The 55437-nt window shown below is 42.6% G+C and carries 63 protein-coding genes (2 of these 63 running past the window's edge); 23 read left to right on the top strand and 40 right to left on the bottom strand.

Going from position 1 to position 55437, the window contains the following annotated elements; all coding sequences use genetic code 11:
- The 3 genes from hemH to K2225_RS05675 all read right to left on the bottom strand — a co-directional run.
- A protein-coding gene (gene hemH, locus K2225_RS05665; RefSeq protein WP_146814243.1) for a ferrochelatase crosses the window boundary here: on the bottom strand, positions 1-303 show its start. 627 nt of this gene lie to the left of the window's left edge; 303 of the gene's 930 nt are visible here — the first part of the coding sequence; the start codon lies at positions 301-303; its stop codon lies beyond the left edge, outside the window.
- Between the two features lie 34 nt (positions 304-337).
- On the bottom strand, positions 338-1375 hold the full coding sequence (gene hemE / locus K2225_RS05670) for a uroporphyrinogen decarboxylase (RefSeq protein WP_220583850.1): 1038 nt from the start codon (positions 1373-1375) through the stop codon (positions 338-340).
- A gap of 107 nt (positions 1376-1482) precedes the next feature.
- The gene (locus K2225_RS05675; RefSeq protein WP_220583851.1) at positions 1483-3666 is read right to left on the bottom strand and encodes a transglycosylase domain-containing protein; all 2184 of its coding nucleotides are present in this window, start codon (positions 3664-3666) and stop codon (positions 1483-1485) included.
- Between the two features lie 62 nt (positions 3667-3728).
- Here K2225_RS05675 and K2225_RS05680 point away from each other — a divergent pair, with 62 nt between their 5' ends.
- Entirely contained in the window at positions 3729-4235 is a 507-nt protein-coding gene (locus K2225_RS05680; RefSeq protein ID WP_146814250.1) for an antibiotic biosynthesis monooxygenase family protein, read from the top strand.
- A 47-nt stretch (positions 4236-4282) separates the two neighbouring features.
- Here the strand turns inward: K2225_RS05680 and K2225_RS05685 are convergent, their stop codons facing one another.
- From K2225_RS05685 to liaF, 5 genes are all read right to left on the bottom strand, one after another.
- Positions 4283-4768 carry a thioredoxin family protein gene (locus K2225_RS05685; RefSeq protein WP_220583852.1) on the bottom strand — a complete coding sequence of 162 codons (486 nt, stop codon included), beginning with the start codon at positions 4766-4768 and terminating at the stop codon, positions 4283-4285.
- A complete protein-coding gene (locus K2225_RS05690) occupies positions 4765-5190 on the bottom strand; it encodes a disulfide oxidoreductase (protein WP_146814254.1) in 426 nt (141 codons plus the stop codon). The genes K2225_RS05685 and K2225_RS05690 overlap by 4 nt, the downstream gene beginning before the upstream one ends.
- A 152-nt stretch (positions 5191-5342) precedes the next feature.
- Positions 5343-5969, bottom strand: a complete 627-nt coding sequence (locus K2225_RS05695) for a response regulator (RefSeq protein ID WP_220583853.1) — start codon at positions 5967-5969, stop codon at positions 5343-5345.
- Entirely contained in the window at positions 5966-7030 is a 1065-nt protein-coding gene (locus K2225_RS05700) for a sensor histidine kinase (protein WP_220583854.1), read from the bottom strand. The genes K2225_RS05695 and K2225_RS05700 overlap by 4 nt, the downstream gene beginning before the upstream one ends.
- A 13-nt stretch (positions 7031-7043) precedes the next feature.
- On the bottom strand, positions 7044-7799 hold the full coding sequence (gene liaF / locus K2225_RS05705; RefSeq protein WP_220583855.1) for a cell wall-active antibiotics response protein LiaF: 756 nt from the start codon (positions 7797-7799) through the stop codon (positions 7044-7046).
- 231 nt (positions 7800-8030) lie between these two features.
- On the opposite strand from liaF, the gene K2225_RS05710 reads away from it, so the two are divergent.
- Positions 8031-8468: a ferritin-like domain-containing protein gene (locus tag K2225_RS05710; protein ID WP_089654213.1), complete on the top strand. Its 438-nt coding sequence runs from the start codon at positions 8031-8033 to the stop codon at positions 8466-8468.
- 136 nt (positions 8469-8604) lie between these two features.
- Positions 8605-9774, top strand: a complete 1170-nt coding sequence (locus K2225_RS05715) for a M20 metallopeptidase family protein (RefSeq protein WP_220583856.1) — start codon at positions 8605-8607, stop codon at positions 9772-9774.
- Here K2225_RS05715 and K2225_RS05720 read toward each other — a convergent pair.
- The 3 genes from K2225_RS05720 to K2225_RS05730 form a co-directional block, all read right to left on the bottom strand.
- On the bottom strand, positions 9771-10481 hold the full coding sequence (locus K2225_RS05720; RefSeq protein WP_370632721.1) for an EcsC family protein: 711 nt from the start codon (positions 10479-10481) through the stop codon (positions 9771-9773). The two genes, K2225_RS05715 and K2225_RS05720, sit on opposite strands and share 4 nt — an antisense overlap.
- A 157-nt stretch (positions 10482-10638) precedes the next feature.
- Entirely contained in the window at positions 10639-11853 is a 1215-nt protein-coding gene (locus K2225_RS05725; RefSeq protein WP_220583858.1) for an ABC transporter permease, read from the bottom strand.
- Complete coding sequence (locus K2225_RS05730) at positions 11846-12589, bottom strand: ABC transporter ATP-binding protein (protein WP_220583859.1); 744 nt, start codon at positions 12587-12589, stop codon at positions 11846-11848. The genes K2225_RS05725 and K2225_RS05730 overlap by 8 nt, the downstream gene beginning before the upstream one ends.
- Positions 12590-12728: 139 nt before the next feature.
- Between K2225_RS05730 and K2225_RS05735 the strand changes: the two genes are divergently transcribed.
- The 3 genes from K2225_RS05735 (at position 12729) to K2225_RS05745 (ending at position 14388) form a co-directional block, all read left to right on the top strand.
- Entirely contained in the window at positions 12729-13157 is a 429-nt protein-coding gene (locus K2225_RS05735; RefSeq protein WP_220583860.1) for an HIT family protein, read from the top strand.
- A gap of 121 nt (positions 13158-13278) precedes the next feature.
- Complete coding sequence (locus K2225_RS05740; protein WP_220583861.1) at positions 13279-13812, top strand: tryptophan transporter; 534 nt, start codon at positions 13279-13281, stop codon at positions 13810-13812.
- Between the two features lie 168 nt (positions 13813-13980).
- Entirely contained in the window at positions 13981-14388 is a 408-nt protein-coding gene (locus tag K2225_RS05745; RefSeq protein WP_220583862.1) for a YtxH domain-containing protein, read from the top strand.
- Between the two features lie 750 nt (positions 14389-15138).
- Here the strand turns inward: K2225_RS05745 and K2225_RS05750 are convergent.
- From K2225_RS05750 to proV, 3 genes are all read right to left on the bottom strand, one after another.
- The gene (locus tag K2225_RS05750; protein WP_220583863.1) at positions 15139-16074 is read right to left on the bottom strand and encodes a glycine betaine ABC transporter substrate-binding protein; all 936 of its coding nucleotides are present in this window, start codon (positions 16072-16074) and stop codon (positions 15139-15141) included.
- A 69-nt stretch (positions 16075-16143) separates the two neighbouring features.
- Complete coding sequence (locus K2225_RS05755) at positions 16144-16989, bottom strand: ABC transporter permease (RefSeq protein ID WP_220583864.1); 846 nt, start codon at positions 16987-16989, stop codon at positions 16144-16146.
- The gene (gene proV, locus K2225_RS05760; RefSeq protein ID WP_370632722.1) at positions 16973-18175 is read right to left on the bottom strand and encodes a glycine betaine/L-proline ABC transporter ATP-binding protein ProV; all 1203 of its coding nucleotides are present in this window, start codon (positions 18173-18175) and stop codon (positions 16973-16975) included. Before proV ends, K2225_RS05755 begins: the two co-directional genes overlap by 17 nt.
- Before the next feature lie 285 nt (positions 18176-18460).
- Between proV and K2225_RS05765 the strand changes: the two genes are divergently transcribed.
- Together K2225_RS05765 and K2225_RS05770 are read left to right on the top strand one after the other, a co-directional pair.
- Positions 18461-18988, top strand: a complete 528-nt coding sequence (locus tag K2225_RS05765; RefSeq protein ID WP_220583866.1) for a GbsR/MarR family transcriptional regulator — start codon at positions 18461-18463, stop codon at positions 18986-18988.
- Between the two features lie 180 nt (positions 18989-19168).
- Positions 19169-19741 (top strand): HTH-type transcriptional regulator Hpr, encoded by a 573-nt coding sequence (locus K2225_RS05770; RefSeq protein WP_220583867.1) that lies wholly within the window; start codon positions 19169-19171, stop codon positions 19739-19741.
- Between the two features lie 56 nt (positions 19742-19797).
- On the opposite strand, the gene K2225_RS05775 is transcribed toward K2225_RS05770, so the two are convergent.
- Positions 19798-20130, bottom strand: a complete 333-nt coding sequence (locus tag K2225_RS05775) for a DUF1878 family protein (protein WP_220583868.1) — start codon at positions 20128-20130, stop codon at positions 19798-19800.
- A 228-nt stretch (positions 20131-20358) separates the two neighbouring features.
- On the opposite strand from K2225_RS05775, the gene K2225_RS05780 reads away from it, so the two are divergent.
- The 3 genes from K2225_RS05780 to K2225_RS05790 all read left to right on the top strand — a co-directional run bounded on the left by K2225_RS05780 (position 20359) and on the right by K2225_RS05790 (position 22704).
- Complete coding sequence (locus tag K2225_RS05780) at positions 20359-20910, top strand: DUF3267 domain-containing protein (protein ID WP_146814287.1); 552 nt, start codon at positions 20359-20361, stop codon at positions 20908-20910.
- 505 nt (positions 20911-21415) lie between these two features.
- Positions 21416-21598: a hypothetical protein gene (locus tag K2225_RS05785; RefSeq protein WP_035510066.1), complete on the top strand. Its 183-nt coding sequence runs from the start codon at positions 21416-21418 to the stop codon at positions 21596-21598.
- 164 nt (positions 21599-21762) lie between these two features.
- Positions 21763-22704: a peptidylprolyl isomerase gene (locus tag K2225_RS05790; RefSeq protein ID WP_220583869.1), complete on the top strand. Its 942-nt coding sequence runs from the start codon at positions 21763-21765 to the stop codon at positions 22702-22704.
- Between the two features lie 37 nt (positions 22705-22741).
- Here K2225_RS05790 and K2225_RS05795 read toward each other — a convergent pair whose 3' ends face one another.
- The 6 genes from K2225_RS05795 to K2225_RS05820 form a co-directional block, all read right to left on the bottom strand.
- Positions 22742-22939 carry a sporulation YhaL family protein gene (locus K2225_RS05795; RefSeq protein WP_146814291.1) on the bottom strand — a complete coding sequence of 66 codons (198 nt, stop codon included), beginning with the start codon at positions 22937-22939 and terminating at the stop codon, positions 22742-22744.
- Positions 22940-23079: 140 nt separating this feature from the next.
- Positions 23080-23640, bottom strand: coding sequence for a GbsR/MarR family transcriptional regulator (locus K2225_RS05800; RefSeq protein ID WP_220583870.1), 561 nt, complete (start codon positions 23638-23640; stop codon positions 23080-23082).
- 84 nt (positions 23641-23724) lie between these two features.
- On the bottom strand, positions 23725-26607 hold the full coding sequence (locus K2225_RS05805) for an ATP-binding protein (RefSeq protein WP_220583871.1): 2883 nt from the start codon (positions 26605-26607) through the stop codon (positions 23725-23727).
- The gene (locus K2225_RS05810; protein ID WP_220583872.1) at positions 26604-27842 is read right to left on the bottom strand and encodes a metallophosphoesterase family protein; all 1239 of its coding nucleotides are present in this window, start codon (positions 27840-27842) and stop codon (positions 26604-26606) included. The genes K2225_RS05805 and K2225_RS05810 overlap by 4 nt, the downstream gene beginning before the upstream one ends.
- 166 nt (positions 27843-28008) lie before the next feature.
- Entirely contained in the window at positions 28009-29262 is a 1254-nt protein-coding gene (locus tag K2225_RS05815; RefSeq protein ID WP_220583873.1) for an ABC transporter permease, read from the bottom strand.
- Positions 29255-30154: an ABC transporter ATP-binding protein gene (locus tag K2225_RS05820; RefSeq protein ID WP_220583874.1), complete on the bottom strand. Its 900-nt coding sequence runs from the start codon at positions 30152-30154 to the stop codon at positions 29255-29257. The genes K2225_RS05815 and K2225_RS05820 overlap by 8 nt, the downstream gene beginning before the upstream one ends.
- Before the next feature lie 484 nt (positions 30155-30638).
- Between K2225_RS05820 and K2225_RS05825 the strand changes: the two genes are divergently transcribed.
- The gene (locus K2225_RS05825) at positions 30639-30824 is read left to right on the top strand and encodes a YhzD family protein (protein WP_220583875.1); all 186 of its coding nucleotides are present in this window, start codon (positions 30639-30641) and stop codon (positions 30822-30824) included.
- A gap of 53 nt (positions 30825-30877) precedes the next feature.
- Here K2225_RS05825 and K2225_RS05830 read toward each other — a convergent pair whose 3' ends face one another.
- The 4 genes from K2225_RS05830 to K2225_RS05845 form a co-directional block, all read right to left on the bottom strand.
- Positions 30878-31654: an enoyl-CoA hydratase gene (locus K2225_RS05830; protein ID WP_255574230.1), complete on the bottom strand. Its 777-nt coding sequence runs from the start codon at positions 31652-31654 to the stop codon at positions 30878-30880.
- Between the two features lie 210 nt (positions 31655-31864).
- Positions 31865-32224 carry a YlbF/YmcA family competence regulator gene (locus K2225_RS05835; protein WP_089653229.1) on the bottom strand — a complete coding sequence of 120 codons (360 nt, stop codon included), beginning with the start codon at positions 32222-32224 and terminating at the stop codon, positions 31865-31867.
- An 84-nt stretch (positions 32225-32308) separates the two neighbouring features.
- Positions 32309-33445: a DUF445 domain-containing protein gene (locus K2225_RS05840; protein WP_220583876.1), complete on the bottom strand. Its 1137-nt coding sequence runs from the start codon at positions 33443-33445 to the stop codon at positions 32309-32311.
- A 114-nt stretch (positions 33446-33559) separates the two neighbouring features.
- Entirely contained in the window at positions 33560-33970 is a 411-nt protein-coding gene (locus K2225_RS05845) for a ferritin-like domain-containing protein (RefSeq protein WP_220583877.1), read from the bottom strand.
- 109 nt (positions 33971-34079) lie between these two features.
- Here K2225_RS05845 and K2225_RS05850 point away from each other — a divergent pair, with 109 nt between their 5' ends.
- Positions 34080-34247, top strand: coding sequence for a hypothetical protein (locus K2225_RS05850; protein WP_220583878.1), 168 nt, complete (start codon positions 34080-34082; stop codon positions 34245-34247).
- A gap of 60 nt (positions 34248-34307) precedes the next feature.
- Here the strand turns inward: K2225_RS05850 and K2225_RS05855 are convergent, their stop codons facing one another.
- Complete coding sequence (locus K2225_RS05855) at positions 34308-34589, bottom strand: metal-sensitive transcriptional regulator (protein WP_174787809.1); 282 nt, start codon at positions 34587-34589, stop codon at positions 34308-34310.
- Between the two features lie 111 nt (positions 34590-34700).
- Between K2225_RS05855 and K2225_RS05860 the strand changes: the two genes are divergently transcribed.
- On the top strand, positions 34701-35594 hold the full coding sequence (locus K2225_RS05860) for a PucR family transcriptional regulator (RefSeq protein ID WP_220583879.1): 894 nt from the start codon (positions 34701-34703) through the stop codon (positions 35592-35594).
- 128 nt (positions 35595-35722) lie between these two features.
- Positions 35723-36820 carry an ABC transporter ATP-binding protein gene (locus tag K2225_RS05865; protein ID WP_220583880.1) on the top strand — a complete coding sequence of 366 codons (1098 nt, stop codon included), beginning with the start codon at positions 35723-35725 and terminating at the stop codon, positions 36818-36820.
- A 35-nt stretch (positions 36821-36855) separates the two neighbouring features.
- Here the strand turns inward: K2225_RS05865 and K2225_RS05870 are convergent, their stop codons facing one another.
- The 3 genes from K2225_RS05870 to fumC all read right to left on the bottom strand — a co-directional run bounded on the left by K2225_RS05870 (position 36856) and on the right by fumC (position 38936).
- The gene (locus K2225_RS05870; protein ID WP_220583881.1) at positions 36856-37092 is read right to left on the bottom strand and encodes a hypothetical protein; all 237 of its coding nucleotides are present in this window, start codon (positions 37090-37092) and stop codon (positions 36856-36858) included.
- A gap of 119 nt (positions 37093-37211) precedes the next feature.
- Positions 37212-37418 (bottom strand): alpha/beta-type small acid-soluble spore protein, encoded by a 207-nt coding sequence (locus K2225_RS05875; protein ID WP_146814316.1) that lies wholly within the window; start codon positions 37416-37418, stop codon positions 37212-37214.
- 126 nt (positions 37419-37544) lie between these two features.
- On the bottom strand, positions 37545-38936 hold the full coding sequence (fumC, locus tag K2225_RS05880) for a class II fumarate hydratase (RefSeq protein WP_220583882.1): 1392 nt from the start codon (positions 38934-38936) through the stop codon (positions 37545-37547).
- A 450-nt stretch (positions 38937-39386) separates the two neighbouring features.
- Between fumC and K2225_RS05885 the strand changes: the two genes are divergently transcribed.
- A complete protein-coding gene (locus tag K2225_RS05885; RefSeq protein ID WP_220583883.1) occupies positions 39387-40301 on the top strand; it encodes a zinc dependent phospholipase C family protein in 915 nt (304 codons plus the stop codon).
- Here K2225_RS05885 and K2225_RS05890 read toward each other — a convergent pair whose 3' ends face one another.
- Positions 40302-41597, bottom strand: coding sequence for an MFS transporter (locus tag K2225_RS05890; protein ID WP_220583884.1), 1296 nt, complete (start codon positions 41595-41597; stop codon positions 40302-40304).
- A gap of 102 nt (positions 41598-41699) precedes the next feature.
- On the opposite strand from K2225_RS05890, the gene K2225_RS05895 reads away from it, so the two are divergent.
- Positions 41700-42320, top strand: a complete 621-nt coding sequence (locus K2225_RS05895; protein ID WP_220583885.1) for an NAD(P)-dependent oxidoreductase — start codon at positions 41700-41702, stop codon at positions 42318-42320.
- Positions 42321-42359: 39 nt separating this feature from the next.
- On the opposite strand, the gene K2225_RS05900 is transcribed toward K2225_RS05895, so the two are convergent.
- The 3 genes from K2225_RS05900 to wrbA form a co-directional block, all read right to left on the bottom strand.
- Positions 42360-43202, bottom strand: a complete 843-nt coding sequence (locus tag K2225_RS05900; protein WP_220583886.1) for a M15 family metallopeptidase — start codon at positions 43200-43202, stop codon at positions 42360-42362.
- 243 nt (positions 43203-43445) lie between these two features.
- Complete coding sequence (locus K2225_RS05905; protein WP_220583887.1) at positions 43446-43688, bottom strand: IDEAL domain-containing protein; 243 nt, start codon at positions 43686-43688, stop codon at positions 43446-43448.
- Between the two features lie 412 nt (positions 43689-44100).
- Positions 44101-44706: an NAD(P)H:quinone oxidoreductase gene (wrbA, locus tag K2225_RS05910; RefSeq protein WP_146814329.1), complete on the bottom strand. Its 606-nt coding sequence runs from the start codon at positions 44704-44706 to the stop codon at positions 44101-44103.
- 285 nt (positions 44707-44991) lie between these two features.
- On the opposite strand from wrbA, the gene K2225_RS05915 reads away from it, so the two are divergent.
- The gene (locus K2225_RS05915; protein ID WP_220583888.1) at positions 44992-45870 is read left to right on the top strand and encodes a cation diffusion facilitator family transporter; all 879 of its coding nucleotides are present in this window, start codon (positions 44992-44994) and stop codon (positions 45868-45870) included.
- A 46-nt stretch (positions 45871-45916) separates the two neighbouring features.
- Here K2225_RS05915 and K2225_RS05920 read toward each other — a convergent pair whose 3' ends face one another.
- The 4 genes from K2225_RS05920 to K2225_RS05935 form a co-directional block, all read right to left on the bottom strand.
- Complete coding sequence (locus tag K2225_RS05920) at positions 45917-46450, bottom strand: GNAT family N-acetyltransferase (RefSeq protein ID WP_220583889.1); 534 nt, start codon at positions 46448-46450, stop codon at positions 45917-45919.
- An 83-nt stretch (positions 46451-46533) separates the two neighbouring features.
- Positions 46534-46986, bottom strand: coding sequence for a hypothetical protein (locus tag K2225_RS05925; protein WP_167506185.1), 453 nt, complete (start codon positions 46984-46986; stop codon positions 46534-46536).
- A gap of 61 nt (positions 46987-47047) precedes the next feature.
- Positions 47048-47341 (bottom strand): AzlD domain-containing protein, encoded by a 294-nt coding sequence (locus K2225_RS05930; protein ID WP_220583890.1) that lies wholly within the window; start codon positions 47339-47341, stop codon positions 47048-47050.
- Positions 47338-48075: an AzlC family ABC transporter permease gene (locus K2225_RS05935; RefSeq protein ID WP_220583891.1), complete on the bottom strand. Its 738-nt coding sequence runs from the start codon at positions 48073-48075 to the stop codon at positions 47338-47340. Before K2225_RS05935 ends, K2225_RS05930 begins: the two co-directional genes overlap by 4 nt.
- 424 nt (positions 48076-48499) lie before the next feature.
- Between K2225_RS05935 and nhaC the strand changes: the two genes are divergently transcribed.
- Both nhaC and K2225_RS05945 read left to right on the top strand, forming a co-directional pair.
- Positions 48500-49906, top strand: a complete 1407-nt coding sequence (nhaC, locus tag K2225_RS05940) for a Na+/H+ antiporter NhaC (RefSeq protein ID WP_220583892.1) — start codon at positions 48500-48502, stop codon at positions 49904-49906.
- A 198-nt stretch (positions 49907-50104) separates the two neighbouring features.
- On the top strand, positions 50105-50938 hold the full coding sequence (locus K2225_RS05945; RefSeq protein ID WP_220583893.1) for an MBL fold metallo-hydrolase: 834 nt from the start codon (positions 50105-50107) through the stop codon (positions 50936-50938).
- 16 nt (positions 50939-50954) lie between these two features.
- Here K2225_RS05945 and K2225_RS05950 read toward each other — a convergent pair whose 3' ends face one another.
- A complete protein-coding gene (locus tag K2225_RS05950; RefSeq protein ID WP_220583894.1) occupies positions 50955-51734 on the bottom strand; it encodes a cobalamin-binding protein in 780 nt (259 codons plus the stop codon).
- A 91-nt stretch (positions 51735-51825) separates the two neighbouring features.
- On the opposite strand from K2225_RS05950, the gene K2225_RS05955 reads away from it, so the two are divergent.
- The 3 genes from K2225_RS05955 to K2225_RS05965 all read left to right on the top strand — a co-directional run bounded on the left by K2225_RS05955 (position 51826) and on the right by K2225_RS05965 (position 53930).
- A complete protein-coding gene (locus K2225_RS05955; RefSeq protein WP_255574237.1) occupies positions 51826-52662 on the top strand; it encodes an alpha/beta fold hydrolase in 837 nt (278 codons plus the stop codon).
- Between the two features lie 18 nt (positions 52663-52680).
- Positions 52681-53532 (top strand): hypothetical protein, encoded by an 852-nt coding sequence (locus tag K2225_RS05960; protein WP_220583895.1) that lies wholly within the window; start codon positions 52681-52683, stop codon positions 53530-53532.
- Between the two features lie 200 nt (positions 53533-53732).
- The gene (locus K2225_RS05965; RefSeq protein ID WP_035510016.1) at positions 53733-53930 is read left to right on the top strand and encodes a cold-shock protein; all 198 of its coding nucleotides are present in this window, start codon (positions 53733-53735) and stop codon (positions 53928-53930) included.
- A gap of 656 nt (positions 53931-54586) precedes the next feature.
- Here K2225_RS05965 and map read toward each other — a convergent pair.
- The gene (gene map, locus K2225_RS05970; protein WP_220583896.1) at positions 54587-55342 is read right to left on the bottom strand and encodes a type I methionyl aminopeptidase; all 756 of its coding nucleotides are present in this window, start codon (positions 55340-55342) and stop codon (positions 54587-54589) included.
- 87 nt (positions 55343-55429) lie between these two features.
- Positions 55430-55437 carry the final stretch of a sugar O-acetyltransferase gene (locus K2225_RS05975; RefSeq protein ID WP_220583897.1) on the bottom strand. It continues 547 nt past the right edge of the window, so 8 of the gene's 555 nt are visible here — the last part of the coding sequence; the start codon falls outside the window, past its right edge; the stop codon is at positions 55430-55432.

Genomic DNA, 55437 nt, shown 5'->3' on the forward strand with positions numbered 1-55437 from the left:
AGCCATCTGAGCAACCGCATCCTCTACAAACGGTTCAATGTGCTTCAGGCCAAGGTAAACTTTGAATTCTACCTCATCCTGCTTTTCATTCAATGCATCCTTCAATGCTTCCGCCTGATCATCTGTAATACGCGCAAGTGGAGAAATGCCGCCAATGGCATCATAACGATCACGCAAATCCTGAAGCATTTCATCGGAAGGCTTACGTCCGCGTCGGATATGTGTGTAATACCTTTCTAGATCTTCTTCCTTGTAAGGCGTCCCATAGGCCATTACTAATAATCCCATTTGTTTTTTTGCCATGTTCCTTCACCTCTTCATCTTTTTTAAACCACGATTAGGATTTCTTGGAATAATCATGAATAAGTTGAGTCAGCCGTTTCAATGTTTCCGGTTTGATATCCGGGGTTACACCATGGCCGAGGTTAAAAATGTGAGCAGGGTGTTGTCTTCCTTCGTCAATGATTTTCTTAGCTCTTTCCTCAATGGTATCCCAGTCCGCTAAGAGCAGCGAAGGATCCAGGTTTCCTTGGAGTGGCTTTGTAATCCCTTCATTTCTTGCTTCTGTGATTGACATGCGCCAATCCAGCCCAAGCACATCAACAGGAAGGTCATCCCATTCATGAATGAGGTGTCTAGCTCCTACACCGAAAGTGATCAGAGGCACACCTTCCTCTTTCAATTCAGAGAAAATCCGCTGCATCACTGGTTTGATAAATGTACGATAATCTTCGACATTCAAAGAGCCAACCCAAGAATCAAAAATCTGAATAGCACTGGCTCCAGCTGCGACCTGTGCCTTTACATAAGCAATGACCATATCCGCAAGTTTGTCCATGAGTGCGAACCATGTCATCGGCTCTCTGTACATAAGTGACTTGGTTTTATTGTAATTTTTTGATGGGCCACCTTCAATCATATAGCTCGCAAGGGTGAAAGGTGCACCACTGAACCCGATCAATGGGACGGTGAGTTGTTCTTTCGTCAATAGTCGAATCGTGTCCATTACATAAGGCACATCATCTTCAGGGTCGATCGTTCCAAGTTTTTCAATGTCCGCTTTCGACCTTATGGGATTGTGAATAACCGGTCCAATGCCTTTTTTAATTTCCACATCCACGCCGATTGCCGGCAGTGGAGACATAATGTCCTTGTAAAGGATCGCCGCATCAACCCCGTACTGCTCCACTGGTAGACGTGTCACATAAGCGCAGAGTTCAGGGTCATGGGTGATTTCGAATAATGAATACTTTTCTTTCAGTTTGCGATACTCCGGCTGTGAACGCCCGGCCTGCCGCATGAACCAGACAGGGGTATGATCTGTCTCTTCCCCTCGGAATGCTTTTAATATCGTGTCATTTTCAATTTTGTTCATCTTCAGAACTCCTTTTCCCGTTCAACATTTATCCGCTTACAACTATAACGATTTATTGTACTTCTGTATAGAAAAATGAAACATTTGTCATGATTTTGTGCTTTTTTTCACAGGTCCCAACTTAGACTAACCGTATTGGAAGGCTGTCCTTTCTTCCCTGTCAATGGATCAACGGGTACGACGTAATAGCTCGTCTGATCAAAGATACCAAAAGCACTGACTTTAAACTCGTTCTTTCCCGTCACTTCACCGACTTTAACATCTTCTCCGTTTTCTTTCTTGAAAATACGGTAGACAACCCTTTCATCGTCAGAAGCAGACCACTGGATCGTCCCTCTTAATGTAGCGAGGCCGGATAAATTCAAACTTCCTGTTACGTTAGTTAAAACGGGAAGGTCCACAGGTTCAGGTAAGCTTTCTACCCCATCTGGTTGTTCAAATGTTGCAGCCAGATTTTTTTCTTGATCGATCCTTGTTAATATTTCCTTCATGAGGCGGGTCGGATAAGCACTGCTTCCATCGATCTCTCCTGATTGATCATAGCCCATCCAAAGAGATCCTGCATATTCAGGGGTATAACCCGCGAACCATACATGCTCGTCCTGGTGGGTTCCTGTCTTACCTGCTAAGGCCTTGGGATAATCACCTGCCCTCGCCGTTCCTTCCCGGACAACCGTCTGAAGAATTTCGGTTAAATACCAAGCCGTCTGAGCATTGAATACTTCTTTTTTCTGAGGTGTATGTTCATGGATGACCTCTTCATTACGGTTAAGGATCTTTTTAATGGTATAACTTTCTTTTCTCTCACCATTTTGAGCCAGTGAACCATAGGCTTCTGTCATTTGAAGAGAAGTATATCCGTCAGACAATCCACCAAGAGCAATGGATAAACCATTGTCTTTTGTCTTCAATCCCGCTTTCTCCAGATATCCTTTCGCATAAGAGATCCCTATTTGATCAAGAAGCCATACCGCTGAGACATTCTTAGACTCAATCAAAGCCTGATAGAGCGAGACTTCCCCTTCATATTGGTCGTCATAGTTATTTGGAGAATAATCATTGCCCCCAAAAGTCTGCTTTTCATCAGATAAAAGACTGTAGGGGTCATAGTTTCCTGTCATCATTGCCGGACCATAGACGGCAAACGGTTTAATGATGGAGGCAGGAGCCTGCTTCGCCAGGACACGGTTGAAATCTCCATGTTTATAATCTCGTCCACCCACGACCGCCACAAGGGCACCTGTCGAATGGTCCATCAGAGTAAAGGCTCCTTCGATAGTTTCCGCTGTACCTGGGACGAATTCTCCGTTTTTCATTTCATCGGCAGCAATTTTTTGGATGACAGGGTCCATTTCCACCACAATTCGATAGCCGCCCCTTTTCAATTCGTCACGAGAAATATGATACTTATCCGCCGCTTCATGGATGACGAGGTCCACATAACTGTTGGACCAGGTTTCACTCGTTTCCTCTGCACGCTCAACAGCAAGCGTCGAACCTTGCATTTGCTTCATGACTGCTGCATCAATTTTTCCAGTATCGTACATCCTTGATAAGACCACATTTCTTCTCTGCTTGGCTTTTTCCGGGTGATCAAAAGGAGAATACGTATTCGGTGCCTTCGGCAAGCCCGCTAGCAGAGCTCCCTGGGCAACTGTCAATTCAGAAGCAGACTTTTGGAAATAATGCTGGGAAGCAGCTTCAATGCCGTACGTGCCTTCCCCGAAGTAAATTCGATTCAAATATAATTCCAGAATTTCATCTTTTGAATAATTTCGTTCCAGGTAAAGCGCAGCCATGACTTCTTTCGTTTTCCTCATCCATGTCTTTTCATTCGATAGGAAGATGTTTTTGGCGAGCTGCTGAGTAATCGTACTTGCGCCTTCCACCTTTTTCATGGCAATAATATCTTTATATACCGCTCTCATGATCCCTTTGAAATCCACACCGGAATGCTCTCTGAAACGGCTGTCCTCTATACTAATGAACGCATCCTTCACGTGTTCCGGAACCTCTTGAATGGGTATGTTTCTTCTATTTCTCTTGTAGATCCGTTCAATGACTTCACCTTCGACTGTCTCCACAGTTGTCATTTCATCAAGAATCAAATCCTCTTCATTTACGACAAACCGGCCTCCGAATAAAATAACGAGATAACCTATTCCTGCGAGCAACACTAGCGTGAGGACGATGAGGGCCAGCCACTTCGATCTTCCTGACCAGGAAGGTAGGCGTTTCTTTAAATCTTTGATGTTCAAATTACGTGCATCCTTTCTGTTTCTTTCCTTCATACTTGCCACCATGGAACACTGCTTGCTAAACTGAAGATACCGCAGGAAAGGAGACATCGGCTATGAAAGTATCGATGACCAATGGTACATTGAATTACTTATCCAAACTGAGTCAACAACACCCTGAAGCACCTCTGTTCTTCATGCAGGATCAAGACAAAACGGTCGCCTATTATGAAGGAGAAGATACGTCCATTTTTGAAGAAGGACGCAACTATGAAACCGTCGATCATGTCGGTACGATGCAGGCGACGGGTTATGTTGTCATGAACAACATCCCTGTCAGTGACGAAGGACGTCCCGTTTTTGAAGACCGTTTCAAAAAAAGAGCGGGGAATGTAGAAAATCGTGAAGGCTTTCAAGCCATAAGAATCCTCCGCCCTTTAAAAGGCAATACTTATGTTGTTCTTACTCAATGGCGCAGTGAACAAGATTTTGAAGACTGGAAGAACTCCAAGTCTTTTGATGAGGCTCACAAAAAGTCGGGTCCTCAGCACCAGAAGAAGCCATCGTTTATCGATGGCGATGCTTACATTACAAAATATCAAATGATTGAACTTGAAGAGTAGCATAGGAAAAGTGAGCGGAAAACCGCTCACTTTTTTTATTTCTCTTTTTATTCAGGTTCACTGTCCATGACTTCCTGCTGGAAGAAATCGTCTAAATCCCGAACGGATTGTTCACCTGACACTCGTGCCTGTTCTTCCCCGTTTTCAAAATGAATGAGGGTAGGTGTTCCTTCAATCCCGTATTTGTCCCACTCACCTTCAAATTCTCTTACATTCATTTTTTTGACATCAAGATCGTATTCATCCACAATTGGCATCATTCTTGGAGTCGTACGCTGACAGTGTACACATGTCGGATCGTAAAAATAAACGGTTGTAGGCTCTCCAGATTGTATTTCTTCCTCGAGAGCATCCGGTTGAATTTGGTTCTGATAATTAGGGTCATCCAATTGATCAATAGTTGCCTGATGCAAGTCTTCTTTCCCATAAGGATTATCTGCTGTTTTTTCGGAGTTTTGATAGTTCACGACAAATACAAGAACTACAACAAGTACCACTAGAGCACTTGCAAAGATGATCATACCTTTTTTCATACGTCATTCCTTCCTTTCTTTACAACGACAAACAAATGAATGATAAAAATGATGATGAAGGCGGTGCCTGCTAAAAACGGAATCGTCACGAATCCAAAAACATTGATGTATTGACCATTACAAGGAACTAGACCGCATGTGTCTGCCGCTGAAAGCGACGGGATTTTCTGCAGCATGTAATGGTAAATGGAAACGAAGATACCAATTCCGCTCATAATGATTCCAGGGAAAGCTACATCCCACTTCTTTTTCCATAAAGCTGTCCCATAAATGAGCACCAGCGGGTACATTAGTATCCTCTGATACCAGCACAACTCGCAGGGCGCATAGCCAAGTACCTCTGAGAAAAACAGACTCCCGACAGTAGCAACAAGTGATGTTGCCCATAGCAGGAACAGCGCTGTTTCCATACTTTTTTTCATGATTTTATATCCTTTCTACCTCTCTCTCATGCCATTATACTAGGTATTCTCTCGAAAACAAAGTAGTTTCATAGTCCGCCATACCATTGTCATTTTCATATGAAAAAAGGGTGGTTTAAAAAAGAAAAAAACCGCCTGTAAGCGGTCTTCCTTCACCCTTTAAGCAATCCATTCCGGTGGGCATAAACAGCAGCCTGGGTGCGGTCCTGAACCTCAAGTTTACTTAGAATGTTACTGACATGGGTTTTCACAGTTTTAACTCCGATATAGAGCGCATCACTGATTTCCTGGTTCGTCATCCCTTCCCCCACGCATTTCAACACTTCAAGTTCACGTTTTGTAAGCTCTTCATGCAGTTTTCGGTCTTGACGGAAACGGGTCATCATTTTTGTAGCGACTTTCGGCTCAATCACATTTTGACCGAGAGCAGCTTTACGTATGGCATCAGCTATTTCATCAGCTGAGGATGTCTTCAGCATATAACTAAACGCACCTGCTTCAAGCGCCGGAAAAACCTTTTCATCATCATAGTAACTCGTTAGAATGATGATCTTACAAGATTCCGTCTTCATAATTTCTTCTGTCGCTTCAATTCCAGTCCCATTTTCCATAATCAAATCCATGAGAACAACATCCGGTTTTTTCTCTTTAACCAACGCTGCTCCCTCATACCCACTGCTCGCTTCTCCCACGATGTCCAAATCTTCTTCAGTACTTAAATAGGCAATGACACCTTTACGGACGACATCGTGATCATCAATGACTACGACACGAATCATTTCTCTTCCCCCTTATCATTTACTTTTACAGGAACACGAACATCGATATGTGTCCCTTCTCCTTTCCTTGAACGTAAAGAGTATGAGCCGCCAATTTCTTCACACCGTTCGCGCATCGTTTTCAATCCATAAGAGGCCTTGTTGGCTTTTTTATCCTCGGTATCAAAACCGACCCCGTTATCGGCAATATGTAGGAAAATTTCCTTTTGGTCATGAGTGGCTTCTACCTTCACCTCAGAGGCATTGGCGTGTCTTAATATATTCGAAAGTGCTTCTTGCACAACCCGGAACAACTGCTCTTCTACTGACGTTGGCAGCTCTCCTAAATCTTCCATATCCACATCAAAGTCAATCTGACACTTTTGACGTAATTCTTCTATGAGGGTTTTAATCCCCTCCGTCAATGGTTCTCCTGACAAGTGAACAGGCCTTAAATGGAGAAGGAGCGCCCTCATTTCTGTTTGGGCCTGAAGAGCCATTTGGGTAATCTCCTGAAGTTGTTCTTTTGCTTTTTCCGGGCGACGATCAAAGATTTTTTCTGTTGCCTGCGCCATCATCGTTAAGGCAAATAATTGTTGGCTCACGGCATCATGCAAGTCGCGGGCAAGTCGTTGACGCTCTTCGATCGTAGCCGCCTTGTGAGCTGTGCGTGCCAATTCACTTTTTTCATCAGCAAGCTTTACGAGCGAATCCTTCTGCTGCTCCAACTTTTCGCCAAGCACATTCAATTCATCTCCCACAGCAGCAATTTCATCATTCTCATTAAAATAAATCCGTTTGCTGAAGTTCCCCCGAGAAAGCTGGGTAATCATCATCGATATGTAATCCAACCGATGTTTGACATCCCCACTGGACCGAAAGCCCGCGTACAGAGACATGATAAACCCTATGACAATGTAGAGCAGCATGAACATCAAAATGGCTCCTGCACTCAACCAATCAGGCTGAAACCACACGTAAATAGACAATAGGATACTCAGCAGGATAAACGTATTTAAAATGAGCCCATACAGATGTGATCGGATGTACATGTAACGTATACTATTCAATTGCTTTAACATGTTTTCCCACCTTTCACACCTGATCGATACGAATCGAACCCACTTTAAGATCGACACCAATGGTCAAGCGGCGAGTGGCCATCGAATAATCATCCGTTTCATATTCCACGCTTCTGTGCATTCCATCCGCTTTCTGTCCCCCGACACGGATATCCCCTGTCTTTACTTTTGCTTCTACACGAAATGGAACATGTTTTGGAATTAACATCTTCACATCCCCAACCCAGCCGCGCACGATGATTGGCGTATCTCCATCTGGAATGAAGGCACGTGTGAAATCGAACCGGTAGTCACCGACTCCGTTCCATAAATCCATGGGTTCCACCTTCCAGTTTTCATCATTAAAAGAATGGTCTCCAATCATCATATGCTTGGAATTCAGCTTCTTTGAAGAGGAACCTTCGGAATCATATTCAATTTTCACTTTAGAGCCTTTGCCGCCTAAAAAAATGCTAAATCCAAAGTATATGAAAAGAAGCGGCCAAAGCTGCCATACATCCCCAAAGGAGAATTCAAGATAACCCAGTCGATCCAACAGCAGAAGCGTACTGAAAATCGTGAGGAATGAGCCAACGATCCAACTTCCGCCTTTCTTCAACAACGCGTCCAACCAAAACTTCAAACCAATCAATAATAATATGATCGGATAAATATTCTCCCAGGTCCATCTCATTTCCAGGGAAATAATGTTCAAATTCGACAAGAGAAGAACAAATCCAAATACAACTAGTAATAGTGCGATGACGACTTGTGAAATTTTATTACGCATAATTGCTCACCCTTTTTTAACCTTCCGTAAATTACATTCGACAGAAGATCTATATTTCCTTTCTGTCTTAAATGCTTCCATGGCAAATGTATAACCTAATTTTATCTGGAAATGGACACTGATAAAACAACCCAGAGAACGGAGTTATCTCCGCCTCTAGTCGGAGGTATGTTTAAACCAAATAGTGATGGGAATATTTATAAAAGAGCACAAAAGAAAGGATGTTGTTGTATGGATCAAAAAATGCAAAATCTAATCGATGGTCTTAACGAAGATTTAGCTCATGAGTACGCAGCTTCTATTATGTACACGTATAATGCGGCTGTCGTTACGGGGCTCTATCGTTCTGTTCTCAAGCCATTTTTCGAAAGCGAAGTAACCGATGAACAAGGACATGCTCTTTATCTAGCTGAGAAAATCAGCACGCTGGGCGGAACTCCGACGACAACACCTGCTGAAGTCAAGCAAATGACTGAAGTGCGACCAATGTTAGAAGAAGCACGAGAAGCCGAGCGTCAGACGATCAAGCGTTACGAAGAACGCAAAACACAAGCGGAAGAGCTCGGGTTAACTGAATTATCTGTAAAACTCGATGATATGATTGCAGACGAAACCGGTCATATGGAAGAAATCGGACGTCTACTTCAGGATTCCCGCCTACAAGACTGACTACTTCCCCCCTGTCTAAGACAGGGGATTTTTATTTTCACTAGATAAGGGGACCTGTTTGAGAATATTCTGAATGTATATTACAATTTATGAAAATAGTTGCCAAACTTCAGCAAGATGATAAGGAGGAAAAAATATGTGGGAGAACGTCTTTCAAGCCATTGATGAACAATACGAGAAAATGGTCGAGACTCGCCGTCACTTGCACCAATATCCAGAGGTTTCATTCCAAGAAGTGAAGACGGCTCAGTTCATTGCGGATACATATGAAAAACTGGGGATTCCATATGAAAGTCATATCGGAGGAAATGGGGTTATTGCCAGAATGGAAGGGGGAAAACCAGGCAAAACGGTTGCCCTAAGAGCAGATTTTGATGCCTTACCTATTCAGGAAGAAAATGAGGTCCCTTATAAATCTAAGAATGAAGGGGCCATGCATGCATGTGGTCACGACGGCCATACCGCAGCTCTTCTAGGTTTGGCGGAAGCACTTGTCCCTCATAAGGAAGAACTCCCAGGTACGATCGTGTTCTTACATCAGCACGCCGAAGAGTATGCGCCTGGAGGGGCAAAACCGATTGTTGAATCAGGAGTCCTCAATGACGTAGATGCTGTATTCGGCACTCATCTATGGGTCAATGCCCCGACAGGAGTCATCCAAACCTCTAGAGGTGCTTTTATGGCCGGAGCAGATCGATTCGAAATCAAAGTTCAAGGGAAAGGTGGACACGGGGCCCAGCCACATCAAACGAAAGATGCCATCGTCATCGCTTCCCAAGTGGTTTCTTCCTTGCAGCAAATCGTCAGCCGCCGCGTAGACCCTTTAAAAACAGCTGTACTCACAGTGGGAACGTTTGAATCAGGAACTACTTTTAATGTCATTGCGGATTCAGCAACCTTAACCGGTACGGTTAGAACATTTGATCCTGAAGTGCAAACTTTGATCATTGAAGAGATGGAAAAAGTCATCAAAGGTACCTGCGAAGCAAACGACGCAGATTACGAGTTCACTTATGAAAAAGGGTACCCGCCCGTGGTCAATCATCCCGAAGAAGCGGACTTAGTTTTACAACATGCTCAAAAGGCTGATGCTTCTTTACGCACTGAAGAAGTCGAACCCGTCATGGCTGGAGAGGATTTTGCTTACTACTTATTGGATAAGCCAGGCACTTTTTATTTTACAGGTGCTCAAATTCCAGATCATTACTATCCTCATCACCATCCGAAATTCGATTTCGACGAAAAAGCACTGCCGCACGCAGCTAAAACATTGTTCCAAACCTTTATCAGTTATCAAGAAAGTTAAAGTAAACGGAGGCGGCTGGACTGAATGGTCGTCTCCCCTAAATGTTCTAATAATCTCCCATTCGCAACATACCCTACAACCGCCCCGAAACCCGGGACCAATTGAAGAAGCTTCACAAGATCCAACGTATCTCTGTACTCCACTTGTAACGTCTTCCAGTCCACGTTCTTCTCCCTTATTTCTAAATCATCCCAAGCTAAAACCTTACGCTTCACTTCCCCTCGGACCTTGTCACTGGAAAAAGCAAGCATGAATACATGAAGCAAGTAGACCCTCTCTTCATAAGAATGAACATTCCATCCATAAAGCTGGGCCGCATCGAATAAAAACTTCATCTTTATGCTTAATAACAGCGGAAAGTCAGCCACCCCAAGCCAGAAGCCTCCAAAACCCGTCCCTGCGCCTTCTACAGATGCTGTTTTCTTATATTTCTTAACTAATTCCTGGACTTGCCTCTCACGCTCTTCAAAGCTCCAATCCGGATGCACTTTTACAGGGCGGATATACTCTGAAGATGTCAAGGCAAGCTCAATCATGGAACGGATACTATCCGTTACCATCGCATGGACACGATCAGGGATCTTTTCATTAATCCTAGACTGTACCTGCTTTGAACTCCTCTGTATAATAGACGAACGCTTATCCAATGCTTTACTCCAACGCACCGCTTCCTGTTTCGCCTTCTCTTCATAACTCAAATGAAACACCTCCGTTTTTTTCAAAAATCAATCGTTATTCGTAAGTTTCACAACCTTTGAAAACCCCTCCGGAAATTGAATCTGGTGGATCGAAGCCGTTTGGGATACGCGTGCCTACTTTGAAACGGATATGAAACAGGGAAGACTGCTTAGGTAGTCTTCCCTGTTACGTCAATTTCTTTTTCACGTAATTTTGTATAAATAGATAACTGAAGATACTGCCGCCTACCCACACAAGAACAAGCCCTATAGGGTTCCATTGGAATATAAACAATAAGCCGAAGAGGAAGGTCTGAAACATCATGATCTGCTGCAACCATTGCAGGATTGCTTTTTCCTTCCATTCTTTTTTAACCGGATATAGATCCAGCCAAGCAATAGTGCGGTGATGATTCCACAATGTCATCATTTGAAATGCACTTAAATAGAGAAATAGAATGGCAAACGCGACCTTGACCCATAGATTGGATACAAACCAAATGGCCAGGGCACCAATTACTATAAGGCGGATGTACATACCTAAATAATCACTGCTTCGTATAAAAGTGATTTTATACAAATAGGAAAAAGTCTCGTTTTGCCGGTAAGGAACCCGATCCACAATCGCTCGTACAAGGGTGTTACGCTTTTTCACTGTATTCTTTAAATGAGGAACATCCACAAACATATTGGCAATTCTGTAAAAGGTCCTCATTCTCTGCTGATCTTTTTCTACAAGTAAATCCCAAGCGAGTCCGGCTTTTTGTCTGGAGAGAGAAAAGGTGTAAAGGACGACACCTACAAGCAGTACCGTTACAACACTTGCATAAACCCACTCACCCTGAGCGAGAAAATAAAAAATAGTTATGTTCAATACCGCTTTGATGACCTGATCCATGAGTCGTATTCTGGGGTTCCTCTCTTTCAACATCCACCAGTTGGACATCATGTTCCAAATTTTAATGATAAGGACAACACCGATCATCATTAAATAATGCCGGGTACCAAGTTCTGGATACGAGGCAAAATACAACGGACCAAGGGCTGCCGAGATTAGAAAGATGACATAAAGCTGGACAACGTAGCTGTAATATAAACAGCGGCGGAAGTATTCATCCAGCTGATATTCAGCAGGAAGCAGGAAAACTAAGTCCGGCTCTTTGAGGAGCGTCCGCACAGGACTGTACCCTGCGATGAAGCCAAAAGCGAGCGCTATAATCCAAGCAGTAGGAAAATCTTCTGGCAGGTCTTGGATCCATTGCTGGTAATAATAAGCAAGTGCTGAGATAAAGAACAACATGGCAACGGCAATATGGCCATTAAAGATATACTTTAAGTAACGGCTTGTCTCTTTCGTATGTTCAGAGAAACGTTTCGACCAAAACTCCTTTGCATTAATCATATTGTTCTTCCTTTGTCAGTTCCACGTAGATATCATCAAGAGATGCCCCCGGCTGATTAAATGACGTCCGCAGCTCCTCAAGCGTCCCTTTAGCTCTAATTTCTCCTTCATGGAGGATAACGAAACGATCACAATACCTCTCCGCTGTAGCAAGGATATGTGTCGACATTAAAATCCCTGCCCCTTTTTCTTTCATATCCTCCATCAACTGCAGGTAGGATTGTATACCGAGGGGATCCAGACCAACAAAAGGCTCATCCACGATATAGAGGTCCGGTTCGATTAAGAATGCACACATAATCATAACCTTTTGGCGCATCCCTTTAGAGAAGTGCACCGGAAACCATTTGAGCTTCTTCTCCATACGAAATTCTTTAAGAAGCGGCTGCAACCTCTGTTTGAATACGTCTTCCGGTACATTATAGGCCATAGCTGTCAATTGTAGATGTTCATACAATGTCAATTCATCATATAAAATAGGCATCTCCGGAATATAACCGAGCTGCTGTCGGTACTCTTCCGGATTCTCTTCAAATGATGTTCCATTAATCGAGACTTTACCTTTTTTCGCCTGCATCATTCCGATGATATGTTTGATGGTCGTACTTTTACCCGCGCCATTCAAACCGATGAGGCCGACGATTTCGTTTGGATGGACATCGAAAGATATGCCATGCAGTACATTTTTATGGGTGTACCCTCCGTGGAGGTCTTTGATATGTAATAAAGGTTCCATCTTATCCCTCACTTCATTAATTTTCCTGCACAAATTTTATCATACTTTCCCGACGGTTACACTTTTCACTCACCGTCTTTATCGAGTTTTTGCTCCTTCTTATGGTACAATGCTATCAAACGGAAAGGAGTGTTTGTATATGGCAGATGAATGCATTTTCTGCAAGATCATTGATGGAGAAATTCCTTCAGCGAAAGTTTACGAAGACGAAGAGGTGTACGCTTTTCTTGATATCAGTCAAGTAACAAAAGGTCACACGCTAGTTATTCCGAAACAGCATTGCCAAGACATTTACAACACGGATCCAGAAACAGCAGAGAAGTTGTTTTCTAGAGTGCCGAAGATCGCAAATGCAATTAAACAAACCTATGCTCCTATTGGCTTGAACGTCTTAAACAACAATGAAGAAGCAGCAGGTCAATCTGTTTTCCACCTACATATCCACTTAATACCCAGATATGGTGAAGGGGATGGATTCGGCGCGAAATGGGAAGTCCACTCCGATGATTACTCTCCAGAAGATTTACAAGCCATCGCTGGTGAAATCAACCACCACATTCCTGGTTAAATGGATTGATTTTCTCAATAAAAAACTGCTATAATACTAGCATGCAATCGCAAACGGTCATGAGGACACGTTTGGATGGCAAAATCAGATGAGATTAGAATAGTTGAGGAGAGATGTTTAAATGAATATTCGTGTTTTAGTCATGTTGTCTTTATTTGTAGGAATTGGTGCTGTTCTGCATGCCGTCGCACCCCCGTTCTTTTTCGGAATGCGGCCGGACATGATGCTCGCTATGATGTTCCTGGGAATCTTATTGTTCCCTAAACCATCTTATGTCCTATTGTTATCTCTAGCGACAGGCTTCATCTCAGCGATGACTACCACCGTTCCAGGCGGCCAATTGGCCAATATTATTGACAAGCCGCTAACAGCATTTGCATTTTTAGCGCTTGTCCTAGTGACTAAAAAAATATCACATCAAAAATTCGTACAGCCTGCTTTAGCAGCCATCGGTACCATGATTAGCGGCTCCATCTTCTTAGGTGTTGTCCTTTACATCATCGGACTTATGGAAGCCAGCTTCGGCCTCATGTTTGTCACAGTTGTTCTACCTGCAGCTGCGTTTAACGTGTTGTTCGTAGCCATCATGTACCCGATCGCTCGAAAGATCTTAAGACGATCAAACCTTGCTAAAGCAGCTCAACCAGCCTCTTAAAGAGGGTATACAGAAGAACCTTGACTTACACCAAAGGCACTACATCAAATGTAGTGCCTTTGCTTTATCTTTCCCTATAAAGAATATTTTTTTATGTTTTTAAGGTTTCATTCATACATATTAAGAGAAAATATAAAATAGAGAGTGATTGAAAGGAGACTGACTGATATGCCAAACGGAAAATCATTAGCGCTGGGATTCATAGTCGGGGGAGTCGTTGGAGCTGCCTATACTTTATTAAATACCCCTTCCTCTGGTCGTGACTTGAGAGAGAATGCCAAACTAAAAAGTGAAAACTTGAAAAATACGGTTCTCAGCTTAAAAGAAGAAGGCATGCAATTGAAGGACCAGATTACTCAAACGTCTAAAGAAGGGGCACAGCTGATCAAAGAGCTTTCCGAAGATGTAAAAACATCCATTGAAAGCTGGAAGCGTACGGTCGAACCCCATCAAAAAAATATCCAAAAATATTTAGAACAAATTGAAGCAAGCTTGAAAGAACTGGAAGAAAAAGCAAAGGCTGAGCAAGCCAATCACACGACACAACCGAGTCATGAAGTCATCAACCACCAATAATCTCAACCCTCCCGCCTCGAGCGGGATTTTTTATGTTTGTCCTTCTCCCCTATCTATATTCCATCCACTCCTGCTCTATGCCACAAAAGGGCAGTTAGACACTTATTGTTAAATATCCATTATTAAAGTATATGGCAGTGTTGTGTAAGACTCAGTTTCGAGACTTTTATTGAGTGGATGGGGGCTACGGGGAATAACTCGCTTTCCGCGGGAGCGCGGTGAGCCTCCTCAGGCTGACGCCTTGCGAGGTCTCACCTAGCACTCTTTTCCCACAGGAGTCTCGCCATTTCCCTTCGCCCCTTTGCTATATCAGAATCTCGAAACCGCTACCAGAACAAACAGCTATTCCGTTTAATTGGAGTATAAGGTTAAAAATTCCATGCCTAGGTACTTAAACTCTGAAAGCTAAATACAGAGCGTTTTATGCTTTTAACAATCGGGACAGCGGAAGACACTCCTACTTGGAAAGGGGTTCGTTTCTCACATAGGTTGGGAAGCTGCGATACTCCCTGGGAGAAGGAGATAGGCGAGATCCCGCAGGGCGCAGTCCGAGGAAGCTCGGCGCTCCCCCACAGGAAAGCGAGTAGCTTCCCAACCACCCCTAACGCTGAACCTGGGTAACGAACCCCGAAAACATCTCGAAACTGAGTCTTCAAGTAAAGGGAGCTTATATAATAAACTGCGGAATTTACCAATGCGCAAAATAAAAGCGTGTAGAGGCAAAAACCTCTACACGCTTTTTTAAGCTAATTATTCAGCTGGTTCGAAATCTTCAATGGAGTCGACATCCATATATTCAGGAACAACTAGACCAATCTTGGCACCTTCAAGGTTCGCTCCAAGGTCTTCCAGATTGTCTTTATTTTGCTCGTATTGATCACCGTGGGTTCCTGGCAACCATGCAGCCACCATTCCATCTGCTTCGCCAGCGGCAACAGATTCCCACATTGGGCCATTGTCAAGCGGTGTAATCGTTACATCAAAGCCTTGCTCCTTCATGACTTCTGCAACGACGTTTGTTGAAGCAATCTCAGAGTCCCAGTTTACAAGAACAAGTTCGACCTCAGTACCGTCCACTTCTTCGGTACCTTCTGTCCAAGCCTCTACTTTATCCTGATTGTTAGAAATCCAGTTTTGAGCCGCTTCTTCCGGGCTCGCACCATCAGCAATCTCAAGCATAACTTCTTCCATGTCTGCTGCTTCCCAGCTGAACTGGTCTAAGATTTTATAAGCGTTCGGTTTATCATCTTCAAGTCCTGTACGTACCATTGTTTTAATCTGTTCTTCGCCACCAAAAACTTCTTTTGGATCTTCAAGGTATTTCAAGTCGTATCTAGCGAATTTCCAGTGTGGCGTCCAGCCAGTAACAACAATCGGCTCTTCGTTCTCAATAGCTTCTCCTAAAGCTGTTGCCATGGCACCGGAAGAAGAGGTAGCAACTTCCCAACCACTTAGATTTTCATATTCTTCAACAGCATCTTCTGCAGAACTTACGACACCTGCACCTGCTTCGATACCAGTGATTTCATAGCCCATCTCTTCTCCATAATTCATTTCAGAAGCGGCTTCATCACCGTTAGAATCTCCATTTGACTCTGTGCCTTCATCTTCTGAAGATCCACAACCTGCAGCTACAAGTGTTAAAGATAGTCCGGCAACCATGCCGAAACGTTTCCAGTTAAACATGTAAATCTCTCCCCTTTTAAAGATTTTATATAGATAAAAGGTCCAAGGACCCTTTTCTAACGATATTTACTAGTCACCACGCTGGGTGTTCAAGTTTTGTGTGAAACGATCAATGATGATCGCCAGAATAACGATACCAAGTCCTGCAACAAATCCAGTCCCGACTTCAGCACGCTGAAGCCCTGTAATAACCGTTTGCCCAAGTCCCTTTGCACCAATCATAGATGCTATGACTACCATAGAAAGGGCAAGCATGACTGTTTGGTTGATTCCTGCCATGATCGTCTTTTTAGCCATTGGCAATTGCACTTTAAACAATTTCTGAGTTCCGGTCGTTCCGAAAGCATCGGATGCTTCAATCAACTCATGGGATACCTGACGAATTCCCAGGTTCGTAAAACGGACCGTCGGCGGTGTTGCGAAAATCACAGAAGCAAACACCCCTGGCACCATACCGATACTAAAGAAAGCTACGGCTGGAATCAGATAGACGAAGGCTGGCATCGTCTGCATAAAGTCAAGGACAGGTGTAAGGATTTTCTCTGCCATTTTGCTTTTTGCCATCCAAATTCCAAATGGAACTCCGATAATAACGGAAATCAAACTCGCAAATATTACGAGCGTAAATGTATTCATCAACTCTTCCCATAACTCCTGGTTGGCAATAAACCATAGACCGATGACTGAAAAAGCTGTTAAGCCCAACTTTTTCCCAGAAGCAAAGAAGGCTAATACACCTACTACTATAATGAATAGCCAAATGGGAATGCCCATCAACCAATCTTCAGCTACGATTTCAATAAAGTCACCAAAGTCTTCTTTTATAAAATCAAATAAGAATTCAAATGTATCTGTTGTCCACTCTGTCGCTGCATCAATCCACTCAGCCACAGGCAGTTTAGGAATCATACCCATTTAAATTCACCTCACTTCCAGCTAACGCCGCTAGTACGGCTCCTCTCACAATTACCCCTTTCAGTTTTCCTTCTTCAATGACAGCTACAGGTACCGGGGAATCATGGATAATATCGAAAATTTGCTGCATCGGTGTTTGAGGATCAACCTTTGGCACATCTGTGCGAAGAATCCCTTTCAAATTGTCTGAATCCTGCTTCACAGCAGCAGAAACGTCATCAGCCGTTACATATCCATGCAGATTTCTTTTTGCATCTGTTACATAGATGCTTGAAAGACCTTCCTTCCGCATCCGTTCAAGAGCTGTACGCGGACCATGTTTTTGAATATCCACCGTTTCTGGTCGTTTCATAATATTTTCAGCCGTCAAGACTTTGGAACGGTCCACATCCTCAACGAACTTCTCAACGTAATCGTTCGCTGGATTCACTAGGATTTCTTCTGGTGTACCAATCTGAACAATGCGTCCGTCCTTCATGAGGGCGATACGGTCACCGATTCTTAACGCCTCGTCGAGGTCGTGGGTAATAAATAAAATGGTTTTCTTCATGGATTCTTGAAGCTCTAATAGTTCGTCCTGCATTTCCTTACGAATCAATGGATCCAGGGCCGAAAAGGCTTCATCCATCAATAGAACTTCCGGGTCATTCGCCAAGGCTCTTGCAAGACCAACACGCTGCTGCATCCCCCCGGATAATTGACCAGGGAACTGGTGAATGTATCCTCCTAAACCAACCATCTCTAGAGATTTCTTCGCTTTTTCTTTCCGCTCATTTTTATCAATGCCTTGTACTTCAAGGCCAAATTCTGCGTTTTCCAATACCGTACGATGTGGGAAAAGACCAAAGCGCTGGAATACCATGCTCAACTTTTGGCGACGGACTTCCCTTAAATCTTTGCTGTCCATCTTGGCCAAGTCCTGACCATCAATATATACACTACCTTCTGTTGGTTCAATCAATCGGTTAATCAACCGGACGAGTGTCGACTTACCACTCCCGGACAGCCCCATGATGACGAAGATTTCCCCTTCTTCTACATCAAAGGACGCGCGGTTAACACCGACAGTATTGCCGGTTTTTTCGAGAATATCTTCTTTTGATAAACCCTCATCTAAGTATTTGGTAGCTTTTTTAGCATTCTTACCGAAGATTTTCGATAAGTTTTCTACTTGAATGATCGGCACGTCTCTCACCTCTTCTTTTTTGTTTATTATGGTACGTTTCATCTTTTTTATTTCCGTACTCACTCAATCACCTTACATAATGTAACCTATTTGTAATAGAAAGTTCAAACGATAAATACTTTAAATCAAGAACAAAAATTACGTACAGTTAAAACTGTACAGAGTTTAAAGGATAATTTACGCCCTTTTACTACTAAATCCTTTATATTTAAGCCCTTTCAGAGATTTTCAAACAAATGGCAATTATAGTAATGTGGACTTAGATTTTTTGCGAAGGAGGATCTTATGGTAGTAAAAGACCACCATTTCCTTGAAGACATGCATACGAAAGTCACACATGAATTTTCTAAAACACTGGAAATGTTTGGACTCACCCCTGCTGATGCACGACTGTTTGTTACTCTCTATCTGCATCAGGGTCCAATGACTTTGGATGAAATGAGCCAGGCTTTGGGGAAAAGTAAAACTTCTATGAGTACAGGTGTAAGAGGATTATTGGATCAGGGGCTGGTCGAACGAGTATGGAAAAAAGGATTCCGTAAAGACCTTTATCAAGCAAACGAAAACTTATATCGGAATTTCATGTCTTCCTATATAAAGAAATGGCTGTCAGCTGCAAATGGACAAAAGAACACCATTGAAAGTATGGAAGGTGAATTGAAAGACAGAATACAGAAATATAACAATCAAGAGGAAATGCAGCGGGCGGACCAACTTTACAGACGCATGGAAGATATGGTCCGTTTTCACGAATGGATTGCCGAAGCATTCAAAGATTTAGACCCTAGTAATATTGAACACCCTTCTGATTAACTCCTCTTCTTTAACATGCAGGGCCACCTTTATCGTCTCTGCATGTTAATTTTATTTTCAGCACATTATATCTTGATAATTTATTAAAATTTTATATTATAATAAGTGGGATACTCTTTGAAACTAATAGCCTATTGAGGATAGAATAGTTTTAAAAAATACCTTAAGAGGGTGAGATAAATGAAAGACAAAATCTCAAAAAGAGAAGCCATTTTCTACAGTCATAAGATGGCTCAACTCTCCAAGGCGCTTTGGAAAGCCATTGAAAAGGACTGGCAGGAATGGATTAAGCCATTCCAATTAAACATCAATGAACATCACATTTTATGGATTGCTTACCATTTGAAAGGGGCGAGCATATCTGAGATTTCCAAGTATGGTGTCATGCATGTTTCAACCGCCTTCAATTTCTCAAAGAAGATGGAAGAGCGCGGCCTCCTTCAGTTTTCTAAACGTGAAAACGACAAAAGAAACACTTATGTAGAGTTAACTGATGCAGGGATTGAACTTTTAGAAGCAACGCTGAATGAGTATAACCCAGAAGATAATTCTGTACTGAGAGGCGTTATGCCAATGACAGAAATGTATGGAAAGCTTCCTGAGTTCTTAGATCTATCTGCTTTGATCAAGGAGATCTATGGGGATGAATATATAGAAATCCTTGAACGTTCACTAGAAAACATTGAAGAGGAACCCCTAGTCCAACAACCAACGGATATTGAGGACTATAAGAAGAAATCAAGATCCTCATAACAAATAGGATCCTAAAAAATAGAACCCTTTCCAGTAAACACATATTGGAAAGGGTTCTATTTATAATGGAGACGATGGAGCAGGCTCGTCAATTCCGGGTAAAGCCCTTGATGTTCAAGAGCCTCCAAGGTCTCTTCTATAGGTAACTTATAACAAAGCATCCCGGCAAAGTGAATCATTAGATCCCCATGATTAATTAAACCGTTTGCTACATCCTCTTCGTAACGCTCATTCAAAATTTCCAGCAATTGTAACGATTCTATATATTCTTTTCTTGTTAAGCTTTTTTCAATGACTAATTTCGTAAATGGGTATTTCTTCATCTCTTCGACTTCTAGTAACAAATTCAAGTGGAATGCAAAGGTTTCACATCGATTTTCCTTCTCCAAAATACTCCCTCCACAACCTGCTGTCACCCTTGCCATGACAAGGTTTATTAGATCTTTCAACAAAAGAATTAAAAGCAAGTGTTTTTTTTACAAAAAACCTATTGCTTTTTCTCTTCAAACATACTATTATTCGTCTTGTGCCAAACAAACGAAACATAAAACGTACTACTATCATATCGATATTCATAATAAATTCACAGTATTTTTTGTTGTAAGGGAGGGATTCTTATGATGAACTGCTGGAAAACAGTAAACATCAATAAAGAATTCGGTCTGAACCGTGTTTACCTGATGTCATTTCTAACAGGACTACTTTCATTCCTAATTTTATACCTGCCGTATTCAATGATTCACGGTACGCATGAGATGAATGATCACGGTTTTCTACCGTTGTTGGTTATTTTGTTTTTCTTACCATCGATGCACCGCTTGATGCATATGCTGCCATTAATGCTCAGTTATAAGCGGTTGCGCGTTAAGTTCAAATTCAGAAAGCGCTATGTACCGACTTTCACTTATCAGTGTAAAACCCGACTGTCAAAGAAGACGTCAATCATGATGGCTCTTGCACCAACATTTCTAATTACAGTTCCTGCACTCATCATGGGATATGTCTTCCCTCATTACTTTGCATATCTTGTACTCTTTGCATCTGTGAACATCGGATTATCTTTTTCTGATTTTCTTTATCTAAATTATTTCGCCAAAGCACCTAAAAAGTGCTTGATCGAGAATGCAAAAGAAGGCTACGATATCTTAATTCAGCAGCCAAAAGCTTAATAAAAACAACGTTCACTCCCTTGAACGTTGTTTTTTTATGTCTTCTCACAATATATGGGGGATCGTGGAAGACTCATTTTCGAGACTTTTATTGAGTGGATAGGGATCCTGGGAGATTCTCGTAACTACTTCTCAAAGGTCAACTCGTATGATTGAGGAAAAGCCAATGATCTGCCCACCATATTACATAAAAGCTTGATCCAGAGCGTCCTATACGTCTCACAGCGGGATCGTGGAAGACCATCCAAATGGTAAAGGGGTTCGTTTCTCACCTATATTGAATGGGGTGAATGGAAAGCGAGTGACTCCCAATACGGTAAACGAACTCCCATTATCTCGAAACTGAGTTTTTCACATCCGGAAGCATTAATTGAAGTCGGAATTTGTCTTTTCTTTTCTGATTCAGACTTTTTTGTTCTAACCGGGAAATCCGACCTGCTTTTTTCTGTTCAATCCACCCAAACTTTGATAGAGTAGTTTCATAGGGAATAAAGGAGGTACCAACATGGCATTTGGATTCAGCTTGTACGCGCTCGTCATTTTATTCGTGTTTAACTCACTCACACATTCCTTATGCACAAAGACGAAAATGTCGAACGAAAAACAAACACGTGTTTTCCGCACGATCAACGTACTGATTACAATATTACTGATCTCTTCTTATGTGGAAGTGCTTAATACACTTTAAAAACAGGCCGAAGTTGGCCTGTTTTTTCTATGTCTTTTTTGAATTGCTATATTTTCACAACACATTATAGAACATTGCCTCTATAATGTGTTATATTTACTGATAGGCTGTGAGCAAATCTCTACGTCACGAAATTCACAATAAGTTTTAGGAGTGTCAGGATTATGAAAAAAATAGCCATCACTGCTGCATTAGCAGCGAGCGTATTCACCTTGTCAGCTTGTTCATCCAATGCAGATGAATCAGAAGTTGTTGTTGAAACTAACGGTGGAGAAGTAACGAAAGAAGAGTTCTATCAGGAATTGAAGTCTCAGTATGGGGAGCAAGTGCTTCAGACTCTTGTCATGAAAGAAGTTCTTGCCAACAATTATGAGGTTTCTGACGAAGAAGTAAACAAGGAACTAGAAACAATCAAAGAACAATACGGCGATAATTTTGAAAACATTCTTCAGCAAAATGGCTTTGCCGATGAAGAAGCTTTCAAAGAAACCATCCGTATGAGCCTATTGCAGGAAAAAGCGGCTTCTGAAGGAATCGAAATCTCAGAAGAAGAAATGAAAAATTACTATGACCGCATGAAGACAGAAGTTCAAGCGAGTCACATCCTAGTCTCTGATGAAGAAACAGCGAAAGAAGTGAAAGAAAAAATCGATAATGGTGAAGATTTCGGTGAACTGGCTGCTGAATATTCTTCTGACGGTTCTGCACAGCAAGGCGGTAAGCTAGGCTGGTTTGGACCTGGAGAAATGGTTGCTGAATTTGAAGATAAAGCCTATGAACTAGAGCCAGGTGAAGTAAGTGAACCTGTTCAATCTCAATTTGGGTACCACATCATCAAAGTGACAGACAAGCGTGATAAAGAAGACGTTGAATCTTATGAAGATATGAAAGATGAAATTAAGCGCACGTTGACGAGCCAGAAAGTCGACCAGGCTGAGCTTCAGAAGAAAATGGATGAGCTTATGCAGAACTCTGAAATCGACGTAAAAATCGATGAATTTGAAGGTCTCTTCGATAAAGAAGAAGCTCCTGTAGAAGAAGGTACAAATCCAGAGGGAAATAACTCAGAAGAAGGCTCTTCTGAAGAAGAAAATACAGAAGAATAATCAAGACCAAAAGCCAGGTGAATGATTCACCTGGCTTTTATTCTGACATCATGGCATCTCTTTTGCCCCGTCGCTCTTTCTCTTTCTCAATCCGCTTCAAATACACTTGACCTTCCCTTTCGATATACTCTTGTTCGAGATTGTGCTCCGCTCTCATGGCGCGGATGGCCATATATCCGCTTATGAAAATAAAAACAATGCACAGAAATACCCAAATCGGAAGACCGAATAACATAAATTCATCCTCCCTGCTCCTTTTGTCTCTAGTCTATGAGAGACCGCAAACAAATATGATACAAGCTCCCGCATGTTCTTCGTTCAGGCCAACAAAAAAATCCGATGTGCACAGCTAGCAAGCTATCCACAACGGATTTTTCACTTTTTATCTTTTTGATCAATTTTGGGCACGTATTGGAAGATCTCCCCTGATTCTACTACATGAATGAATCTCATTAGCCATCGATAATAATTTTGTGCATATTCCAGGCGATCAATGTCTTCTGTTATTTTCATCTGAAGATCTTCGTCCGTGGTCTGCTCCTGCAGCTCCAGAAGTTCCTGAATAGCTTCATCTGCTTCTTCGATATTCGTCTCCGTATGATGCCTCCAACGGCTTCCGAACAAGGAAGTAAAAGATTTATACCAATCTTCTTCTGACTTATATAGATCTTTACGGACTCCTTTTTTAAACGAAGGTTCCACCATCTTCATATCTGATAAAGCACGGACGCCTGTGGACATACTCGTCTTGCTCATTTCCAAAGCTTCCCTCATGTCATCCAGGGTCATGGGTTCCTGTGAGAAGTACAGCACTCCATACAAGCGACCAATGGACGGGGTTACCCCGTAAAGGCTCATATTCTTAGCTATGACTTGGATAAATTGTTCAATCGTTTCTTCGTATTTGTTCCAATCTTTATTGTTCGTTTCTGGCAATGGAAACCCTCCATTTGCTTATTCCTCAGTAATCTTAAAACATTTTATCATTAATGTCCTTACATTGCGACCTTAATATCTATTTTAACTCAATCGCAGAACTTGAGGAGATTGAAACGCTCCTTCTAAATCTTCCCGCCACGTAAAGAGAATGACTTGGTGGTTTTCAGATAGGTGCTCAAAAAGTTCGATCATCAAGTTTAATCTTTCCTGGTCAAAATGAACAAAGGCGTCATCAACGAGAAACGGCAGTGATAAATCATCCGCCATCGTTTCGCCTAGAGCGAGACGGAAAGAAACATACAATTGATCCTTGGTGCCCCGGGAAAGTTCCATTGGTAAAAAGGTGAATCCCTGTTTACTAATGACCTGAATGCAATCATCATCGGGGGAAATTTTCACATCTACATAATTTCCATTCGTCAGTCTGTGAAAATAATCCGTAGCTTTCCGTAGGATGCGTGGCAAATATTTTTCTTTATACGCATGCTTCGTCTTCTCCAAGGCCTTCCAAGCCAGTTGATAAGCTGCCCATTCTTCCGACTGTTTTTGAAGTTCGGCTTTTTCTTTGTGTAATTTGTGAGTAATGCTTGAACGTTCGTCTGAATGCTCAAGCTGTCGAATGGCGCTATCGTTATCAGCCATGGCCTGCTGATTCTTTTTTTGTTCGTTTTCAATCCTTTGTTTTTCCCTTTTGAGTCGTTCAAGGCGGGCCGAAAGTGCAGCTTCTTCAGGAACTTCCGTCCACACAAGATATTCCTGCTGCTCTTTTTCTGACAGCATGCGCTGTAATTGACGTTCTAAATCTTGGAGCTTTTTTTGTCGCTCTCCTTGTTTTCCCTTTTGTTTCGCCTTTGCATAAAAGTCTTCTTCCTTCTCCACATCGGCTTCTTTGTAAAGCTCTTGTTGCTGCTCCACATAGGTGGAAAGCTTCATTTCATTTTCTTTTGCACGCTTATTCAAGGACTTCAATTGTTCTTCTGCTTGAGTGATTTTCTGCTTCCTGTAACTCTGCTCTTGGACCCATTCTTTCAATTGCTTCCACTGATTCTCCATATTCTCTTCGTAGAATTCCCATTTTTGCTTCTTGTAAAACGCTTCCAGATTTCTTTTAATATGGTTCATCAAGGAATGCTGCTTTTCTCTTTCCTGATGGAGTCGTTTAAGTGTCCGCTTTTTTTCTTTTAATTGTGTTAGAAAATGATAGAGCTTTCCCCAGTGTTCAACATGTAAGGATGATAGGAAAGGATAGAGATTGCGCTGTTCATCAAGGCTGCTTTCCAACCTTCTCTTTCGTTGTTCAAGGTGGTGGCTCTTCTCTTGCAGCCGAATCTCTTCCTGGTTCAACTGCTTCCACTGCTCACGCAGATGATGGTACTCATTGTTGTGGGCATCATATTTTTTTAATTGTTTTCTCGCTTGCTCTATTTCTTCAACAGGCGGGGATAACGTCACATTTTGCACGGATGAATTTACAATTTTTTTGTGACAGCTGTAACTGTAGAGGGCAAGACCCCCGGCTATGATCAAACAAGAAATAAATAATACCATTCCTTCAAGGAGGCCTCCAACAGTCAGTGCTAGAACGGCCAATGCGCCTCCTAGCAAACGCCCATTCTTTAATCCTGTTATGTCTTTCTCAGATGTTGCGGCCATTTGATAACTCCGCTGCAGCTTTTCCTCATATTCTTTAGCTGTTTCCTTACTAATCCTCTCAGCCTCTATCGCATGCTTCCGTTCCTCTATCTTTTGAAACTCACGGTCGATATCGTCTAATTGTTCCTTTACGAACGCTTCCTCACGTTCCACTTCCTCTTCTTCTTTCTTGAAGGCCCGCCATGTTTCTTCAATGTAAAATGGCAGGGGATATTCCTCGAGCTCATCGATATCCAAAGGGACATCAATATGATTTTTTTCTTCCTCTATCTGTTCATCAAGCCGGCCGATCTGTTGTAAAAGGCGTTCAAGTTCATAAGCGGCTTGCTCATACTTGGGGTATCCGGTTTCTATGAGCTTTTCTGCTGTTTCTTTTTGAGATGGATGGTATCCATCCTTCCAGCGTTGCACAGCAGCTTCAAGTTCTTCTCTATTTGCTTTCAATAGCTTTTGTTCCGATTGAAGAGGCAAAAGGACTTCTTTCACTTGCTGATAACGCTCCACACCCGCTTCTGGAAAGGAGACTTCACATTCATTTTCTACTTCAGCCTTTATTAAGTGATAATCGACGATAATAGCTCTCACTTTCAAGACTTGTTCTGTTATGTAGAATTGATTCATGGTTTTCTGCCATTCTTCTTCCAAGGTGCGTATGCGTTCGTTCAAAGTTCTTTTAGTTTCTTGAAGTCGTATATAATCTATTTCTTCTTCATCCAAAGTTTTTTTCTTCTGCTGCAACTCTTCAACCAATTGAAGCTGCGCATTAATAAGTGGCTTTTTTCCTTTTGGCTTGAAAAATTCGTCCATCTGTTTTTGGAGCCATTTTTCTGTTTGATAAATTTGATCGGATCCCGTTAATCCTATATTCAATAGAACTTCACCAAGCTCATGCCCTGAGAGATTCTTTAGTTCCATCAAGTCATCCGCATTAAAGCTATAGGAGGATTCAAAAACTCTTCGTTCCATTCCGTCCAATAAATCACGGAGCCAGGATTCATCCGTTTCCTCCCCTGTCTCCAATCGGCAGACCGCTTTTCCGTTGTCATGTTCGTGCGTTCTTTCAATCGTGACTTTGCCATGCTCTCTCGTTAGAAGAGTAAGGCGTCCGCCCATGCTTCCTCCAGTTTTCGGTATAAAAGACAACCTTTGTTTTGGAGGCAGCCCAAATAACATAAACAAGATGAATTCGTAAATGGTTGATTTTCCTGCTTCATTTTCTCCTATGATAAGTTGAGGAGAAGGATCAGTTAAATCCAAAGAGTAATCCTTCCATTTGCCGAATCCGTAAATATATATTTGGGTGATTTTCACATTGTCCTCCCCCTTTCATGGGTGATCATCTTATCTAATAGAAGGGATTTTGCTTGCTCTACGATATCCGTCGTTTCTTCCCCTTTTATCGGCTGAATATACTTTGAAATTTTTCGATGAGAAAACAAAGGGGAAAGCCATTGTTTTACTTCTTCATCGTGTAAATCAGAAATCGTCCGTAATAGTTCACCTGTAAAGTGAGAACCTTTCATTAACTCCTCTTCATCCCATGTGGTGCGGCTTTCAACCCTAATTTCCTCAATCCAAATCCAATCATCGGAATGAAAATCTTCATTTCCATTAATGACTTCCACCCATTCTTGAATATCCTCTATAGGTCCTGCATATCCCACCATCGTGATTGTCAACATGATAGGAGAACCAGCAGCTACTTTGTCTTTCGCATTCTCCAAAATTTCTTCCAGCTCTTCAAACGTTGTAGATTCAAGATCACTTACACTTGTTGAAACGTACGTGATGCTTTGCAACGGAACCAAGTGATACTTCCATTCTCCACGCGTATGCTCGACAAGGTAACATCCTTTTTCCCCCGCTTCCTTTCGTGATCTCCCCTGAATATTCCCTGGGTAGAGGACAGGCGGGTCTGTCGATAGAACCGAACGTTTGTGGATGTGACCTAATGCCCAGTAGTCCATTCCTTTTCCTTTTAACTCCTCTAGTGAAAAAGGTGCGTACACATCATGATCTGTATTTGTATCGAGACTGCCATGAAGCATTCCGATATGGTAGTCAGCTCCTTCTACTTTGTTAAAGTCCTGGACTTTGCGATCCCGTACTTCTCTTGTTTCATAGCTAAACCCATAAATATGAGCCAGTACTTTCCCCTCCTTTTCAAAAGGGAAATGTTCAACATTCTGACTTTCAAAAATATGTACATTGCCGGGCATTTCAATGGGGAGTGTTTTTCCCTCTATATAATCGTGGTTACCATAACTGATGTAAACATGTATCCCTTTCTCTTGAAGGCGTTCGAATCCACGCCTCAGATGAACTTGTGCTTTTATACTCCGAATCTCCTCATTGTATAAATCACCAGTAATCAAAAGGAAATCCACCTTGTGGTTTATACAAGCGTCGATTAAACGATCGAACGCTTCGAACGTGCTTTTTCGCAACTTTTCTAACAATTCCCCAGGGAAGTTTCCCTTCGTTTTAAAAAGGCTGTCGATATGTAAATCTGCGCTATGTATGAATCGAATAGATGATGCCACCATGATCAGCCTCCTTTTCTGCTATTTCCTTCATTTTAACAGAGCATAAAACCGAATGCACGTTCTCATAGAACCAGGATAAAAACAAAGCTGCACACTTTTCCAGAACATTTTTATCACTTCCAGAAATGTAAAAAACCCCTTAACAAAAGGGGTTTTCACTATATCTTTATTTTTCTTTTTTAGATAGTTGCAAAGCCGTTTTTAAATCTTTTAAGGAAGTAGATTTCCCATACATCAGTACACCGCCACGATAGACTCGAGCGCCAATCAGCGCAAGTAATAGAATCGACCCGGCCAGAATACCGATAGATAAAGCAACTTCCCAGATTGGTATTTCCAACATTCCTACACGCAAGAACATAATCAATGGTGTGAAGAACGGGAAATAAGAACTAACCGTAATAAAGGTTGAATCAGGTACTCCAAGGCCAAACATAGCAATGAGAAAACCAGCTACAATCAGCATAATCATAGGTGCCAATAGCTGCTGCGCATCCTCCAAACGACTCACAAGCGAGCCCAAGGTGGCCGCTAAGGTAGCATAAAGCAAATAGCCAAGAATGAAGAAAACAACGGCATAGATGATTGTGCCAGGGTTGATGTCATTAAAACCAAAAAACTCCAACATCGAGCCATCTCCGAGGGTCTTGCTTTGTTGAATACCCAAGTACCCAGCCAAAATAAGGATAGCGAATTGCGTCAATCCCAACAAAGCTATGCCGAAAATCTTCGCAAACATTTGGGAAACAGGGGATACGCTGGAAACTAAAATTTCCATGACCCGACTCGATTTCTCTGTTGCTACCTCCGTAGAAATCATCTGCCCATACATAATGACAGAAAAATACAAGAAAAAGAGCATCACATAAACAAGGCCCCGCGTCTGGTTGAGTTCTTCTGCCGTTTTTGCACTCTCTTCAAGAGCTACCAACTCAAAATTAACAGGAGTATTCATTTGTTGTATAATCGCAGGGTCGACACCAGCCTGCTCCGTTACATACTGCACTTTCACTTGTTGAAGCGCCTGTCTGACAGGGTCACTTTCCCCTGTATTGGCAATTTTGTTCGCATAATAAGTCGCTTCGGGGAGCCCTTCTTCTCCTTGTTCCACTTCAACGACTGATTGAAAGTCTCCTTCTTCTACTGCAGTTTGAGCTTCTTCAAGACTTCCGTCATATTTCTCGAGGGTAAGGTTGTCATTCATCGAAACAACCTGCTCTAACGATTGAAACCAGCCCTCATTATCCGTCACAACCGCTACTTTCTTTTCTTCATCCACATCACTGAAAGTCTCAATGATGGATTGCAAATTAGATAAAGCAAAAATGAGTGCGACAGTAACAATCGTGGTAATTAGGAATGATTTTGATTTCACACGGTTTTTATAAGTCTGGGCAACCATGATCAAGAACTTATTCATAAGAAGCACCCACCTTCTCAATAAAGATGTCATTCAAAGTCGGTTCTTCCAGATCGAATTTGCGTACAAACCCTTTTCCTTGCAGTTCTTTAAAAATACGCTGAGCTATTTTCTCACTCTCAATCTGTAGTTCACAGCCATCTCCCAACGGCTTATACTTCGTTACTCCAGGAATACTTTCCAAAAATGCAAGGTCAAAATCTGCGATAACTCTCACATTCTTTTTTCCGAATGATTTTTTTATTTCGTTCAATTTTCCATGCACCACGGGAGAACCGTGATGGAGAATACACAGACTTTCACACAGTTCCTCTACATGCTCCATACGGTGGGAAGAAAACACAATCGATGTACCGGCTTCTTTCAAATCGATGACTGCTTTTTTCAGCATCTCAACATTAACAGGGTCAAGACCTGAAAAAGGCTCATCCAATATCAACAATTTCGGTTTATGTAATACTGCCGAGATGAACTGAATCTTTTGCTGATTTCCTTTCGATAATTCTTCAACTTTTTTGTTTTTATATTCTGGAACTTTAAACCGCTCAAGCCAGCGTTCAATCTGTTGAATGGCCTCTGCTTTCTTCATTCCTCTTAATTTCGCCAAATAGACCAACTGCTCCTGGACCTTAAGCTTCGGATAGAGTCCTCTTTCTTCCGGTAAGTAGCCGATTAAATGACTCTGGTCGTAGCCGATATCTCCACCGTTCCATGATATTTCACCTCTCGTTTGATCCAGCAAACCGAGAACCATACGGAAAGTGGTGGTTTTACCCGCTCCGTTGGCACCAAGAAAACCAAAGATCTGCTTTTCTGGAATTTCTAACGATAAATCATCAACGGCAGTAAACGACCCGAACTTTTTCGTCACTTTCTCCAAACGTAACATCATCATTTCTCCCCCTTTTCACCTTATATACGTATCTTCTAAACCAATGGTTTCAATAATCCATATGGTTCATTAATAATTGTTATTAAAGAATACGGCAGGATTGTGGAAGGCTCGATTTCGAGACTTTACGGGAGCTTAGGGGCTCCGGGAAACGTCCACATGAAAAGCGAATGGAGACACAAACCTGAGTGTTTTTCCACTGACTGATCCAAACCACCGCAAATCGTCGTTTCCCTGACCCCGTATCCATGGCCAGGGAGTGTCAATCATTATTCCAACCAGGCCAGGCTTCATTTAAGGGAGCCATGCCACGCAGTCCCACCCACCCATCAAAAGTATCCAAACCGATTCTTCCACAATCGGGAGCTTATACTAAAGAATGTAATAGCCATTTTTTATGGGAAATTTGCTGATTAAGCAGGAATATCGACGGTGTATGACAAAAGTAAATATTGAATACCTATTCATTCAAGGAGGCACAACAATGAAGACCTACTACTTAACCGTATTCGAGAAAGACGGCACCAATGTCCTCGATGAAAACTTTCAAGCAGAGAATGATGACGAGGCAAAAAAAATCGGGACGGAGAAACTGGAAGAGAAAGGGTACAGCAATCATACCCATCGCTGCGCTGCACCTGAAGGGCACTTAGTTCTATTCCACAGATAACACCAAAAACAATTTAAAACCATAAAAAGTCGCGCATAAAGCGCGACTTTTTATTATTTACCTTGAAATTCCGGCTTTCTTTTATTCAAGAAGGCTTCAACCCCTTCTCTATGATCAGCGGTTTGAAGTAACCGCCATTGGTTTTCACGTTCTTTCTCCAAGTAGTGTGATAAACGTTCCATCCCATGTTGATGATACAATTCTTTTGTGGCAATCATGGATTTCAATGGCCGGCCGCTCCACTCTTCCGCGAGTCGTGCTGCTTCTTCTCGGACAGGTCCATTTACGACGATATCCACAAGTTTATGATCATAGGCTTCTTTGGCTCTCATTTGCTGTCCTTCCCAAGCAAAATGTTTAGCCTGGTGTGTTCCTAAACGTTCCTGCAGCCAAAAATGCCCTCCACCATCCGGAGCTAATCCAATACCTATGAAATTCATGGATAAGTTGGCATCTGGTTCTGCTATGACATAATCAGCCGACAATGCAATGCTCAACCCTAGTCCTACCACAGGACCATGCAATGCGGATATAACAATTTTCTGCATGGAATAGAAGGTTTTCACAATCGTTTCGATATCATCCATGACTTCATCGTACGTATCCCTGTCAGACACCTCTTTCATCATGCTCAAATCTCCACCTGCGCAGAATCCTTCTCCATCTCCATATAAAAGTACAATTTGCGCCTCTGACCGCCTCACTTCCCGAGCGGCTTCAGCGAACTCTGCTAATAGTTCTGCATTCAACGCATTGTATTTCTCTCCTCGGGCAATCTTCAAATGAACCACATTTCCCTTTTCCTCTACAATGAAGTGCTTCATGATCATGATTTTCCTCCTATATATGGAAAAATTCTTCTTGGTTTAGTTTTTCGTCACCGATTACCCACTTTCCTGCAAGAGACGACAAAAAATCCAATCCATGAAAGAGCTTTCATAAACATGAAACGTAGAAGGCTTATAGTCTGCTCGCTGAATACAGACTTCCCGAAATGATCTAAAAAAAAGGAGCTGGATCACCAGCTCCTTTTTTACTATTTATTGTTGTGGTTCTTCAGGGTTGCCGTAAAGCTCTTCAAGAGGCTTCGTAATGATACGGCTGATGTCGTTGATGACTGTGTTTAAGCGCTGTTCTTCTTCCATAAGCTTGGAGATTTGAGGGTGTTGTTGTACAAGCTCAACAACTTTACGAGCCTGTTCTACTTCCTCCTCAGAAATTTCTTCTCCTTGCATCTGCTTTTGTTGAAGCGTAATTTGAGTTTGACGGAAATCGTCGAACATTTTTTTAGCAGCTTCATCGTTCATTACTGCTTCATATGCTTCTTTCAATCCGTTGAATTCCTCACTGTTACGGATTGCTTTTTCTAGATCATACGCGTAATCATATAGGTTTGCCATAAAAATAAGAACCTCCTAAGTTTTCGTTCTGACACTCCTCCCCCACTATAACAAACTCCTATACGTCTGTATAGGAATACACCATTATCCGAAAAATAGCACAATAACGGCTTGGAGTAAGCCAATCATTCCTCCTAGCAAAGCACCGAGGTAGGTGATCATCTTAAATTCCCTTCTGGATATTCCGAGAACCATTTCTTCAAGACGTTCGACTTGGAAAGCTTCGACTTCCTCCTGAACAATTTCAGATAATCGCATCTGCGCCATCATGCTCTCTACTTTGGCCGATAATAAATCACTGATTTGATCAACAGCAGCTGGAACGAAGGTTTCAAGAATCCTTTCTTCATAAGGGCTTGTCCATTCTTTCACTGTTTTTGCCATCCAATCACCCACAGGTAATGCCTCTGCCACTAGCTCTCCAAGCTTTGTGCCAACTGTTTCACGACCGATTTGGTTTTCAAACCACGCGACTCGCTTGGTTAAAAGTTTATCTTTTTCTGTATGCAGCATTGTTTCCAGCCAATCCTTCATTTCCCGGTCAGATACATATTTAAGAATGAGTGGATAAATACGCTCTGTAAGACCGTCTGGTCCCATGAAAGATGAAATCATATTACCGAGAAACCCTTGATTATCCAAGTAGTTATCAATTAAGGCGGCCACTTTCTCTTTCCCTTCGGAACTTCGGAAATAAGTTTCTATACTCGCTTGAATATGAGCAGCCGCTTGGTCTACTCCGCGGTTTGTCCTTTCTCGCAACGATGGTGTTAACAACTCCTCGATCGTTTTCTCACGATATTCGTCCATTAGTGATTCGTAGCGGTGTTCCACCCACTGAGAAACATGACGTTGAATGGATGATGTTGTCACTTCAATATGAAATTTCTCAAGCACTTCTTTTAACGTATCTTCTTTTTTCAACACCACTTGAACTTCATCTTTGGCCCATGTGGTCATCTGCGCCTTAAAACTTGGATGTGTAAGCTTTCGACGGATGCCTTCAGGAGTTAATAGATGGTTCACAACCATCTTACCCAATTGCTGAGCTAATTCCTTTTGTCGTTTAGGGATGAGTCCCGGGGTAAAAGGAAGTCGGTAGTTACCGATATGAATGGGTCGATAGGGACGGAATAACATTTTTATGGCTAATGAATTTGTGAGTCCTCCAATCAGGGCTCCGATTCCGATCATCATTAAAATTAATAAAGCAGAATTCATGGTCCAACCTCTTTCTACACATGGTGTACCCAGTATAATCCAAATAAAAGCCAAGTGCCAACGGTAAAACACCAAACAAAAAAGGCCTTGTATAAACATGGCCTTCTACAGGAATTATTTCAGTCTCCCATATATAGTACCGAACCTTGTCGCATGCTCCATCTCATCAGTCATGGCTGTAAATAACACATGATAAGCGAGAGGTGTTGGAATCATAAACAGCATTTCCCTATACATTTCGCGCGCTTTAAATTCATCTTGTTGCGCCCTGATTACACCACCTTCGAAGGATCGATAGCTGATTGTTTCGGGTTCAAAATGATGATATTTCCCCGTCAACTGGAAGTGGAGGTGTTGGAACATTTGATAATGTTTCAATTCATCATCTTCCGCATGCTTAATATAATCCCTGAACAACCGGTTGCTCGTATCACCTTTCAAACGGTTGTAAAAATCATGGTCTTTCCATTCTTCTTCAATTGCCCGTTGCAGCCGTTCAATAAAAGACTCCTGTTGTTTTTGCATTTGAACCCCTCCCTTCCTACTAGGATATGAAGGGAAAGGACAAGGTTATTCTCCTTGTCGGTTCATTGAATTTAAGTTTCCGGGCAAAATGAAAGAAGGAGGTGAACATATGGATAAGCACCATAAACAAGCAGCACCGGAAGGAAAGGATAAATTCGAACTTGACGTCGATCGGATGATCAATGAAGGGATGGCAGGTGGCACGATCAAACCTGTTCACGGGCATGAGCAAATTGGAGAAGCTCACGAAATTCCTGAGCAAAAAGAGGAAAAATGAAAAGAAAAAGCTGTCTCCTGTTTGCCTTTCATCGGACGAAACAGGAGACAGCTTTCTTCATTAGCGGCTTTTCACAATCATCTGAACAGCTTCATTAATCAACTCTTCCGCTGATTCGCCTTCCTCATGAGCATCACGAATACAGCCTTCTAAGTTTTTTGCAACGATATATCCAATCGCACGGTCCATCGCAGAACGTGCGGCTGACAACTGGGTAATGACATCTTTACAATCTTTATCTTCATCCATCATCTTGAGGACACCACGAACTTGACCTTCAATCCTTTTTAAACGATTTTTCGTTTCAGGACCGTAAATGCTTTTATCCTTCACTTGATCCAATTCCTTCTCCTCCTCTCTTCAGGTACAGAAGTTTTATACCTTCAACGCTTTGCGGATTTTGTCCATTGTATTACTATAATAGTAAATATCCAACCAAAAAGGAAGAGATTCATGTCAGTTGTAGACCAACTTAAACGATTATACCCTTCAATCACTATAAATAAACTAGGATTTGACAACCATACGGAATACAAATGGTTCCAAACTGAAAATGATGAAATCGTAGGTATTAAAAAAGATGAACTTGATCACCCATCTTCTGAATTGCTCTCGATCTTTCTCAAACCTTTAAGCTCAGAAGAATCCACCATGACAGAAAGGGAGAAGCAATGGTCATCATTCCTTTATAAAAAAGAAGAAACCCAGGAAATGGTGTGGCCGGTATCCTTTCGCTTTGTCCTTTTTTCCATCGAAGATGTGGAAGCAGAGAAAGCTATTGTAAAGGAAGCCCTTCAATCCCTATTCCCTCAAGAAATGCCTCTCTTATGGACATCGGACCGTGAGGGGATCATCATAGAAGAGATGTCATCTAAAGATCAGGAAATCATGGAATTCGAAGGCATGGCAGATGTATTAAGCAGTGATTTTTACACAGATATCCATTTCTTTATTAGTGAATTCACTTCTTCCCCGGAGGATGCCTCAAAAATATTGAAATGGGCCCAGCACGGAGCGGGAATTGCTAAAGAACATAAACTAGGATCCATGATTACCTATAAGGATATTGTCCCCTACTTATATATAGACGCACTTCCGGAAGAGGAATGGGAACATATCCGCAGATCCATCTTTAAGGACATCGAAAAGGACAAGGAATTATTACAGACCATCCGGATTTTCCTGGAATCAGGTTCTAATACGTCTCTAGCCGCTAAAAAACTGTATATGCACAGAAACAGCTTGCAATATCGAGTGGACAAATTCATTGAAAAAACGGGCCTGGATATTAAACAATTTGAGGGCGCGGTCATTACGTATCTCGCATTATTACACATGGAATACTGACAATCGACAAAGTGCACAAACAACCCTCTCCCATGTTTGTGCACTTTGTCCATTTACCGTTTTCAGAAACTTCGATACACTGTAATCAATCAAGAAAGCGATTTCAATTTTTCTAGGGGGATTTAAAAATGGCAGAAATTAAACTGAACAATATCGATAAAGTCTATGATAAAAGTGTGAAAGCAGTCGATGATTTCAACTTACACATTAAGGATAAAGAATTCATCGTATTCGTCGGTCCTTCCGGTTGCGGAAAATCTACGACACTTCGTATGATTGCTGGTCTTGAAGAAATTACGAATGGAGATTTCATGATTGATGAAAAACGCATGAACGATGTAGCTCCAAAAGACCGAGACATCGCGATGGTGTTCCAAAACTACGCTTTGTACCCGCATATGAACGTATATGACAACATGGCTTTTGGTTTGAAGCTACGTAAGATGGATAAAAATGAAATTGAAAAACGTGTAAATAATGCGGCGCAAATTCTTGGTCTTGAAGCCTTACTTGACCGTAAACCGAAAGCGCTGTCAGGTGGTCAGAGACAGCGTGTTGCTCTTGGTCGTGCGATTGTCCGAGATGCAAAGGTATTCTTGATGGACGAGCCTCTTTCCAACCTTGATGCAAAGCTACGTGTTCAGATGCGTGCGGAAATCCAGAAGTTGCACCAACGTCTTCAAACAACGACAATCTACGTCACGCACGACCAGACAGAGGCGATGACGATGGCAACACGACTTGTCGTTATGAAAGACGGTGTGATCCAACAAGTAGGTGCACCGAAAGATGTATATGACAAACCTGAGAACGTTTTCGTCGGCGGGTTCATCGGTTCCCCGGCTATGAACTTCCTGAATGGAAAGCTTGCCGATGGCCACATTGAACTTGGAGAAGTTAAGATCGCTGTTCCTGAAGGAAAAATGAAGCCTCTTCGCGAACAAAACTATATCGGAAAAGAAGTCATTCTTGGTGTAAGACCCGAAGACATGCATGATGAACCTGTGTTTATTGATGCAAACCAAGACAAGAAAATCACAGCGGACATTGAAGTAGCAGAATTGATGGGATCTGAGTCCTACTTATATTCCAAACTGAATGATCAGGACTTCATCGCACGTGTAGACTCCCGTTCTGACATTAATGGTGGGGATCAGATTACATTGGCCATTGATATGAACAAAGTTCACTTCTTTGATAAAGACTCTGAATTACGTATCCGCTAAAAAAATAAAAACGCAGCCTTGTTGGCTGCGTTTTTTTATGTGGCTTGAATATCATTCAGACCACAATCTTCGCAAACAAATAAATGAACGCATTCCTCAGTGATAGATGAATTCAAGTCACCATCTACAAGGTCTGTATATTTTTGATCAAGATAAGGGCTATAATCATCCAAGAAATCCGTGACACGCCCTTGATCTTTCATCGTTCCTTCACATTTCGGGCAGGGCCTTTCAGAGGCTGCCCATCCATTGCATACACCACATTCTTGCATTGCTCGCCACTTCTTTCAAAACGATCTAAAGATGTCATTCTTCGTGCAACGTATGAATGCTTCAAGACATCCAAAAAATAAAGAGGAAGGGCGCACCCTTCCTCCTTCGTCACAAGTATTTATTTGTATTGTTGTCCGCCGAACTGTTGCTCAGCCATTTGGACAAGACGCTTAGTGATCTCACCACCTACAGAACCGTTAGCACGAGCTGTAGAGTCAGCACCAAGTTGTACGCCAAATTCTTGTGCGATTTCGTATTTCATTTGGTCTAGAGCTTGTTGTACACCAGGTACAACCAACTCATTTGAACTGTTGTTGTTAGCCATGTGTCTCACCTCCTGTCTTGTGTAATCGTAGTATGGGTCGGTCTGGTTGTTTTTATGTCAAAAAAACAGGTGGTAATTACTGGAGAAATTATATTAGGCTAATAAACATGGCTAACAACAAAAAAATCACTTCGCGTTCGGCTTTGTCATCGCTTTAGGATCCACATACTCCTCAAATTGATCTTCCGTGAGAATACCAAGCTCAACTGATGTTTCTTTCAATGTTTGATCTTTTTCAAAAGCTGTTTTTGCGATTTTGGCTGCATTTTCATATCCAATATGAGGGTTAAGAGCTGTGACTAGCATTAAGGAATCACGAAGATACTTTTCAATTTGTTCATGATTCGGCTCCAGTCCGCTCACACAACGTTCGTCGAAAGAAACAATGCTGTCTGCGAGAAGTTGGGCAGACTGCAAGAAATTATAAGCGATCACTGGTTTAAATACGTTCAGTTCAAAGTTCCCCTGACTCGCCGCAAAACCAATCGTAGCATCATTCCCCATAACCTGAGCCACAACCATTGTGACAGCTTCGCTTTGTGTAGGGTTCACTTTACCCGGCATAATGGAACTCCCCGGTTCATTGGCTGGAATGGTAATTTCACCAATGCCGCAACGCGGACCACTCGCAAGCCACCTCACATCATTGGCTATTTTCATAAGATCAGCAGCCAAGGCTTTCAAAGCGCCATGCGTGTGGACGAGTTCGTCATGGGAAGTAAGCGCATGGAATTTATTCGGTGCAGAAATAAAGCCTTTTCCTGTTGCCTCGTTAATTTGAGCCACTACCTGCTCGGAAAAATCTTCGTGGGCATTCAATCCCGTACCCACTGCGGTCCCACCGATGGCAAGCTCTTTTACGTATTCCGTGCTTTCAATAAGCATTTTTTCTGTTTTTTCTAGCATGCGGTGCCAACCACTAATTTCCTGACCAAGTGTCAATGGAGTGGCGTCCTGTAAGTGAGTACGGCCGATTTTAACGATATCGTTAAACGCTTCCATTTTTTCTTGTAATGTATGTTTGAATTGGATCAAGGCTGGAAGAACGACATCCTCGATCTTTCTGACCGATGCAATATGCATCGCTGTCGGATAAGTATCATTCGAACTTTGAGATTTATTTACATCATCATTCGGATGGAGACGTGTTTCACTACCTTTCTCCTCCAGCCATTGGGAACCGACGTAAGCGATAACTTCATTCACATTCATGTTCGATTGCGTCCCGCTCCCTGTCTGCCAGACGACAAGAGGGAAATGCTCGTCAAGTTCTCCAGCAATAATGAGATCCGCTGCATAAGCGATAGCGTCTGCTTTTTCCTCTTCAAGCAACCCAAGTGCTGCATTTGCTTTGGCCGCGCTTTTTTTTAGGATCGCAAAGCCCTCGACAACTTCTTTCGGCATTTTTTCATCGCCGATGGGAAAGTTTTGTTTACTTCTCTGTGTTTGAGCTCCCCAAAACTTTTCGCTCGGTACTTTGATTTCTCCTATGGTATCTTTTTCAATGCGATAATCCATGAATATCCTCCCTTTGATCAAATCATTGCATGCCCTTTCATTGTATCAAGAATCTTTTGAACAATCACCAGAAGCTCTCTCTTTTTGACAATTTTCTTCAAGTCACAAGTCTGATTATTTACATTTTTCAGATATTTATGTATAATGAATCCATCAAGCAAAGGTACATATCGTCCTTCCTTGCTTGATCTCTCAAGTGGGTAATAAGTGGTGAAAAGAGCCTTTGCAAAAAGGCTCTTTTTTATGGATCCACAATATCATTAAAGCTCCCTTTACTTGAAGACTCAGTTTCGAGAAGTGTTGAGTGGATGAGGGCTACGGGGAATAGCTCGCTTCCCAACCACCCCTGACGCCCAACAAGGCAACGAACCCTGGAAACATCTCGAAACTGAGTCTTCAACAATTCTGCCAGTTAGCGGAACAAATTCTTATAAAGAATGGAGAATGAAGATGCCTAATATATGGACACATATACTGTTTGTGGACCAGTTATGCGAGGAGCTTGAAAGGGAAGACCTTTTAGAAACTTCTTCAGCCCCTTTACATATGGGAGCCCAGGGTCCTGATCCGTTTTTTTATCATAACTTCCTGCCTTTTCTACCAGACAAAGAGGTAGCCAAAATCGGGATGCTGATGCATACGGAAAATTGCGGTCCCTTTTTATTGGATATGATTGAACGAGGAAAGTCAGAGAAAAACTCATTACAAGCCTTTATTCTGGGCTTTGCAAGCCACCATGTACTTGACCGCCATACTCATCCTTACATTCACTATCATGCAGGCTATGAAGAAAATAAACACCAAGAACTTGAAGTACTCTTAGATACAGTCATGCTCGCACGTGAGAGGAATCTAGAAACATGGAAAAACCCTGTCCATAAGAAAATAAAAATCGGAAAGCAAATCCGTCCCATTTGTTCATTTATGCATTCTTTACTTTCCGATCATTATCCTGAAGTCACGACCAGACATAGGAAAAAAGTGATTCAAGAATCTTTCTCCCATATACAGGCGGCTCAAAGGGTGTTGTATGACCCTTGGAAGTGGAAGAATCGATGGTTTGGAGCACTCGTATCTTCGTTCTCCCATCAGCCCATTAATAAAAATAGAGATTTCTTGAATGAGAGCCATAAGGAGTGGTACCACCCTGCAACAAAAGAAAAACGTACGGAATCCTTTTTGGATTTATATAAACAAGCGAAGAACGAAGGCATCCTTCTATTTCAATATATTTTCGAGTATTGGAAAACAGGTTCCCCGGGGACTTTGGATCACATAAAAGAAATTGTTGGAAACATTTCGTATGATACCGGTGAGCCCCTTGAGAAAATGCTGGTGAACCAGTACAGTCAACCGATTGTGTAACTACGAACGAATGACGGATTCATCTTCTGAGCGGGTGTAGGCCTCCGCCTGCTCTACCCCTTTTTCTACATCAAGCAAATATAAAAGGACCATACCAACAATAAAGAAGAAAACGAGCGATAGAATCCCAAGACGGCTCGATCCTGTTAATTGCCCGACAAGTGCGAAGGCAAACGGTCCAAATATGGCAGCGAATTTTGAAGAGATCCCGTAAAAACCGAAAAACTCCGCATGACGGTCTCCTGGAACCATTCTTCCAAAAATGGAACGGCTTAAAGCTTGAGCGCCGCCTTGAACGAAACCTACGCACACAGCCAGGATGTAAAAATGAAGGGCCGATGTCATAAAATACCCAAGTGCTACGATGACCAAATAAATAGACAATGATACCATGAGTGCACGTTTAGGCGTTATTTTCCCTGCCAGCCAACCGAAGAAGAATGTGCAGGGAATTCCAACGAATTGAGTGATGAGTAAAGCTGTAATCAGAGAAGTGCTATCAATCCCAATATCCCTTCCGTAAATCGTGGCCATTTTTATAATGGTAGAAATCCCATCGTTATAAAGCCAAAACGCCAATAAAAAGATGAGGAGCTGCTTAAACTGCTTCAATTCTTTCCATGTCCGACCAAGCCGCTGAAAGCCGATGGACACATAAGAGCGTTCTCTTTCTTGCTGGGTCTTCTTTTCCTCTACAATGTTTTTCATGAGGGGGATGGAAAAAATAAACCACCAAAGCCCAACAGATACAAAAGCAAGTTTCGTACCGACCAAGGTATTCGGAAGCCCGAACCACTCATACTTCATAATCATGAGCAGGTTGATGGCAAGCAGGACCCCACCCCCGACATATCCTAACGTAAATCCAGCTGCAGAAACCCGGTCTATATCTTCCTCTTTAGCCACTTCCGGTAAAAAGGCATCATAGAACACATTCGCACCTGAAAAACCAATCGTACCCACGATTAATAATATCGAGGCAAAGATGAAATCCCCTTCCCCGACAAAGGCAAGCAAGACGCTGGAAATCATACCCATATAGGCAAAGAACATCAAAAAACTTTTCTTCGCTGCGGAGTAATCACTGATTGCCCCAAGAATTGGAGCAAGAATTGCAACGATTAAAACGGCTATGGATTGGGAATATCCCCAATAGCTTGCAGCCAAAGATTCTTGAACACCTTTAGCTGCTACATCATAATAGAATACAGGTAACACAGCAGCCATGATGGTCGTTGCAAAAGCTGAATTAGCAAAATCATAGAGCATCCAGCTCCAAACGGGTTTCCTTTTCATGGTCATAACCCCCATCAATACTCTTTTTTAGACAAGCATAGCAAAAGATTTTCAAATTTTACGTATTCAAAATCAAACTTTACAATTCTTTGAGGTGGTTTAATGAAACTTGCAGTATTCGGTGGCACAGGAAGAGTCGGATCTGAAATTGTACGATTAGCATTAGGTGATGGGTTGGAAGTAAAAGCCCTTGTTCGTGATGAAAAACAGGCGATGGAAGTTATTCCTGGAGTGGAGTTCGTAATTGGCAATGCGAAAAATGAAGAGGACGTCAAAAAGACCATTGCCAGTTGTGATGCGGTGATCAGTGCCTTGAACACAGATAAAACAGACACACTATCAAAGAGTTCCCTCTTAATCGTTAAAGCGATGAAAGAAGAAGGGATCAAGCGTATCGTCACAATCGGAACGGCAGGCATTCTGAACAGCAGGTTCGAAAAAGGGAAATACCGCTACCAGACCAATGAATCCAAACGAAAGAAAACATTTGCAGCAGAAGAACATGTTAAAGTATATGAAGCTTTACAGAAAAGTCAGCTGGACTGGACCATCATCTGCCCGACTTATTTGCCTGATGGAGAACGACACGGCAATATCCGATTTGAGCGTGATTTACTCCCGGAAGACGGCAAAAAGATTACCGTGGCAGATACAGCATTCTTTGCTTATGAAGAATTAAAAAAGAAAGAATTCTTAGCTCACCGCGTTGGTATCTGTTATTAAAAAAAAGCCATTTCTCTCTTCATGGAGAAATGGCTTTTTTTATTCAGCCGAAGGGTAAAGACCAAAAAACTCCTCTAACGTTACGGCCTGTGCATGGACATCTGAAGAGACCTCTTTCCCTACGTACCTCAAATGCCAGGGTTCATACATGTAACCTGTGATATCTTTGGCCCCTTCTCTATAACGGATGATAAATCCGTACTCATGGGCGTGCTCGGCAAGCCATTCTCCCTCTGTTGTTTTACCGAAGGATTGCTCCAGTTTAAATGCTACCTGAGCAGAAGTAACATCCATAGCTAGACCTGTTTGATGTTCGCTCGTACCAGGCTGAGCTGAGAATGTATCTGTTTCCTCTTTGCCATAAACTTCTACATTTCTTTCATAAATCCTTTTTTGACGCTCATAGGAACGGTAGCCTGAAGCTGCTACTAACTCAATTCCATCCTCTTCAGCAGCTTCGAAAAGTTCTTCTAATGCACGAGCTGCTTCTTCTCTCATCTGTTTTTTCGGGTGGTCTTCTTGGAAATAAAAAGGTACATTTGGGACAGTCAAATCTTCGGGCACATAATCACCCGGCAGCTTCCTGTTTTTGTTGACGACCACCTGTAAACTATCGGGGTCTCCTACTTCGACTGTTCCGTCCTCCAAAACTTTATCTTTTTCCGTCTTAGCAGAGGGTGAATCTTTCTTCTGGTCCGTAGGTGCCTGCTCTTTTCCTTCACCTGAAGAGGTGTGATCTTCCTTCTCAGAAGCGTTCTTTTCCGCCTCTTTTTGGGAAGACGCGGGAGCATCTTCTTTCGCCTCTTGTTCGTCCCCCGATGATGCGAGAGAACAAGCAGTCAAGCTGAGACATAATAATGTTAAAATCCATACTTTTTTCAATTGTATTACCTTCCTAGTCTATGATGGTACCCTTACTATAACATTCACAGAAAGATGTTGTATATCTGATCCTTGTCATAAAGCTGTTTTCCTAAAACTCAGTCATTTACTTCTTGATTTGTAGCAGACAGTTCCTTGACGAGTTCTTTCTGGGCATAGGAGAGCTTTCCTATCCATATTTTCCTCCTTCTTCATGACCTAAAACTTCGCAAAAAAAACCGCTGCATCAGCAACGGTTCTATCTTATTCCCATGTAAAGGGTTGATATTGAAAACTTAAACGTTCGAATTCATCGCGGTCATCGTTATCAATGGCCTGATTGATTTCCCTATCTAGCCGTTCCTTATTAAACTGATAACTTAGTTGATCTAAAAGCAGACGTGAGGCTAACTGTATTCCAAAGGACAACTCTCTCTTTGCCGTAATCTCTTTCCCTTTGTACTCGGGGTGGCGACGGATAACATAATCAATCTTTTGCTTTCTCATGAGACTACCCCCTTCATGCTTTTTTTCATTATGCAGGATATAATAGAATTTCGCAACAAGTTTTCTGAATATTTAGTATTATGTTTCCCATATTTAAAAATTTTAAACCTCTCAGCCCTATTGCCAGAGGGGTTCGTCATGATTTACTTTCGCAAAATAGTTACTAAATCCCTAAAAGAGTTCTGTGAGAACTTCGATATTCTCGAAAAATATAAGATTCACTCACTTATCGATGTCACATTTAGAAGAAAGAATAGCCATGATAGGCTTTTCACCATAATACTCCCCAAAAATCCCTCATTCCTCAAACTTCCTATATAATACCCCGATCGTTCTCAATACTAATTTCATGGAAGCTCTTTATAAAAAAAGAGTATGAAACTCAAAAGGTCCCATACTCTTCACTCTTTATTTAGTTAATGAATTTACTTGCCACATCTATTGTACGTTTCACTTGATGACGTACACCGTCTTCTACTTCTTCTTTCATATTCCCTTCTCCATCTACGCTTACACTCGTACCGTATGGGTTTCCTCCAGAAGCGAACACGGCATCATCCGTGTAACCTGGAGCAGCAATGATGGCACCCCAATGGAACATTGTAGTGTAAAAGTTCAAGAGAGTTGCTTCTTGACCACCGTGTACGTTTTGTGCAGATGTCATCGCACTGACCACCTTGTTCACAAGTTTTCCTTGGAACCATAGTCCGCCCGCCTGATCCATAAATTGTTTCACTTGGCCTGGAACGTTACCAAAGCGGGTAGGTACACTGAATATTACAGCGTCCGCCCAATCAAGGTCGTCAATTTTAGCCTCTGGAACTACATCTTTTGTAGCTAAGTAATGTTCTTTCCATGCAGGATTCTGTTCAATTGCTTCCATAGGAGCTAACTCTGGGACACGTACCAGCTTCACTTCTGCCCCTTCTTGTTTAGCTGCATCTTCCGCCCATTGCGCCATTTTGTAGTTCGTACCTGTAGAACTGTAGTAAATGATCGCTAATTTTACGTTTGCCACTAAAATCTCTCCTTTTGCATACTATTGGAATCCAAGAATGCCTGTTTATTGTTTCCTAAGATACGATCAGGATTCACAGATACTATATACCCGCTTGAATTAAAACTCAAACTCAAGAATCTTAAATTCGAGATATTTTATAAATCTTTACAATAACTCCATATTAAGCTTTTTTGCGTATAGGCAATTAACATGAACATGGAAAGCTTTTTTTCTCTAGACCCACTGAACTTCTATTTGGTAAGCTATATCAAGCCTAATTGATCGATCTGGAGGTAAAAGTCCATGAATGACTATGCAAATTTGAAAAAAGGGGAACGTGGGGCTTGGGTAAGTATTATTGCATACCTTGTCCTTGCAACAACAAAATTGATTATCGCCTCCATAGGAAACTCTGAAGCACTCAGAGCAGATGGGTTAAACAATACGACTGACGTCATTGCATCCGTGGCTGTTTTGATCGGGCTGAAAATTTCCAGGAAGCCACCGGATGAGGATCATCATTACGGACATTTCCGCGCAGAAACGATTGCATCTCTCATCGCAGCCTTTATTATGATGACTGTCGGAATTGAAGTGATCATCGGTACGGTTCAGGATATTATCCAACAAAAAGCCAGTGAGCCTTCAATGCTCACGGCATGGACGGCTTTAGTGGCAGCCTTTATTATGTATGGTGTTTACCGGTACAACTTGAATTTATCGAAGAAAGTGGATAGCAATGCTTTATATGCGGCTGCTCAGGATAATCGGTCAGATGCTTTAGTAAGTGTCGGAGCAAGCATCGGTATCTTCGGTTCTCAGTTCGGCATTTTCTGGTTGGATCCTCTTGCCGGCTTGGTTGTTGGCCTCATTATTTGCAAAACAGCTTGGGACATTTTTGTCGACGCCACCCACAGCCTGACGGATGGTTATGATGAAGAAGGAATTGAACACATTCGTGAAAGCATATCCGATCATCCCGACGTTTGGGCCGTTAAAGATGTCAAAGCACGGATGCAGGGAAATAAAACACTTGTCGAAGCTACGATTCACGTAAACCCTGATATTACTGTCCAGGAAGGTCACGAGATCACTGATGAAGTAGAAGAACGATTAGAAAAAGAAAAAAATATCAGTTACGCCCACATCCATATTGAACCCTACGAAGAAGAAGAAACATAAAAAGCCTGCCGTTGACGGCAGGCTTTTTTGACAGATATCATCCCGTTTATGCCAGACGGTCGGTCAGGCTTTTCAACTCACCCCAACCATAAGCCGTCTCTTCATAAGTTCCTTGACCGATTGTGACTCTTTCGGCCTCTACAGGATCTGCTCCATACTTTATGTAAAATTGACTGGAAGGGTTATTGGTCAGTACCCATACAAGAAGGGACTGATAGCCAGCTTCAAGCATCCCATTTGAAAATACCCGGAGCATTTCTTTGCCATACCCCTTCCCCTGATACTCATCCAGCAAGTAAATCGCATAGATTTCCCCGTCATAGCCATAGTTCTTTGTCCTTTCTTTTCCACCAGAAACAAAGCCGACGACTTCCCCATGATCATTTTCAATCACATAGGCAATTTGACCATTTACAGGAGTTCTAAGAACCGTTTCCCAAAGCGCAATCCGATGTTCAACCGTCGTATTGCTTAAATCCCTCTCATCGATTAAATCTTTATATGTTGATTTCCAACTCTTCACATGAATTTCAGCGATCGTTTCAGCATCCTCAAAGCGGGCAGCTCTTACTTCAGGCATATGGATCGTCCCTTCTTCCTCTAATTACTTTCTATTGTAACAAAAAGATGATGCCAAGGGTGGCATCACCTTTTATTTGCGGTTTATCTACATTGGAAACTAGAAATTTGTCGTGTATCGAAGCCAGTATAAACCCACTGACGGCGACGGCGCTGCCAACGGTATCCGGCTACAGAAGTGCGGCCGATGAATGTCGGGTAGAACCAAAACGAGCGACCGTTAACGAGAGTGATCCATGTGTATCGATAGAGGCAGCCATATAATGACCCTGGGTCTACAGCAAACAGGGAAGCCCCTTGTGAACTAGGCGGCTGATCCGGTGGGGGTGGAAGCTGGATGCCAGGACCACCGGGCCCACCCGGTCCTCCGGGTCCTCCAGGTCCTCCGCCAAATGGCGGCTGTCCTTGCCCGCCTCCAAAAGGTGGTCCACCTGGGGGAGGTCCAGGAGGTGGTTGGCCCGGGCCGAATTGCCCCCCTTGATTTGGGGTTGGAAATCCGAAAATCTGCCCGAAAGGAAAACCAAATTGTCGGTGCATAACGATCAATTCCTTTCTCGGAAGTATCCCTATACGATATGCACCTTCTGGGCAGGTGTGATTATAAAGTCATTAAGAATACAGAGGTAATCGCTCCAAGTACAACGAAGATGATATGGACATTCAACCATGCCAGTAAAATACCTACCAAACCTGCAATCACACCAATTTGAGGTGCATCAGGCTTCACTGACATAATTCCTGGAAAAATCAGTGCTCCGAGAGCAGCATAAGGAATGGCGTTGAGCCATCGGTCCACCCATTTAGGAAAAGTGACAAAACCTACAATCAATGCGGGTAAAAACCTCGGAACAGCTGTGACTACGGCCATCCCGATAACCATCCAAATGATCATTCTGTCACCTCCTCATCCTCAAGAATCCAAACTCCGCTGAAGCCTGCAAGAACAGTGCCCATAACAATGGCCCAGCCTTGAGTCATTCCCCAAGTTTGACAAATAAAATTAATCAACATGGCGAGTACAGCGATGCCGGCAATTTTAAAATTCTTTTTTACGGAAGGAATCAGGAGTCCAATGAACATCGCATATAAGGCTACCCCCATGCTGTCACTTAACCTCGCCGGCATAACATCACCTAAAACACCACCAAGATAAGACCCTCCCACCCATGATAAATAAGCGGTCAATATTAAAGAAGCATAAAAGAAGCCTCCATATTTCTCTCTTGCTTCATCCTTATACAGAGCGGACATCGTGAAAGTTTCATCCGTCAAACCTAAGGAGAGAGGAAGTTTTGCTTTCAGGGCCACACCTTTCAAACGGTTGACGAAAGATAAACTCATGACAAAATGCCTGAAATTCAGAACAAATGTAGCAATAATGATTTCGATCATCCCTGTCCCTGCCGCTACCATCCCTACCGCTAGAAATTGAGCAGCGCCAGCGAACACAAGGACACTCATCAATGTAAGCTCAAGATTCGTCATACCCGTCCGACTCGCTAAGACTCCATAAGTCAAAGCGATTGGTAAATACCCCAGCATGATCGGGAAACCCGCAATCATCCCTTTTCTAATCATATGTATACGAGTAGAAGAAGCCGTTGTGCGAATAGCTTGTGGTTCCATCCTTCCTCCCCCTGTCCATCCAAATTTCCACTATTATACACAACGAGCGGTACATTTTGAAGCAAAGCCTTGCAAAAAAATTCGTTGACATCTCATGAAAAATATTCTATGATGAACTCACATTACTTCACTGCTTAAAAGCGTTTAAGTAAAAAAGAATAGATCGTATCATGAATTCCGAAGTAGATGGTTCGAGAGCAGCAGAACAGAGACCAAGTGGGTGGTGTGAACTTGGGCCTCCTTCCATCGAATTACAGAATTCCAGACCAAGTGATACACCAGCAGAGTGGGTAAAGAAATTTACCAACAAGGGTGGTACCGCGGAGTGAAAGCTTCGTCCCTGTTTGTTCAGGGGCGGGGCTTTCACTTTTTTTATAAACCAGCCCAGAAAGTACAGAATAATAAACATTGAGGGGGAATTCATATGCTTCACCTGCAGCCAAAAAAGCTACCAGGCATCATTGAATCAACATTGCTATTACTTGTAACCATTGGAATGATCAGTTATTTCATTATTGAAGTACAAACCGTTCCACATATCCCGATCCTGATCGGAATCCTTATTATGATCGCCTATGGGTCCTTGAAAAAAATGAGCTTTAAAGATCTACAGTACGGGATGACTCAAGGAGCGCAGACAGGAATGGGGGCTGTCCTGCTATTCTTTGTCATTGGTGTCCTCATTGCGACCTGGATGGCAAGCGGAACCATTCCTGTATTGATGAATGCAGGTTTTCTTCTAGCTGGAGGCCCATGGTTTTTAGCGATTGTATTTGCTGTAACAGCTGTTGTCGGTGTTGCCTTAGGCAGCTCATTCACAACAGCAGCGACGGTTGGGGTAGCGCTCATTGGTGTCGCTCAATCGATGGATGTATCCTTAGCCATGACAGCTGGAGCCATTGTATCCGGGGCATTCTTCGGTGACAAAATGTCCCCCCTATCCGATACGACCAACCTGGCATCAACGGTTGTTAAAGTCGACTTGTTTGACCACATTAAAAACATGGCCTGGACAACGGTTCCTGCTTTTGTGATTACTTTTATCCTGTTCATGATTCTGTCTCCAGATGGAAGACCAGACGTTGAGCAACTGAACACCTTCCAAGCCGGTCTTAGTGAAACAGGCTTGATGCACTGGACCTCATGGATTCCATTGGCTTTACTTGTGCTTATGACAGTCACTAAACGCCCGGCTTTTCTATCCCTTGCCATCAGCAGCATTGTCGCCACACTAATCGCCGGCTTCCGCGGTGTCCTGGAGTGGGGCGCTCTCTTCGGGACATGGTTTGACGGCTTCCAGGGAGATTCCGGGAATGATATAGTCAACGAACTTTTGACACGAGGTGGAATGAACGGCATGCTCTTCACGGTATCTCTAGTTATTCTTGCCCTAGCTCTTGGGGGACTGTTCTTTGTTACCGGAATCATTCCTTCGATTTTGACCCGCGTACAGGAGTCGTTAAAATCGGCAAGATCCGCTACGCTGTCCACTGCGTTTACAGCAATAGGAATCAACATTGCCATTGGTGAACAGTATTTGTCCATCTTGCTTACAGGAGAAGCTTACCAGGACATTTATGAAAAAGCAGGACTAGCAAGGAAGAACTTATCCAGAACTTTAGAAGACGCTGGAACCGTCATCAATCCGCTTGTACCTTGGAGCGTGTGTGGTGTCTTCTTATCAGGTGTACTCGGTGTACCTGTTCTTGAATACCTTCCATTTGCTTTCTTCTGCCTACTCAGTCCGTTACTCACCATTTTATTTGGAATAACGGGGAAAACACTGACCCCAAAGCAAGCAAAGGTTCAGCCACTCGATAAAGCGAATTAACAGATAAAAAACCGTCTCTTTCCATAAAGAGGCGGTCTTTTTGTTCCTTTCTTCATATAAAGCCTGGCACCTGAAGACCATGTTGTGATGCCTGGCACCAGCATGAACGGACCAGTCCTAATTAACAAAAGGACGGTGAATAATTCGCCTACTCTGACTTACACTAAATAAAAACAATGGGATATTGAGGTGATGAGCATGGACCAAATAGAACGTGGGGATCAGTCGAACGAAGAATATCATATGGGGCATGCAGAAGCGGAACAAGTATTAGATGATATCGCCTTTTACCGTACGCTGATTGTCAATGTTATCTTTATTGGTAAAGAGGGTGCTGATGATTGGGTCCTCATAGATTGTGGAATTGGTCATTATTGTAAACGGATTATGGAAGCAGCGGAAAAGAGATACGGACGAGCAAAACCGAAAGCCATTATTCTAACGCATGGCCATTTCGATCATGTTGGGTCAGCAAAACAATTGGCACAGGAATGGAAGGTCCCCATTTATATTCATCCGATGGAGATGGATTATGTCACAGGTAAACGAGATTACCCTGTAGGGGATGCAACCGTCGGGGGTGGGCTATTTTCACTTTTATCGCCGTTCTTCCCCACTCACCAGGCCGATTTAAGTAAATACATCCATCCGCTTCCAAACGATGGGTCAATCCCTTTCCTTGAAGAGTGGCGCTTTATTCACACTCCAGGACATACACCGGGACATATCGCCCTGTTTCGAGATAAGGACAAGACTCTCATTGCCGGAGATGCATTCATTACAGTCAAACAGGAATCAAGTATGGCTGTGTTTATTCAACACCAGCACGTGCATGGTCCCCCTGCCTATTTCACTCATAACTGGGAGGAAGCAGAAAAGTCAGTCAAAGAACTCGCCTCTCTTCATCCTTCCGTAGCCATTACCGGTCACGGGCTACCGATGGAAGGAGAACTTCTCTCAAAACAATTGAACGACCTCGCCGCTAATTTCAAAGACTTAGCTGTCCCGAAACATAAACGGAAGCTTCACTAAACAGCAAGTGAGTTCCTCACTTGCTGTCTTTATGTTTAACCACAGCAGAAATTTTCCTTAGACCTTCCAATAAACGTGGACTTGGCCGGCAAAAAAGGGATTCTTCCAGGACATGTATATGATCGTGCTTTACTGCTCTAAGTTCCGACCACCCTGGTCTCTTCTTAATGAGGACAGGATTCATTTTTTCTTCCTTTACCCCTACCCACACCATACATATATGATCAGGATCGCGTTTTTTCACTTCCTCCCAATCCGTTTGAAAGCTGGCTACTTCCTGATCACAGAAGAGGTTAACCCCGCCAGCAAGTTCACTGATTTCATTCAGCCAATTCAACTTCCCCGGTGTGAATACCGGTTTCGGCCACCATTCCCAATATAAAGAAGGCTTTTCCTCTCTCTTTTTGGACTGGTGTCTGAATTCATCGATTTCTCTCAGAAAAGCATCCGCATGATGATGGCTTTTTTCTTCCACTCCAATCGCTTTCCCTACACGACGAATATCTTCAGAAATCTCATATAACGTATTCGGATTCAATATGATATAGGGCAGGCCGTATTCGTCCAACCCTTCAATATTCTTTTCCATTCCAGGGACAGACAAGGATGCTAAAACAAGGTCCGGCTTCAGAGAAGCGACCTTTTCGATATCAATGGATAAATCCGGACCAAGCTTCGGAAGGTGTTCCACTTCTTCAGGATAATCAGAATAATTATCGACACCAACCAACAGGCGGGTCTGCCCAAGATAAGCGACAATTTCAGTATTGCTTGGACAAATCGACACAATTCTCATTTTTTAACCTCCTTTTTCAGAATCGTCTGATGTTTCATTTTCTTTCATTATAGCTTATATTGAATGTATGGAAAAACGAAGAGAGAAAGGGATGAACCCATTGACGACGATGCTCCTCGATACATCCAAAGGAATAGTGGAGTTTACATATAAAGGGTCCGGCCCTCCTGTTTTGTTATTGAAAGGTGGACACTCCACAAGGGATACAGACTTATCTCACAGCAGTCTGATTTATGAAGGTTTTTCGTTACTCACCATTTCTCGTCCCGGCTACGATTATACAGAGCTCTCCACAGGCCGCACGCCCGAGGATTTTGCCGATACAATTGTCGAAGTACTTGACCATCTCCAACTTGAAAAAGTGAATGTCATCTCTATATCGGCAGCTGGTCCTACAGGCATCGCTTTAGCCGTTCACCACCCAGACCGTGTGGACCGCTTGCTGCTTGAAGCAGCGCTCCTCACTTCGTGGGAAAGGGATATAAAAAAGAGAGCCACGGTCCTTTTTGGACCAGCAGAGAAATTTGTTTGGAGCAGTCTCCGAACCATGCTGAGATTCTTTCCTGACTTGGTGTTAAAACAATTGCTTGCTGATTTGACAACAGAGAATGTTGAAGATTACTTGGATAACCTTACCCCTAATGACCGCCGTTTCATTTTGGATATGCTTGCGACTTCCCAGTCCGGAAAAGGGTTTATTACAGATCTTGACCACAAAACCCCGGATATTAGCGCCATCCAGGTCCCTGTTCTTGGTATGTATTCACAGAAGGATCGCAGTGTGCCGTATACAAATGCTCTATTGTTGAAGTCTTCCGTGCCTGAATGCGAGATTTATGAAGTCGACTCCGATAGTCATTTGATTTGGATAGGTAAAGATGCTCACACCGTTTGGAAGAAACGCCTGGAATTCTTAACTAAAACTTAAACATACGGAGGGATCATCATGGATGATGTCAAATGCAAACAAATGTTGGATCGTTTCCTTACGTTTTATGACCAAGCCTCCCAAACACCCTTGCACAAACGCTATGAGTTATGGACCGATCAGTACGATTTTCCCTACACCCCGCCCGGCTATCAACAAGGACAATTAGCTAAAGAAATGATTGAATACGCATGGAATAGATACGAACAAGTCTATGACAAAATCCAATATTTCGATATTGGACCTCTAGAAGTGAATGGTTATGTAGATTCCATAAAACAAATTCTCCACTGTACCTCGCCTGTAAGAATGACCGTCATGTTTTTTGTAGGAACTTTTGAAACCGATCCATTTATTATGGAGAAGAACCAGCATTACACCCTTTGCTTCCCTGTCGAACTCACATCCAGTAGGACTCGATTAATTCAAGAACTAACCCGCGTCGTCCACTGTGCCCAATCCGGACTTGCCCCAAGCCATACAAGAACACTAGGGCAGTTGATCTTCCAGGAAGGGATGGCAGCCCACACGACCGAAGAAGTTCTTGAAGAGAGTGGGATGATCGACTTCCCATTATGTTGGGAACAGGAGAAATGCAGCCGCGAACCAAACCGTGTCATGATGAACATCCAACCGCACCTCCACCGCACCGATTATGAAGCCCTTTATTCGTTTACAAAAGGCACAGGCGCTTCTGGTTTCGAAAAAGAAGCCAATTACACGGGCTACCTAATCGTTGAACATTTATTAGAACAAGGACGCCCTCTCTATGACCTAGCTCGTATTCAAAATACTGAGGTGGATGCCATTGTAGAGAAGGCTTTATTCTCCTTAATGAATCAAGCCTACCTCACACAGACCCAGGAGTGAACATTCCCAGTAGTTGGGAAAACTTTTTCTTCACAGGGCTTTCATTCCTTTAGGCCATCTGTTATACTAAGGTTAATTATTCGTTGTTCGATCAGATTCATGCAAGAGAAGATGTTTCGAAAGATGTCGTCTTGATGGAACTTGAAAAGAGCAAGAATAGTAATACAATGTGGAATTTTTCCACGCAGGAGGTAACGTACATGGTTGAAGGTACAGTAAAATGGTTTAACGCAGAAAAAGGTTTTGGATTTATCGAAGTAGAAGGTCAAGACGACGTCTTCGTACACTTCTCTGCTATTCAAGAAGAAGGTTTCAAGTCTCTTGAAGAAGGACAAGTTGTAACTTTCGAAATTGAAGAAGGTCAGCGTGGACCACAAGCAGCTAACGTTCAAAAATAAGAACGTATGAAAAACTCCCCTTTATAGGGGAGTTTTTTTATTACCCAAATAAAACAACCTTCCTTCACTAACGCTCCCGTTTGTTGAAGACTCATTTTCGAGACTTTTGTTGAGTGGATGGGGCTGCGGGGAATAACTCGCTTTCCGCGGGAGCGCGGTGAGCCTCCTCGGACTGCGTCCTGTGGGGTCTCACCCTGCACTTTTTTCCCGCAGGAGTCTCGCCATTCCCCTCCGCCCCTTTGCCAAGGAAGATCCTCGAAACCACTACCAAAAGGTCAGCTCATATAATTATGGGAAGTAGGTTATAGAACACCTCCATAACACTTAAAAGCCTAATCCACAGCGCTTTATACCTCTAACAGTTGGATAATGGAAGACCCTCCAACTTGGTACAAGGGCTCGTTTCTCCCTTACATTGAAAGGGGTGGTTGGGAAGCTGCGAGACTCCCGTGGGAGAAAGGATATAGGCGAGATCCCTTAGTGCTCAGACCGCCGGAGGAAGCTCGCCACTCCCCCACAGGAAAGCGAGGTGCTTCCCAGCCACCCTCACGCTCAAAATCGCAACGACCCCCGAAAGGTCTCGAAACTGAGTCTTCAAGAATCCTGCCATATTCATCAATAAAAAAAGAAGGCTCAATGGAGAGCCTTCTTTTTGCTTATTCTTCGTCTTGTTCAGTTAGAATGAAAGGTCCTTCTTTTGTAATGGCAATGGTATGCTCATATTGGGCAGAAAGCGAACCGTCGATGGTACGAGCTGTCCAGTTGTTTTCATCCATCTGGCTGCCCCATGCTCCAATGTTAATCATTGGTTCAATCGTAATGACCATACCCTCTTTCAGGCGTGCTCCTTTTCCCGCAGCACCAAAGTGAGGAATATAAGGATCTTCATGAATGGAATCACCAATACCGTGTCCTGTGAAGTCACGGACTACAGAATAGCCTTCTCCTTCTGCATAGGACTGGATGGCATGACCGATATCGCCAATGCGGTTCCCAGGAACAGCTTGCTCAATCCCTTTATAAAGAGAAGTCTTTGTTACATCCATTAACTTTTGTGCTTCTTCACTAACCTCACCTACTGCATGAGTCCACGCTGAATCTGCAAGGAAACCATTCAGGTTAACGACCATATCAATGGTTACGATGTCGCCTTCATTCAATTTTTCCTGGCGTGGGAATCCATGACAGATTTCATCATTGATGGAAGCACATGTTGTAAATTCATACCCCTGGTACCCTTTCTGTTCCCCAGTGGCTCCACGTTCAGCTAAGTACTTTTCAACGAAATTCTCAATTTCCATTGTAGTTACTCCAGGTTTAATGAACGTGCGCAATTGTTTATGAACACTTGCAAGAAGCTTTCCTGCTTCGTGCATCTTTTCGATTTCTCTTTGACTCTTACGTTTGATCATTTGCTCAATCCTCTCTTTTTCTATTACGTATGCATGTATCCTCTAGTATGATAACGAAAAATTGGAGGAACGACTACCCTTTCAAATTCAGTCTA

The organism is Halobacillus sp. Nhm2S1 (genome assembly GCF_019599545.1).
In the GTDB taxonomy this organism is placed as follows: Bacteria; Bacillota; Bacilli; order Bacillales; family Halobacillaceae; genus Halobacillus.

What these genes read in the sequence shown, in the direction of transcription:
- hemE (WP_220583850.1), bottom strand. Translation starts at nt 1,375, where the DNA reads ATGAACAAAATTGAAAATGACACGATATTAAAAGCATTCCGAGGGGAA.
- K2225_RS05675 (WP_220583851.1), bottom strand. Translation starts at nt 3,666, where the DNA reads ATGAAGGAAAGAAACAGAAAGGATGCACGTAATTTGAACATCAAAGAT.
- K2225_RS05680 (WP_146814250.1), top strand. Translation starts at nt 3,729, where the DNA reads ATGAAAGTATCGATGACCAATGGTACATTGAATTACTTATCCAAACTG.
- K2225_RS05685 (WP_220583852.1), bottom strand. Translation starts at nt 4,768, where the DNA reads ATGAAAAAAGGTATGATCATCTTTGCAAGTGCTCTAGTGGTACTTGTT.
- K2225_RS05690 (WP_146814254.1), bottom strand. Translation starts at nt 5,190, where the DNA reads ATGAAAAAAAGTATGGAAACAGCGCTGTTCCTGCTATGGGCAACATCA.
- K2225_RS05695 (WP_220583853.1), bottom strand. Translation starts at nt 5,969, where the DNA reads ATGATTCGTGTCGTAGTCATTGATGATCACGATGTCGTCCGTAAAGGT.
- K2225_RS05700 (WP_220583854.1), bottom strand. Translation starts at nt 7,030, where the DNA reads ATGTTAAAGCAATTGAATAGTATACGTTACATGTACATCCGATCACAT.
- liaF (WP_220583855.1), bottom strand. Translation starts at nt 7,799, where the DNA reads ATGCGTAATAAAATTTCACAAGTCGTCATCGCACTATTACTAGTTGTA.
- K2225_RS05710 (WP_089654213.1), top strand. Translation starts at nt 8,031, where the DNA reads ATGGATCAAAAAATGCAAAATCTAATCGATGGTCTTAACGAAGATTTA.
- K2225_RS05715 (WP_220583856.1), top strand. Translation starts at nt 8,605, where the DNA reads ATGTGGGAGAACGTCTTTCAAGCCATTGATGAACAATACGAGAAAATG.
- K2225_RS05725 (WP_220583858.1), bottom strand. Translation starts at nt 11,853, where the DNA reads ATGATTAATGCAAAGGAGTTTTGGTCGAAACGTTTCTCTGAACATACG.
- K2225_RS05730 (WP_220583859.1), bottom strand. Translation starts at nt 12,589, where the DNA reads ATGGAACCTTTATTACATATCAAAGACCTCCACGGAGGGTACACCCAT.
- K2225_RS05735 (WP_220583860.1), top strand. Translation starts at nt 12,729, where the DNA reads ATGGCAGATGAATGCATTTTCTGCAAGATCATTGATGGAGAAATTCCT.
- K2225_RS05740 (WP_220583861.1), top strand. Translation starts at nt 13,279, where the DNA reads ATGAATATTCGTGTTTTAGTCATGTTGTCTTTATTTGTAGGAATTGGT.
- K2225_RS05745 (WP_220583862.1), top strand. Translation starts at nt 13,981, where the DNA reads ATGCCAAACGGAAAATCATTAGCGCTGGGATTCATAGTCGGGGGAGTC.
- K2225_RS05750 (WP_220583863.1), bottom strand. Translation starts at nt 16,074, where the DNA reads ATGTTTAACTGGAAACGTTTCGGCATGGTTGCCGGACTATCTTTAACA.
- K2225_RS05755 (WP_220583864.1), bottom strand. Translation starts at nt 16,989, where the DNA reads ATGGGTATGATTCCTAAACTGCCTGTGGCTGAGTGGATTGATGCAGCG.
- K2225_RS05765 (WP_220583866.1), top strand. Translation starts at nt 18,461, where the DNA reads ATGGTAGTAAAAGACCACCATTTCCTTGAAGACATGCATACGAAAGTC.
- K2225_RS05770 (WP_220583867.1), top strand. Translation starts at nt 19,169, where the DNA reads ATGAAAGACAAAATCTCAAAAAGAGAAGCCATTTTCTACAGTCATAAG.
- K2225_RS05780 (WP_146814287.1), top strand. Translation starts at nt 20,359, where the DNA reads ATGATGAACTGCTGGAAAACAGTAAACATCAATAAAGAATTCGGTCTG.
- K2225_RS05785 (WP_035510066.1), top strand. Translation starts at nt 21,416, where the DNA reads ATGGCATTTGGATTCAGCTTGTACGCGCTCGTCATTTTATTCGTGTTT.
- K2225_RS05790 (WP_220583869.1), top strand. Translation starts at nt 21,763, where the DNA reads ATGAAAAAAATAGCCATCACTGCTGCATTAGCAGCGAGCGTATTCACC.
- K2225_RS05795 (WP_146814291.1), bottom strand. Translation starts at nt 22,939, where the DNA reads ATGTTATTCGGTCTTCCGATTTGGGTATTTCTGTGCATTGTTTTTATT.
- K2225_RS05810 (WP_220583872.1), bottom strand. Translation starts at nt 27,842, where the DNA reads ATGGTGGCATCATCTATTCGATTCATACATAGCGCAGATTTACATATC.
- K2225_RS05815 (WP_220583873.1), bottom strand. Translation starts at nt 29,262, where the DNA reads ATGAATAAGTTCTTGATCATGGTTGCCCAGACTTATAAAAACCGTGTG.
- K2225_RS05820 (WP_220583874.1), bottom strand. Translation starts at nt 30,154, where the DNA reads ATGATGTTACGTTTGGAGAAAGTGACGAAAAAGTTCGGGTCGTTTACT.
- K2225_RS05825 (WP_220583875.1), top strand. Translation starts at nt 30,639, where the DNA reads ATGAAGACCTACTACTTAACCGTATTCGAGAAAGACGGCACCAATGTC.
- K2225_RS05830 (WP_255574230.1), bottom strand. Translation starts at nt 31,654, where the DNA reads ATGATCATGAAGCACTTCATTGTAGAGGAAAAGGGAAATGTGGTTCAT.
- K2225_RS05835 (WP_089653229.1), bottom strand. Translation starts at nt 32,224, where the DNA reads ATGGCAAACCTATATGATTACGCGTATGATCTAGAAAAAGCAATCCGT.
- K2225_RS05840 (WP_220583876.1), bottom strand. Translation starts at nt 33,445, where the DNA reads ATGAATTCTGCTTTATTAATTTTAATGATGATCGGAATCGGAGCCCTG.
- K2225_RS05845 (WP_220583877.1), bottom strand. Translation starts at nt 33,970, where the DNA reads ATGCAAAAACAACAGGAGTCTTTTATTGAACGGCTGCAACGGGCAATT.
- K2225_RS05850 (WP_220583878.1), top strand. Translation starts at nt 34,080, where the DNA reads ATGGATAAGCACCATAAACAAGCAGCACCGGAAGGAAAGGATAAATTC.
- K2225_RS05860 (WP_220583879.1), top strand. Translation starts at nt 34,701, where the DNA reads ATGTCAGTTGTAGACCAACTTAAACGATTATACCCTTCAATCACTATA.
- K2225_RS05865 (WP_220583880.1), top strand. Translation starts at nt 35,723, where the DNA reads ATGGCAGAAATTAAACTGAACAATATCGATAAAGTCTATGATAAAAGT.
- K2225_RS05870 (WP_220583881.1), bottom strand. Translation starts at nt 37,092, where the DNA reads ATGCAAGAATGTGGTGTATGCAATGGATGGGCAGCCTCTGAAAGGCCC.
- K2225_RS05875 (WP_146814316.1), bottom strand. Translation starts at nt 37,418, where the DNA reads ATGGCTAACAACAACAGTTCAAATGAGTTGGTTGTACCTGGTGTACAA.
- fumC (WP_220583882.1), bottom strand. Translation starts at nt 38,936, where the DNA reads ATGGATTATCGCATTGAAAAAGATACCATAGGAGAAATCAAAGTACCG.
- K2225_RS05885 (WP_220583883.1), top strand. Translation starts at nt 39,387, where the DNA reads ATGCCTAATATATGGACACATATACTGTTTGTGGACCAGTTATGCGAG.
- K2225_RS05890 (WP_220583884.1), bottom strand. Translation starts at nt 41,597, where the DNA reads ATGAAAAGGAAACCCGTTTGGAGCTGGATGCTCTATGATTTTGCTAAT.
- K2225_RS05895 (WP_220583885.1), top strand. Translation starts at nt 41,700, where the DNA reads ATGAAACTTGCAGTATTCGGTGGCACAGGAAGAGTCGGATCTGAAATT.
- K2225_RS05905 (WP_220583887.1), bottom strand. Translation starts at nt 43,688, where the DNA reads ATGAGAAAGCAAAAGATTGATTATGTTATCCGTCGCCACCCCGAGTAC.
- K2225_RS05915 (WP_220583888.1), top strand. Translation starts at nt 44,992, where the DNA reads ATGAATGACTATGCAAATTTGAAAAAAGGGGAACGTGGGGCTTGGGTA.
- K2225_RS05920 (WP_220583889.1), bottom strand. Translation starts at nt 46,450, where the DNA reads ATGCCTGAAGTAAGAGCTGCCCGCTTTGAGGATGCTGAAACGATCGCT.
- K2225_RS05925 (WP_167506185.1), bottom strand. Translation starts at nt 46,986, where the DNA reads ATGCACCGACAATTTGGTTTTCCTTTCGGGCAGATTTTCGGATTTCCA.
- K2225_RS05930 (WP_220583890.1), bottom strand. Translation starts at nt 47,341, where the DNA reads ATGATCATTTGGATGGTTATCGGGATGGCCGTAGTCACAGCTGTTCCG.
- K2225_RS05935 (WP_220583891.1), bottom strand. Translation starts at nt 48,075, where the DNA reads ATGGAACCACAAGCTATTCGCACAACGGCTTCTTCTACTCGTATACAT.
- nhaC (WP_220583892.1), top strand. Translation starts at nt 48,500, where the DNA reads ATGCTTCACCTGCAGCCAAAAAAGCTACCAGGCATCATTGAATCAACA.
- K2225_RS05945 (WP_220583893.1), top strand. Translation starts at nt 50,105, where the DNA reads ATGGACCAAATAGAACGTGGGGATCAGTCGAACGAAGAATATCATATG.
- K2225_RS05950 (WP_220583894.1), bottom strand. Translation starts at nt 51,734, where the DNA reads ATGAGAATTGTGTCGATTTGTCCAAGCAATACTGAAATTGTCGCTTAT.
- K2225_RS05955 (WP_255574237.1), top strand. Translation starts at nt 51,826, where the DNA reads ATGAACCCATTGACGACGATGCTCCTCGATACATCCAAAGGAATAGTG.
- K2225_RS05960 (WP_220583895.1), top strand. Translation starts at nt 52,681, where the DNA reads ATGGATGATGTCAAATGCAAACAAATGTTGGATCGTTTCCTTACGTTT.
- K2225_RS05965 (WP_035510016.1), top strand. Translation starts at nt 53,733, where the DNA reads ATGGTTGAAGGTACAGTAAAATGGTTTAACGCAGAAAAAGGTTTTGGA.
- map (WP_220583896.1), bottom strand. Translation starts at nt 55,342, where the DNA reads ATGATCAAACGTAAGAGTCAAAGAGAAATCGAAAAGATGCACGAAGCA.